Genomic DNA, 47,973 nt, shown 5'->3' with positions numbered 1-47,973 from the left:
CACCGTCGAGGCGGTCCATGTTGGCTTCGGTGGCGTGGCCGGCGTTGGCGCCTTTAGCGGCTACTTCGCCTTCTTCTTCTTTGTCGAATTCGTCCCAGCTCAGCATGACGTGTCGTCTCCTGCGTGAGGGCTCAAAGGTGCCCGTGTGAAACCGGATGGTTGGGTGTTCACACGGCCCTAGGGCCGCGGTGGATCTTAAGGAATCGTTTGTTGCAGCTAGCGCACGCATTAAACGGAATAGGGCTACGGGTGCTCTGCGTGAGGCTTGAGGGGCGCAGCGGTAGGTGCAAGCTCGCGCGGGATGCCTCAGGTCTGGCTCTTCATCCCAGTGTAAAGGGATATTGCAGGCCCGATTTACCCGCGCATTATAGGGAAAAAATCGGGTTTGTGTTGTGACGGATGGTCACTGATTAGAGACAAAAAGGACGCTTTTGAAGCCGGGGTGAGAGTTTACGGGGGGTTACTGCCGCAAGTTTTTTAGCAACTGGCACACGATCTCCGATCGTCGGCAAATTGCCATATGTCTTGCATAGGCTTCCACGTATCTCTACATTGCATATGTCAGGCATAGGTAGGAGCTGAATCATGCGCACAGTCTCAATTTTTAAAAACGGAAAGAACCAGGCTATTCGAATTCCAAACGAAATGGCTTATGAGGGAGTCGGCGAGCTCGAAATCACCCGCAACGGAGATACGATTACGTTGCGACCTATACGACCTAGCTGGGGGTCGTTGAGTGAGCTGCCCAAGGCGGACGAAGATTTTCTTCAGGAGCGTGAGAACGTTATTGGCGATGAAGGCAGGTTCAATCTGTGACGACATACATGCTGGATACCTGCATTTGCTCATTCATCATGCGTGAGCGGCCCGAGTGTGTGCTTGAGCGACTGGCATCGGAGGTGGCGAGGAGCAATCGAATCGTGATTTCGGCCATAACCTATGCCGAAATGCGATATGGGCAGATTGGGAAAAAGGCATCGCCCAAACACAATACGTTAGTCGATGAGTTTGTGAAGCGACTCGATGAAGTGTTGCCGTGGGGCCTGGCGGCGGTGGACGCGACGGTTGAGGTGAAGCGAAGCCTGACCGAGCAAGGGTCGATCATCGGCCAAAATGATACTGCTATTGCAGGGCATGCAATTGCTTCGGGGTGTACGTTGGTGACCAACAATATTCGGGAATTCAGTCGCGTAGCGGGGTTGTCTTACGAGGATTGGGTCCACTAACCGTAGCGGGTGTTATGGCTGAAATCGCCATCGCAGGCAAGCCAGCTCCCACAGTTGATGTGCGGTGTATTCAAGGGCGGGTTCTTGGCCGCAAGAACGATTTCTTGCGGCAATTAAGAATCCAACTTCAGAAGTTGTTAGCCGTTAGAGCAACCATTGCCCATCACTTGATAGTTAAGAATATGCCGCTGGCCTTGCGAATCTTCATATTCCATCTTCGCCGGTACAACTTCGCAGACTTCTGGAATGCTGCTCATGGACAAGACTTTGGCCACGTCCAAGTGTGTGCTGTAGGTGTAGTCCTCAACGATCGGGGCGTTCTGGCCGGCCAGTTCAGTCGGGGCTTCGTCAGCCAGGGCGGCGGTGGCGCACAGGCTGCTCAGGGCCATCACTAATAACGCTTTCATTGCTTCATTACCTTCTTCAGGGCGAAAGGGGGCACGGGGCCCTTGTGAGGCCGCGTGTGTCACTTAAAAGTTGGGAAGTTCGGATTAACGTTGCCTTCGTGGGGGCTGTTGCGTTGTTAATCAGAGTGCCTTGTTGGCGGAGTTGATTTTAGGCGCCTCGGTTATATTCATATACCCGTGGTTTTGATAAACACTTTTGGCGGTTTTTGTAACAATCCCTCGATCAAGATTTTTTCAGAAACCTGCCAGGCGCCGCAGCACGCGGGCCAGAGCGGTGAAACGGCATAGCAGGGCAATTTGTAGGGTCTTGTTACTACCATCGTCGAATGGTTCTATAGGCCCACCCCGGCTACAACAGGGGCCATACAACAACAACTATGTCACCGAGGTAAGAAAGATGAGTGCGGCTTCCCTGTACCCCGTTCGCCCCGAAGTAGCAGCCAACACGCTCACCGACGAGGCGACCTACAAGGCCATGTACCAGCAGTCGGTGGTCAACCCCGATGGCTTCTGGCGTGAGCAAGCCAAGCGCCTTGACTGGGTCAAGCCTTTCACCGCGGTCAAGCAAACCTCTTTCGACGACCACCATGTCGACATCAAATGGTTTGCCGATGGCACCCTGAACGTTTCCTACAATTGCCTGGACCGTCACCTCGCCGAGCGTGGCGACCAGATCGCGATCATCTGGGAGGGCGATGACCCTGCCGAGAGCCGCAACATCACCTACCGCGAGCTGCATGAAGAAGTCTGCAAGTTCGCCAACGCCCTGCGCGGCCAGGATGTGCATCGCGGCGATGTGGTGACTATCTATATGCCGATGATCCCCGAAGCCGTGGTCGCTATGCTGGCCTGTACCCGCATTGGCGCGATCCATTCGGTGGTGTTTGGCGGTTTCTCTCCGGAAGCCTTGGCCGGTCGCATCATCGACTGTAAGTCGAAAGTGGTGATTACCGCTGACGAAGGCATCCGTGCCGGTAAGAAGATTCCGCTGAAAGCTAACGTCGATGACGCACTGACCAACCCGGAAACCAGCAGCATCCAGAAGGTGATCGTGTGCAAGCGCACCAATGGTGCGATCAAGTGGAACCAGCATCGCGACATCTGGTACGAAGACCTGATGAAAGTGGCGGGCACCGTCTGCGCGCCAAAAGAGATGGGCGCCGAAGAAGCACTGTTCATCCTTTATACCTCCGGTTCCACCGGCAAGCCTAAGGGCGTGCAGCACACCACCGGTGGCTACTTGCTCTATGCAGCCCTGACCCACGAGCGCGTATTCGACTATCGCCCGGGCGAAATCTACTGGTGCACCGCCGACGTTGGCTGGGTCACCGGCCACACCTACATCGTCTACGGCCCGCTGGCCAATGGCGCGACCACGGTGCTGTTCGAGGGCGTGCCGAACTACCCGGACATCACCCGCGTGGCGAAGATTGTCGACAAGCACAAGGTCAACATTCTCTACACCGCACCGACCGCGATCCGCGCCATGATGGCTTCCGGCACCGCAGCCTGCGAAGGCGCCGACGGCAGTAGCCTGCGCCTGCTCGGTTCGGTGGGCGAGCCGATCAACCCGGAAGCCTGGGACTGGTACTACAAGAACGTCGGCCAATCCCGTTGCCCGATCGTCGACACTTGGTGGCAGACCGAAACCGGCGCCACGCTGATGAGCCCGCTGCCGGGCGCCCATGCGCTGAAGCCGGGTTCGGCGGCACGGCCGTTCTTCGGTGTGGTGCCGGCGCTGGTAGACAACCTGGGCAACATCATCGAAGGCGCCGCCGAGGGCAACCTGGTGATTCTGGATTCCTGGCCAGGCCAGGCGCGTACCCTGTACGGCGACCATGACCGTTTTGTCGACACCTACTTCAAGACCTTCCGTGGCATGTACTTCACCGGTGACGGTGCGCGTCGCGATGAGGACGGTTACTGGTGGATTACTGGCCGTGTGGATGACGTGCTGAACGTGTCCGGCCACCGCATGGGCACCGCCGAAATCGAAAGCGCCATGGTTGCTCACCCGAAAGTCGCCGAGGCGGCAGTGGTGGGCGTACCCCACGACATCAAGGGGCAGGGCATCTATGTGTACGTCACCCTGAAAAATGGCGAAGAACCCAATGAAGCGTTGCGCCTGGAGCTGAAGAACTGGGTGCGCAAGGAAATCGGGCCGATTGCCTCGCCGGATGTCATCCAGTGGGCACCGGGGCTGCCGAAAACGCGCTCGGGGAAAATCATGCGGCGCATTTTGCGCAAGATCGCCACGGCTGAATACGATGGGTTGGGGGATATCTCTACCCTGGCAGATCCGAGCGTGGTGGCGCATTTGATTGAAACGCACAAGACCATGAACGTCGCGTAAGCGGGGTAGGTGGGACAGAGCCCCATTCGGCGCAAGCCGGGTGGGGCTTTTTTGTAGGGCCTCAAGACCGCCCAGATTCAGTGTGGGAGCTGGCTTGCCTGCGATGAGGGTGTGTCAGGCAACGGTTGGCTGGCTGACACACCGCTATCGCAGGCAAGCCAGCTCCCACAGTTAAGATCGCATTTCATAGGAGGGTATGGATGGCGGTCTGACAGACCTGCATATCCACCAAGCCAATAAATATCGGTTTTTCCAGTAGGAGGTTTCTGAATGTTACCGGCCCGCTCAAATGTGTAACCGCCCGCACAAACCTGGGGCAATGGACCACGCCTACGCCCCGAAAAACCGCATTCTAGACACCCCCAAAAATAAGATTAAACGCCAGACTTGCCGTGCTAGAAGGGTTTGCGAATAATAGGCCCGCAACTTGCAGCATCATCAGGTTTAATATCTTTTGTCTCTGCATAAAATTCAGGGGCTGTCAATGAGCTGGAACCGCTTTCTCAGTGCTTCTGTAAATTGTTGTCGCATTGAGGAAATATCGGCTTCCGGCCTGTCGTTAGAATGCCGATCACTCGCTCGTCGTCGCAGGTGTCGCCCGCGCAGGACGCAGCACGCTATTCGGTTACACCTTCGCCGCATCGTGGGCCATGGCTCATACTGCTGTTTTTGCCCTATACCGATGGAGTCCCAAGATGAAGAAACTCGTGCTGTTGGGCGCCCTGGCGCTGTCCGTGCTGTCCATGCAGGCTTTCGCCGAAGGCAAGCCGCTGAAAATTGGTATCGAAGCGGCTTACCCTCCGTTTGCCTCGAAGGCGCCGGATGGCAGCATCGTCGGTTTTGACTACGACATCGGCAATGCGCTGTGCAAGCAGATGGACGTCAAGTGCACTTGGGTCGAGCAGGAATTCGATGGTCTGATCCCGGCACTCAAAGTGCGTAAGATCGACGCGATCCTGTCGTCCATGTCCATCACTGACGACCGCAAGAAATCCGTGGACTTCACCACCCGTTACTACCTGAGCCCGGCGCGCCTGGTGATGAAGGAAGGCACCAACGTCAGCGACGGCCTGGATGAGCTCAAAGGCAAGACGATCGGTGTGCAGCGCGGTTCGATCCACGACCGTTTCGCCCGTGAAGTCCTGGCGCCAAAAGGTGCGAATATCAAGGGCTACAGTACCCAGAACGAAATCTACCTGGATGTGGCCGCCGGTCGTCTCGACGGTACCGTGGCTGACGCCACCCTGCTGCAAGACGGTTTCCTGAAAACCGACGCCGGCAAAGGCTACGCGTTTGTAGGCCCATCGTTCACCGAAGCCAAATACTTCGGCGACGGTATCGGCATCGCAGTGCGCAAAGGCGACAAAGAAAACCTTGAGCGCATCAATGCGGCCATCGCTGCAATCCGTGCCAACGGCGAATACAAGAAAATCCAGGACAAGTACTTCGACTTCGATATTTACGGCGCTGACGCCAAGTAACTCATCGCAGCTGTCTGTCCGAAATGGCGCAAGCAACAGTCATCCTGAAGTTTGCGCCATTTTTTCATCCCCCTTTTCGAGGACCTGAATCATGTTGAAAGGCTACGGGGCCGTTATCCTCGATGGCGCTTGGTTGACGCTTCAGCTCGCCTTGTCGTCCATGGCCTTGGCCATTGTTCTGGGTCTGATCGGGGTCGCGCTACGCCTATCGCCGGTACGCTGGCTGGCTTGGCTGGGCGACCTGTACTCCACGGTGATCCGCGGGATCCCCGACCTGGTGCTGATCCTGCTGATTTTCTACGGCGGCCAGGACTTGCTCAACCGCGTCGCGCCGTTGCTGGGCTTTGACGACTATATCGACTTGAACCCCCTGGCCGCCGGTATCGGCACCCTGGGTTTCATCTTTGGCGCTTACCTCTCGGAAACCTTCCGCGGCGCCTTCATGGCCATTCCCAAGGGGCAGGCTGAAGCCGGCCTGGCGTATGGCATGAGCAGTTTTCAGGTGTTTTTCCGGGTGATGGTGCCGCAGATGATTCGGCTGGCGATCCCTGGTTTTACCAACAACTGGCTGGTATTGACCAAGGCCACCGCGCTGATTTCGGTGGTGGGTCTGCAAGACATGATGTTCAAGGCCAAGCAGGCGGCAGACGCCACCCGCGAGCCTTTTACCTTCTTCCTCGCAGTGGCGGCGATGTACCTGGTGATCACCAGCGTGTCGTTGCTGGCCTTGCGTTACCTTGAGAAGCGCTACTCGGTAGGCGTAAGGGCGGCTGATCTATGATCTTCGACTACAACGTCATCTGGGAGGCCATGCCGCTGTACCTTGGCGGCTTGCTGACCACCCTGAAACTGCTCGCTATCTCGCTGTTTTTCGGCCTGCTCGCGGCCTTGCCCCTGGGCTTGATGCGCGTGTCCAAGCAGCCGATCGTCAACGGCGTGGCCTGGCTCTACACCTACGTAATCCGTGGCACGCCGATGCTGGTGCAGTTGTTTTTGATCTACTACGGCCTGGCCCAGTTCGAAGTGGTGCGCGAGAGCTTCCTGTGGCCGCTGCTGTCCAGTGCCACGTTCTGTGCGTGCCTGGCGTTTGCCATCAACACCAGCGCCTACACCGCCGAGATCATCGCCGGCAGCCTCAAGGCCACGCCCAACGGTGAGATCGAAGCGGCCAAGGCCATGGGCATGTCGCGCTACAAGCTGTACCGCCGCATCCTGTTGCCGTCGGCCCTGCGCCGCGCGCTGCCGCAGTACAGCAACGAAGTGATCATGATGCTGCAGACCACCAGCCTGGCCTCCATCGTCACGCTGATCGACATCACCGGTGCCGCGCGCACGGTGAACGCCCAGTATTACCTGCCGTTCGAAGCCTATATCACCGCCGGCGTGTTCTACCTGTGCCTGACCTTCATCCTGGTACGCCTGTTCAAGTTGGCCGAGCGCCGCTGGCTGAGCTACCTGGCTCCACGGAAGCACTGATATGGAACGTATCGATCATCTGCTGCCCTGGGGGCACCTGGGCTGCGAGCGCCAGCTGAGCGTGTTTCGTTTCGGCAGCGGCGAGCGCAAGGCCTATATCCAGGCCAGCCTGCACGCCGATGAATTGCCTGGCATGCGTGCCGCCTGGGAACTGAAAAAACGCCTTGTGGCGCTGGAACAGCAAGGCGCGCTCAATGGCGTGATCGAGTTGGTGCCGGTCGCCAACCCGATGGGCCTCGGCCAGTTGTTGCAGGGCAGCCACCAGGGGCGTTTCGAAGTCGGCAGCGGCAAGAATTTCAACCGCGATTTTGTCGAGCTGAGCGAGCCGGTGGCCGAGTTGCTGCAAGGCAAGTTGGGGGACGACCCGCACGCCAATGTGCGCCTGATCCGCCAGGCCATGAGCGATGCGCTCAACGCCTTGCCCGAGCCGAGCAGCCAGTTGCAAGGCATGCAACGCATCCTGCTGAGCCACGCCTGCACCGCCGATGTGGTGCTGGACCTGCATTGCGACGCTGAAGCCGCGCTGCATATGTACGCGCTGCCCCAGCACTGGCCGCAGTGGCGTTCGTTGTCGGCGCATTTGAATGTGAAGGTCGGCCTGCTGGCGGAAGACTCCGGCGGCAGTTCGTTTGATGAAGCCTGTTCGCTGCCGTGGCTGCGTTTGTCACGCGCGTTCCCGGATGCGCAGATTCCGCTGGCGTGCCTGGCGACCACCCTGGAGCTGGGTGGCCAGGCCGATACCGGCCGTGATGAGGCGATCTTCCACGCCGAAGGCATCCTCGCATTCCTTGCCGAACAAGGCTTGATCAAGGGGCAATGGCCCGCGCCGCAACACGAGCCGTGCGAAGGCGTGCCATTCGAAGGCACCGAGCTGTTGTTCGCGCCCCACGCCGGGGTGATCAGCTACCTGCGTAAAGCGGGCGACTGGGTAGAAACCGGCGATGAGATTTTTGAAGTGATTGACCCCCTGACCGACCGCGTAAGCACCATTTGCGCGGGCACCTCGGGGGTATTGTTTGCCGTTGAACGGCTACGTTATGCCCAAGCGGGTTTCTGGCTGGCCAAGGTGGCGGGGCGCGAAGCGCTGCGCTGCGGGCGCTTGCTCAACGACTGACCACCTGTTTTTGTGAGAACCGACCGCATGTACAAGCTTGAAGTCCAAGACCTGCATAAACGCTATGGCAGTCATGAAGTGCTCAAGGGGGTATCCCTGGCAGCTGCCGCCGGTGATGTGATCAGCATCATCGGCTCCAGTGGTTCGGGCAAAAGTACCTTTTTGCGCTGCATCAACCTGCTCGAGCAACCCCACGCCGGCAAGATTCTGCTCAATAACGAAGAGCTCAAACTGGTCGCCAACAAGGACGGCGCCATGAAGGCCGCCGACCCCAAGCAGTTGCAGCGCATGCGTTCGCGCCTGTCCATGGTGTTCCAGCATTTCAACCTGTGGTCGCACATGACCGCGCTTGAAAACGTGATGGAAGCTCCGGTGCACGTGCTGGGCGTGTCGAAGAAAGAAGCCCGTGAAAAGGCCGAGCACTACTTGGCTAAAGTCGGTGTGGGTCATCGTAAGGATGCGTTCCCCGGCCATATGTCCGGCGGTGAGCAGCAACGCGTGGCGATTGCCCGCGCCCTGGCGATGGAACCGGAGGTGATGCTGTTCGACGAACCGACCTCGGCGCTCGACCCAGAGCTGGTAGGCGAAGTCCTCAAGGTGATGCAGGACCTGGCCCAGGAAGGCCGCACCATGGTGGTGGTGACTCACGAAATGGGCTTTGCCCGCGAAGTGTCGAACCAGTTGGTGTTTTTGCACAAAGGCGTGGTTGAAGAACGCGGTAACCCGCGGGAAGTGCTGGTGAACCCGCAGTCGGAACGTTTGCAGCAGTTCCTCTCTGGCAGCTTGAAATAATCAAGACTGCTTTTGTGCACCGCGATAGTGCATGCTCCGCAGTCTTGAGGTGAGCCCCGATCTCCTGTGGGAGCTGGCTTGCCTGCGATAGCGATGCATCAGTCAATGATGTGTTAACTGACCTACCGCTATCGCAGGCAAGCCAGCTCCCACTTTTGATCTCAGTTTGTTTTGGGATTTGTAGTTGATTACGGGCTAGCATTGGCCCATGCCCTCATCACTGTTTTCGCTTTGGATAGCACTCCATGACCGCCCACAAAATTGGTTTCCTGATTTGGCCCAGCACAAAAGCCCTTACGCTTGCGCTGGCTGAGGAGGCCTTGCGCGTTGCCCAGCGGGTGCATCCGGATGTGATCTACGAGCTGTCGTTTTTGCTCGCAGAGCCCGCCATCGAAGGTGCCTGGCAACTGCCGGGTGAGCCGTGGGCCGGTAAGCTGGAGGGCTTTCAGAAGCTGTTCCTGTTGGCCGACGAACCGCCGACGGTCATCGCTTCGCCACTGAGTTCCGCGCTCAAGCAGCTTGTTCGGGCGGGGTGTGTAATCGGCGGCTTGTCGGCGGGTGTGTACCCGCTGGCCCAGTTGGGCCTGCTCGATGGCTACCGCGCCGCCGTGCACTGGCGCTGGCAGGACGATTTCGCCGAGCGTTTCCCCAAGGTCATTGCCACCAGCCATCTATTTGACTGGGACCGCGATCGCCTCACCGCCTGCGGCGGCATGTCGGTACTCGACCTGCTGTTGGCGGTATTGGCCCGTGATCACGGCGCCGAGCTGGCCGGTGCGGTGTCCGAAGAGCTGGTGGTGGAGCGCATCCGTGAAGGCGGCGAGCGCCAGCGCATCCCGTTGCAAAACCGCCTGGGTTCCAGCCACCCGAAGCTGACCCAGGCGGTTTTGCTGATGGAGGCCAATATCGAAGAGCCGCTGACCACTGACGAAATCGCCCAACATGTGTGCGTATCGCGACGACAGCTTGAACGGATTTTCAAGCAATACCTCAACCGCGTTCCCAGCCAGTACTACCTGGAGTTGCGCCTGAACAAGGCGCGCCAGATGCTGATGCAAACCAGCAAGTCGATCATCCAGATCGGCTTGTCGTGCGGCTTCTCCTCGGGGCCGCACTTCTCCAGCGCCTACCGCAATTTCTTCGGCGCCACCCCTCGCGAAGACCGTAACCAGCGGCGCAGCAGCAGCCCGTTCGAGTTGTCGTCGGTGCCCTCCGAGCGCGGTTGAGCTGCGCTCAGGGTTCGTTGTCTGTTTCGGATGAAGTCGGGGAGCTTGAGCCGGAGTCGTCTGGCGCGGGCTGTCGAGCTTGGGCTACATCGAAATCCACTGCCATGCGGTTGTAATAGCGACGCAGGAGGGCAAGCGCCGCAGGTGAGAATGCGTTGTCGCTCAGGTCAAAACCAGCCGCTGAGTCCGGGTCCACTTCAAGCAGATCCGTAGGCAGTTCGGTGATGCGGTTATCGCTCAGATTCAGTTGGGTGAGTGACGTCAGATTGAACACCCCGTGCGGCACTTCGGTAAGCCCTGCGTTCTCCATCATCAGGGTCTCCAGGCTGGACATTTTGCTGACGTCGGGCGTCAGCGCCAGCGGGTTATCGCTCAGGTCCAGGTATTCCAGGGTGTGCAGGTCGCTCAAGGCGGCGACACTGTCGGCGGTCAGGCGCAGATTGCATTGGGTCAGGCTGAGTGTGGTCAACTTGGGCAGCTTGAAGACGCCGGCGGGAATGTCTTGCAGGGCATAGCGGTGGATCAGCAGGCTTTCCAGATTGGGGAAGCGTTCAAGAAAACCGTCGGGTATCGAGGTGGTTTCCTGGGCCCTTAGGTCCAGCTTGGAAATATGCTTGAAATCCACATTCAGTTTGGGCAGGTCGCCCAACAGCGGCGACGCCAACGCCATTTGATGAGATTGTGTCAGCGGGTCATGGCTCAAATCCAGGCTGGTTTCACGTCGCCAGCCTTGCTCCAGCAGGCCGCTGACTTCCCCTCGGATAAGTTGCTGCTGTACGCGAGCCTGTTCGTCCATGGGCAGGTCCGTGAAGGGGTAGCGTTCAGGCACATCCACGACCCATTCCTGCAGGTCGGCTTGCAAGCGTTCGTAGTCGGCCTTGAGGCGCACGAGAATTGCCATCGAATCATCCAGCCCGCCCGGCAGCCTGAAGATAAATTGATTGGCCTCGGGAGCGTTGTAGGTCGGGTAAAGCGCCTGGACCAGGCGAACCTCCTCTGGATTGGCTTGGACGCCAAAATGTTCCCCGGTGCTCTGACAGTAGGTTTTTATCCGTTCCAGGGTTGCGCGCGTCAACGGGTTGCCGGAAAGATCGTAGGCCTTGGCAGCGCTGGCGGGCAACGAATACAGGGCTTCTGGCAGCCTGCGCAGGTTATTGTGGCTGAGATTGGCGTTGGCCAGCCGAGGCCGATTGAGCAGGCCTGTGGGAAAGACGGAAATACTGCAGTGGCTCAGGTTGAGTGTCCGCAGGTTGGCCATGTTTTCGAAATTGGGCGCCAGCACCAGCGGGTTGTTGGACAGGTCAAGGGTATGCAGTTCGGTCAGGTTGGCCAGGGCTGCACGGGTTGGGGTGGTCAGGTTGAGTGCGCAGCCGCGCAGTGCCAGCGCGTTAAGGTGGGTCAATGCACTGATTTCCCCGGGCAGTGTGCTGAGGGTAATGTCGCTGATGGCCAGTCGGCGCAATCCGGGGAAGTGTGCCAGGAAGCCCGGCGTGCCGCGGGTGGTCAAGTAGCCCTGGAATTCCAGCGTGGTGATATGCCCCAGACGGGCATCGAGTGTTGGCAGTTCGCCGTAGATGGGTTGGTTGAGCTGCAACAGGTGACCGTTTTCATACGCGGCGTCCACTGGCGTGTCGTGGCGCCAGGCGCTGATCAATTTTTGTGACCAGAGAAAGCGGTTTTGCTGCTCCGAAGCAATCCGCCAGCGGTTTAACGGTAGGTCGGTGCCCACCAGCGTCTGCGGCACATTCTGCTGCCATCCCCGCAGGCTGGTTTCCAGTTGCGCGAACTCTTGCTTCAAGAATTGAAGAGTACCCAAAGGGGTGCCGGGGTCGTTTTGCATGGCGGCGAGTACGGCCGTCACCTCGCCGGGGCTCAGTTGCGGGTACAGCTCGTGCAACCGAGTCTCCAGCGAGACATTCTCGCTGCTGCTGGCGGTGGGTGGGCTGGCATCGTAGCCTTCCATGCCGCCGGGCAGGCGCATCAACCCAGGGTCATAGGGCGGCTTGAGCAGTGGCACCTCGGCCAGCAGGGCGCCGAGCTCGTCACGCGCCAATGCGTGTTGGCGCAAAGTCTCTCTCAAGCGTGGGCCTTGGCCGATGTGCAGAGTCAACGCGTCGCGCTGTGCATCGGGCAGTGCCTGGAGCACGGCGGTGTAAAAGTCTGTTTCGCCAAGCAGGGTGCCCTTGCTGTCTTCGGGAATGTAGTCGCCTTCGATGGTGCGCACGAGCAAGCGTCGAATCGGCGCCTGAGCGGCGCCGATAGCGTCCCGTATGGTGCCGGTGCGGTTAAAGTCGCGGACTTCCAGGCGCACCTGCGACGACCAGCCCGGCAGTTTTTCCAGGGAGTGCAGGGCGAGTCGGTGGGTGTCTTGGTTTTCCAGTGCACTCATGTACAAGCCTTCATAGGCACGGCTGATTCTGACGTGGTGCGCCATCCAGCGCGCACGTTCAATCAGGTGCGAAGGCAGCGTGCCCTGGTCGATGTCCAGCAAGTCCTGGCCGCTGGCACCGAGCAAGACTTCCTCGGCCGCGCTGACGGGCAGCCCAGGTGTGCTGTCGATGATCTTCTGTACGCGCGCATCGGTGGTCAGCTCCAGGCCTCGATAGCGCGAGTCGAACATCGAAGCGCGTTTATCCTCGGCTCTGCGTGCCAGCTGTTTGCGCAGCTTTGCGGCACGCACATGCAGCTGGGTGGTCGGGGTACCAAAGTCTTCTTCGAGCAGGGTTTTGCGCTCTGATTCATCAAGGGTTTCCAGCAGGGTCTTGAGCAGGTCGCCGCTGTTCATCTGCGCTTCGTGGATCTGCGCCACCGCAGCGTTTGCCTGGCCCGGGTGCTCCCACACGGTTTCACCCTTGGCATTCAAAAAACGCAGGGTCTTGGATTCGGGCCACAGGCCGGTATGGCTTAGCAGCCAGAGCTGGGTCTGCGGGTCGGCTTTGGCATAAACCTGCGGGTCGTCGCTGTTCATCTGGTCGATGAAGTCTTGCAGTTGCTGGTCGATGTGAATGCGCTTGAGGCTGTCGGCCAGCAAGGGCGGTGGCGGTTGGCGGTCCATGTAGAGTTTGCGCAAGGCGCCATCGTCTGTGCTGCTGATGCGTTGCGCCTGTTCCAGGCCGGTTTCGCTGAGTGCGTTGGCGGGCTCGCCGAGTCTGCGCAACAAGGTGCTGCGATGCCATGTCAGCGGGTGATCCAGTGGGGTTATCCAGGCGCCTTTGCCATTGCCGATAACGGGCGGTTGGTAGGCATTCACGTGGCTTGGGTGCGCCAGCACGGCGTTGCCCGCTTGTTGCTTGACGGCAAAGTGTTGCCCTTCAAGGGGTAGGATCTGTTTGTCCCCATAGGCATGCAATCCATCGGCTTTGGGGCGTGAGGCGGCGGGCAACTGAAGGTCGTGGGCGTAGGGGCTCAGGTCCGGGTTCCACAGGCGCGTTTTGCCGTCGTCCGAGGTGACCGGATACAGGCGCTCGAAAAACGCCCAGACTTCCCGAGGCAGTGCCTGGCGTAGCAGCCCTTCGGCAATCGGTGCACCGACCGCGAACATACCCAATTGAACCATTTGCTCCAGGATCGACATCAGGTGCCCGAACGCTTGGCGCTTGAGGCCCTCGGCCCAATCAATGATGCCTTCGAACACGTCGTCGAGCAGTTGATAGGCGGTGTAGCCGAGCATCAGCAGGCCGAGGGGGGGAATGAACGGCGTGGCGATGAAAGCGGCGATTTCGAGCAGGGTTTTGCCGATTTTTGCCACGATGTCCCAACGTTGCCAGCGTGCCTTACTGTCGGCGTCGGCGGTGGACACGGCAATGTTGTGCGCGTCATTGAGCAGCCTGTTGAGTTTGCTTTCATAGAGGTGTTCGTACAGCTCGCCCGTGATTTTCGTCGCGTGCAACTGCAGCTTGGGATTGGCCACAGGTTCGGCGCGCCAGGTCGGCCTGGGGTCGCCGGGGAGGGGGTGATGCCAGGTAATCTGGGACAAGCGGTTATGCAGGTTGGCAAAGAAATTGGCGCGGTGCTCGTGGCTTATAAAGCGGCTAAAGAATGCCTGGTAATCGGCATCGCGCAATTTGCCGGTCAGGTCTTGAATGAATGCGATGCCATCGCGGTAATACTTGAGCGGTGCCTGTGGGTCGCCGGGAATGTACGCCACCACGGGCACTGCGCTGTGGTGCAGTTCCAGGTCTGCGGCGAACAGCACAATGCCGGCCAGTGGTGCGCCCATCAGGCTCAGCTCGTGGCTGAGCAGCGTCTTGCCGTCGAGCGTCAGGCCGCTGATGCCTTTGAGTTGGGCCTGGAGCGTGCGTAACACCCGCTCGCTGCCGTCCTTTTTCAGGCGCGCCAGGTGTACGGCAGTTTGGGCCTCGGCTTTGAGACTCTCGATGACAGTGCTGCGCAGCGAAGCCTTGCGTTTGGCATCTTTGAAGCCGAAAAATGTCTTGAGGTAGTTCTGGTATTGCGCACCGATGTCCAGTTCACGGCACAGCCTGACGAAGGTCTGGATGCTGACTTTGCTGTTCACTGAGGGCAGGGTGTCGAATTGCCCGGTGGCGGTGGGTTGGGTAATGAAGCTGGAGTCTGCGGTGAAGGCAGCTTTCTCGCTCTCTGCTGCGTCGAAGTTATGCAGTGCGGCGTCCACCAACGACACGGTCCAGACTTTGACGCCGCCAGTTTCTATGGGAAACAGCGGGATCGTCAGGGGCGCATACAGGCGCAGATGGGTGGTGCTGACATCGATGTCCACGCCCCAGCGGGTCTTGAGCGCCTGTTGCAAAAGCGGTGCGGCGAAGGCTTGCGGTGTCTTGAGGTCGGCCAGTGCCGTGTCCACTTTGCTTTGCGCGGTCCAACTCTGCTCCACCGCCTGCTTGAGGGGCGCGTGTTGCTGGCGGCTGGCGTCGGCCTGCCAGTTGGCAATGTCCAGTGGTGCATTCTTCAAGGCTTGGCGCTTGTCATCCGAGGCGCTTGCCAGCCAGGCCGGCAGGCGTGTGTGAAACCCAGCAGGTACTTGGGTGGCGGCGACTGCGAGGCGTTGGCTGATTGTCGTGGGGTAGGGCGTGGGCACGGGGCTGATCCTTCAGTGGGGGCGAGTCACTGTCATCACAGCAAGCCTGATGGGTTCGCGGGCAGCAGATAGTTAAGGCATTAGGCGAAAATCAGCGGGCCGTGCCTCTGCCTCTCACTGAGCGCAGCGTTTACACTGCGCCATTGCGACGCAATATGTCGCATTGCCGTAAACCCGCCTAAAACCGGGGTTGGCGCTATAAGAAGTTGTCGCTTGGCGACAAGGTGGCGCTGAAAACTGTCCTTACAATCCCTGCATCGCTTGCCAGTTCCAGGCAGGCGTTCCTCTTCAGGAGACTCCGATGTCCGTTGAGCAAGCCCCGGTGCAACGTGCCGATTTCGACCAAGTGATGGTGCCCAACTACGCACCTGCTGCCTTTATCCCCGTGCGTGGCGCAGGTTCGCGCGTATGGGACCAGGCCGGTCGCGAGCTGATCGACTTTGCCGGCGGCATCGCGGTCAACGTATTGGGCCATGCCCACCCGGCGCTGGTGGGGGCACTGACCGAACAGGCCAACACGCTGTGGCATGTTTCGAACGTGTTCACCAACGAGCCGGCCTTGCGCCTGGCCCACAAGCTGATCGACGCCACCTTTGCCGAGCGCGTGTTCTTCTGCAACTCCGGCGCCGAAGCCAACGAGGCCGCCTTCAAGCTGGCCCGTCGCGTGGCGTTCGACCGTTTTGGCAGCGAGAAGTACGAGATCATCGCCGCGCTGAACAGCTTCCACGGTCGTACCCTGTTCACCGTCAACGTCGGTGGCCAGTCGAAGTACTCCGATGGTTTCGGGCCTAAAATCACCGGCATCACCCACGTTCCTTATAACGACCTGGCTGCGCTGAAGGCGGCGGTGACCGATAAGACCTGCGCCGTGGTTCTGGAACCGATCCAGGGCGAAGGCGGTGTATTGCCGGCCGAACTGGCTTACCTGCAAGGCGCTCGCGAGCTGTGCGACGCCCACGACGCACTGTTGGTATTCGACGAAGTGCAAACCGGCATGGGCCGCACCGGCCACCTGTTTGCCTACCAGCATTACGGCGTGACGCCAGACATCCTCACCAGCGCCAAGAGCCTGGGCGGCGGTTTCCCGATTGCGGCGATGCTTACCCGTGAAGACTTGGCCAAGCACCTGGTGGTCGGCACCCACGGCACCACCTACGGCGGAAACCCGCTGGCGTGCGCGGTAGCGGAAGCGGTGATCGACGTGATCAACACCCCAGAGGTGCTGGCGGGGGTGAATGCCAAGCACGACCTGTTCAAGGCGCGCCTGGAGCAGATCGGCAAGCAGTACGGCATCTTCACCCAAGTGCGTGGCATGGGCTTGTTGATCGGTTGCGTGCTGAGCGACGCCTTCAAAGGCAAGGCCAAGGACGTGTTCAACGCGGCCGAAAAAGAGAACTTGATGATCCTGCAAGCCGGCCCCGACGTGGTGCGTTTTGCACCGAGCCTGGTGGTGGAAGAGGCGGACATCAACGAAGGCCTGGATCGTTTTGAGCGTGCTGTGAAGACGTTGACGCAAGCCTGATAGCGACACATTTTATTGGCCGGACCTGAACAAATGTGGGAGCTGGCTTGCCTGCGATAGCATCACCTCGGTGCCGTTGATAGACCGAGTTGCCTGTATCGCAGGCAAGCCAGCTCCCACATGGATCTGCTGACACATTGAGACCGATGTGTATCCAGGGCCCGTGTCCGGCATTTTTTCCTCTGTGAGTTTTCGAGTTAAGGAGTGACACCATGCTGGTGATGCGCCCCGCGCAAATGGCTGATCTGGGCGAGGTACAGCGTCTGGCTGCGGACAGCCCGATTGGTGTCACCTCCTTGCCGGATGATGTGGAACGCCTGAGCGACAAGATCGCGGCCAGCGAAGCGTCCTTCGCCGCTGAGGTGAGTTTCAACGGTGAAGAGAGCTATTTCTTCGTGCTGGAAGACACCGAGACCGGCAAGCTCGCCGGCTGCTCGGCCATCGTAGCCTCGGCCGGTTACTCCGAGCCGTTCTACAGCTTTCGTAACGAAACCTTCGTGCACGCCTCCCGCGAGCTGAAGATCCACAACAAGATCCACGTGCTTTCCCAGTGCCACGACCTTACCGGCAACAGCCTGCTCACCAGCTTCTATGTGGTGCCGGAACTGGTCGGTTCGCCGTGGTCGGAACTCAATTCCCGTGGCCGCCTGCTTTTTGTTGCCAGCCATCCCGAGCGCTTTGCCGACTCGGTGGTGACCGAGATTGTCGGCTACAGCGACGAGAACGGTGACTCGCCGTTCTGGGATGCCATCGGCCGCAACTTCTTCGACCTCAACTACGCCGCCGCCGAGCGCCTGTGCGGGCTGAAAAGCCGTACCTTCCTCGCCGAGCTGATGCCGCACTATCCGATCTACGTGCCGCTGCTGCCGGACGAAGCGCAAGAGGCCATGGGCCAGGTGCACCCGCGTGCGCAAATCACCTTCGACATCCTCATGCGTGAAGGCTTCGAAACTGACCATTACATCGACATCTTCGACGGTGGCCCGACGCTGCACGCCCGGGTCTCGGGCATTCGCTCGATCGCCCAGAGCCGCGTAGTGCCGGTGAAGATCGGTGAGATGGTCAAGGGCGTTGGCCGCCAGTACCTGGTGAGCAACGCGCAGTTGCAGGATTACCGTGCGGTGATGCTGGAGCTGGACTACGCGCCCGGCAAACCGGTGACCCTGGACCTGGCGGCCGCCGAAGCGCTGGGTGTTGGCGAAGGCGCCAGCGTGCGCCTGGTTGCGGTTTAAAAAGAGAGTTTCGCGGGTGGCTGACAACAGCGGCCCGTTCGAGGAGATAGCATGATCGTTCGTCCCGTACGCAGCAGCGATTTACCGGCCCTGATTGATCTGGCGCGCAGCACTGGCACCGGCCTTACCACCTTGCCGGCCAACGAAGAGCGCCTGACCCACCGGGTGGGCTGGGCAGAAAAAACCTTTCGCGGCGAAGCCGGGCGCGGCGATGCCGACTACCTGTTCGTGCTGGAAAACGACGAAGGCCGCGTGGTGGGAATTTCTGCCATCGCTGGCGCCGTTGGCCTGCGCGAGCCGTGGTACAACTTCCGGGTGGGGCTGACCGTCAGCGCGTCCCAGGAACTGAATATCTACCGTGAGATTCCGACGCTGTTCCTGGCTAACGACCTCACCGGTAATTCCGAATTGTGCTCGTTGTTCCTCCACGCCGATTACCGCAACGGCCTTAACGGTCGCATGCTGGCCAAGGCGCGCATGTTGTTTATCGCCGAGTTCCCGCAACTGTTCGGCAACAAGATCATTGCCGAAATGCGCGGGGTGTCCAACGACGCCGGGCGTTCGCCGTTTTGGGAAAGCCTGGGCCGGCACTTCTTCAAGATGGAGTTCAGCCAGGCCGACTACCTCACCGGCGTGGGCAACAAGGCATTTATCGCTGAGCTGATGCCCAAGTTTCCGCTGTACAGCTGCTTTCTCTCCGAAGACGCGCGCAATGTGATCGGCAAGGTCCACCCGGACACCGAGCCGGCCCTGAGCATGCTCAAGAGCGAAGGCTTCAGCTACCAGGGCTATGTGGATATTTTCGACGCAGGCCCGGCGGTGGAATGTGAAACCAGCAAGATCCGTGCGGTGCGCGACAGCCAGTCACTGGTGTTGGCCATCGGCACGCCGGGGGACGATGCCACGCCGTTCCTGATCCATAACCGCAAGCGCGAGGAATGCCGTATCACCGCCGCTCCGGCCCGGCTGGCGGCAGGCACCCTGGTGGTCGATCCACAGACTGCCAAGCGCCTGCAACTGGTGGTGGGTGATCAAGTGCGTGCTGTTGCGTTGTCTGCTGCTCGGGAGTCGAAATAATGAATTCGCTGTATATCGCAGGTAGCTGGCTGGCTGGCCAGGGTGAACTGTTTGAATCGCGCAACCCGGTGACCCAGCAAGTGCTGTGGGCCGGCAATGGCGCCAGCGCCGAACAGGTCGAATCCGCCGTGCAGGCTGCGCGCCAGGCATTCCCGGGGTGGGCCAAGCGCCCGCTCGAAGAACGCATCAGCGTGCTGGAGACCTTCGCCGCCACGCTTAAAAGCCGTGCCGATGAAATCGCCCGCTGCATTGGCGAAGAAACCGGCAAGCCCCTGTGGGAGTCGGCCACTGAAGTTACCAGCATGGCCAACAAGATCGCGATCTCGGTACAAAGCTACCGCGAACGTACCGGCGAGAAGAGCGGCCTCCTGGGCGACGCCACCGCTGTGTTGCGCCACAAACCCCACGGTGTGGTGGCGGTGTTCGGCCCTTACAATTTCCCTGGGCACTTGCCCAATGGGCACATCGTCCCGGCGTTGCTGGCGGGTAACACCGTGCTGTTCAAACCGAGCGAACTGACCCCCAAGGTCGCCGAGCTGACCGTACAGTGCTGGGTCGAAGCCGGGTTGCCGGCGGGCGTGCTGAACCTGCTGCAAGGCGCGCGGGAAACCGGCATCGCCCTGGCGGCCAACCCAGGCATCGACGGCCTGTTCTTCACTGGTTCCAGCCGCACCGGCAACCACTTGCACCAGCAATTCTCAGGGCGCCCGGACAAGATCCTGGCCCTGGAAATGGGCGGTAATAACCCGCTGGTCGTGGACGAAGTCGCCGACGTGGATGCGGCGGTGTACACCATCATCCAGTCGGCGTTTATCTCGGCAGGCCAGCGTTGCACCTGTGCCCGCCGCTTGCTGGTGCCTGAAGGCGCCTGGGGCGATGCCTTGCTGGCGCGCCTGGTGGCGGTGAGTGCGAGCATTGAAGTGGGTGCTTTCGACCAGCAACCGGCGCCGTTCATGGGCTCGGTGATCTCCCTTGCTGCGGCCAAATCCCTGATGCAAGCCCAGGAACTGATGTTGGCCAATGGCGCCGTGGCGCTGCTGGAGATGACCCAGCCTCAGGCTCAGGCGGCATTGCTGACCCCTGGCATCATCGACGTAACCGCTGTGACGGAACGTGAAGACGAAGAGCTGTTTGGCCCGTTGTTGCAGGTGATCCGCTACGCGGATTTTGCCGGCGCCATCGCTGAGGCCAACAACACCCAGTACGGCCTGGCCGCTGGCCTGTTGTCGGACTCCGAGGCGCGTTACCAGCAGTTCTGGCTGGAAAGCCGCGCCGGTATCGTCAACTGGAACAAACAGCTGACCGGCGCCGCCAGTACCGCGCCGTTCGGTGGTGTGGGGGCGTCGGGTAATCATCGCGCCAGTGCCTATTACGCGGCGGATTATTGCGCGTACCCGGTGGCGTCGCTGGAGACGCCGAGCTTGGTCGTGCCAGCCACGCTGACCCCCGGCATAACGCTGAAGTAAGGGTGACACCGATCTAATGTGGGAGCTGGCTTGTCGGATCGCCGCATCGCTGCGATGGCATCACCTCGGTTTGGCTGAAAGACCGAGTCGACTGCATCGCAGGCAAGCCAGCTCCCACACTGGGTCGGGTTAACAGATATAGACCTGCAGTTGATGCCTATAAAAACAGATGTTCGTGGAGCCTCGCCGATGAAATCCTGTGAAGTCAATTTTGACGGTCTAGTGGGGCCGACCCATAACTACGGCGGTTTGTCCTTCGGCAACGTCGCGTCCCAAAGCAACAGCCAGCAGTCTTCCAACCCGAAGGAAGCGGCGTTGCAGGGCCTGCAGAAAATGAAAGCCCTGATGGACATGGGTTTTGTGCAAGGTGTATTGGCGCCCCAGGAACGCCCGGATGTGGCCGCCTTGCGCAGCTTGGGTTTCAGCGGCACCGACGCCCAGGTGATCGAGCAGGCGGCCAAGCAGGCCATGCCGTTGCTGGTAGCGAGCTGCTCGGCTTCCAGCATGTGGGTAGCCAACGCCGCCACCGTCAGCCCAAGCGCCGACACCGCAGACGGTCGCGTGCATTTCACTGCCGCCAACCTCAATTGCAAATACCACCGCAGCATCGAACACCCCACCACCAGCCGCGTGCTGGGGGCGATGTTCGCCGATGGCAAGCACTTCGCTCACCACGCCGCCTTGCCGGCCGTCGCGCAATTTGGCGATGAAGGCGCGGCCAACCACACGCGTTTCTGCCGTGAGTACGGCGAGGCGGGCGTCGAGTTTTTCGTGTTCGGCCGTAGTGCTTTCGACCCTCGTTACCCGGCCCCGCAGAAGTACCCGGCGCGCCAGACCCTCGAAGCCTCCCAGGCCGTTGCGCGCCTGCATGGCTTGAAGGATGACGGTGTGGTCTACGCCCAGCAGAACCCGGCGGTGATCGATGCGGGTGTGTTCCACAACGATGTGATCGCGGTGGGCAACGGTGAAGTGCTGTTCTATCACGAGGATGCGTTCCTCAACACCGAACAGATGCTCGCCGAACTGCACGGCAAGCTGGGCAAGTTGGGCGGCAACTTCCAATCGGTGTGTGTGCCCCGCGCGTTGGTCAGTGTCGAGGACGCGGTGCGTTCCTACCTGTTCAACAGCCAGTTACTGACTCGTCCTGACGGTTCGATGCTGCTGATCGTGCCGGAAGAGTGCCGCGCCAATGAGCGTGTGTGGCAGTACCTGCAAGGTTTGACCGCTGCCGGCGGGTTGATCCGCGAAGTCAAGGTCTTCGACCTCAAGCAAAGCATGCAGAACGGCGGCGGGCCGGCGTGCCTGCGCCTGCGTGTGGCGTTGAACGAAACCGAGCTGGCGGCCGTGAACCCAGGGGTTATCATGACCGCGCCGTTGTACGAAACCCTGACCCAGTGGGTGGGCAAGCACTACCGCGACAGCCTGCGCGAAACCGACCTGGCTGACCCGCAGTTACTGCTTGAGTGCCGGACGGCACTGGATGAACTGACGCAAATCCTTAAACTGGGCTCGGTTTATCCTTTCCAGATCAATTAATGCCACACGGCTGAGATATTTTATTTATGACCGACACCCTGAAACTCATCCTTGAAGACACCGACGGCACCCAGCTGGAAACCTCCTGCACCCGCGTCGCCGTGGTCTGGCAGGGCAAGGAGATCTGGATCCAGCACGATGGCCGCGGCCAACTGCTGATTGGCGTGGACGTAGAAGAAGGCGACGCCGAGTACGCCAACCTGCTGATGCGCCCATTGGCCACCAACCTGATGAGCCTGCAACTGGAAATGGAACCGGCCGACGTTGAAGGTGACGACGACGATCACGTCCACGGCCCAGGCTGCAACCACTAAGGAAGCTGCTTATGCTCGCCCTCGGCAAACTGCTTGAACTGACCCTCGCCGGTCGTGAACCGGCGCAAAAAATTCAACTGACTGTCGACGGCGTGCAGATGCGCTGGCTCAGCGAAGGCGCGCTTGAAGTGCGTCCTCCTGAAGCTTTGGACAACGGCAGCGACTTGCTGCTGTCGTCCGGCATCCATGGCAACGAAACCGCGCCGATCGAACTGCTCGACCGTCTGTTGCATGGCATCGCCCGTGGGGAGATCAAGCCCCGCACCCGTATTCTGTTCCTGTTCGGTAATACCGAGGCCATGCGCCGCGGTGAGCGTTACCTCGAACTGGACGTCAACCGGCTGTTCAACGGCCGTCATGAACAAAACATCGGCCCCGAAGCCATGCGCGCCGCCGAGCTTGAGCAATTGGCCCGCAGCTTTTTCAGCCAGCCTGGCCGCTCGCGCCTGCATTACGACCTGCATACCGCGATTCGTGGTTCGAAAATCGAGCAGTTCGCGTTGTACCCGTGGAAGCAAGACCGACAGCATTCGCGCCGTGAGCTGGAGCGCTTGAACGCGGCCGGCATGCAGGCGGTGCTGCTGCAGAACAAAACCTCGATTACCTTCACCGCGTTTACCTACGAGCAACTCGGCGCCGAGGCGTTCACCCTGGAGTTGGGCAAGGCCCGGCCGTTCGGGCAGAACGACGGTGTGGACGTGTCGCGCCTGGAAGCGCGTCTGAAGCAGATCATCGAGGGCAACGAGCCCGAGACCGGTAGCCTCGACGGCCTGCAACTCTTCGCCGTTGCGCGAGAAGTGATCAAGCACAGCGACGCCTTCCTGATGCACCTGCCCGCAGATGTGGAAAACTTTTCGGAATTGGAAAGGGGCTACCTGCTGGCCGAAGACGTGGCCAAGACCCGTTGGGTGATCGAGGAGGAGGGCGCCCGCATTATCTTCCCCAACCCTAAGGTGAGGAACGGCTTGCGCGCCGGGATACTGATCGTGCCCACCACGGATGCCGGCCTGGCCTGAGAGCCAAGTCTGGCTCGGTCCAATGTGGGAGCTGGCTTGCCTGCGATAGCATCACCTAGGTATCACTGATACACCCAGGTGTCTGCATCGCAGGCAAGCCAGCTCCCACACTGAATTTAGACCGCTACCGCACGCGGCTCGCTACGACGGATCGCGCGCACCTTGTGCAGCGTATCGGCGCAGGTGCGCGCCGCTTCCTGGCCCTTGTGCACGAAGTGCTCGTAGAAGAACGTGGTGTGCTCGCTACCGGCATGGAAGTGATGCGGCGTCAGGGACACCGAGAACACCGGCACTTCAGTCTCCAACTGCACTTGCATCAGGCCGCTGACCACCGATTGCGCGACGAATTCGTGGCGGTAGATACCACCGTCCACCACCAGCGCGGCAGCGACGATGCCGGCGTAGCGGCCGGTCTTGGCCAGCAGCTTGGCGTGCAGGGGCATTTCAAAGGCGCCGCCGACTTCGAAGAAGTCGATGTCCGATTCCTGATAGCCCTGAGCGATCATTTCGGCGAGGAAGCCTTTGCGCGATTGGTCGACAATATCCTTGTGCCAGCAGGCCTGGATAAACGCGACGCGCTCGCCGTGATGGTTTTTGCTTTTGCTGTCGATTGCGGTGGGTTGCATGTTCTGACTCCTGTTTAAGAAAAAAACAGGGCGTTATGAATCGAATGGGATTTAAGGGTACGCATGCGCAAACAGGCGCGCGGCCCTTAGGTGCCAATCCCGTTCTCTCTTCATCCGGACTATGACCGTCGGCCCCGGGATCACACCGGGTCTGCTGACCTTGTCGCCGTCCTGCCTGAGCAGTTCGAGGCGCCAAGCGCTCGCGGGCTATGCACATTGCGTGCAATTACCGCCGGTGGGGAATTGCACCCCGCCCTGAGAACGTTGCCGCCAGAACCCTGGCGGCGCAGAGTTTTTAACATGGTTTTTCAAAAACTGCACGGTTGCCGTCTCGATAACTTATATCGGTTTGTTTGGTTGGTATTCGAATGAATGTAATCGGGGCTTGATATTCCGTGGCTTTGCCCGCAGTAATCACACACAAAAGGACTTATCCATTCCGTTAGAGGCCCCCTTGATGACCGTGATCGACCTGCGCAGCGACACCGTGACCCAACCCACCCCCGGCATGCTCGACGCGATGGCCAGCGCCGTCAGTGGCGATGATGTTTACGGCGAAGATCCCAGCGTTAATCGCCTGGAGGCCGAACTGGCCCAGCGCCTGGGCTTTGCCGCGGCGCTGTTCGTACCCACCGGCACCATGAGCAACCTGCTGGCGTTGATGGCTCACTGTGAGCGCGGCGAGGAATACATCGTCGGCCAGCAGGCCCACACCTACAAATACGAAGGCGGCGGCGCGGCGGTGCTGGGGTCGATCCAGCCGCAGCCCCTGGAAGTCCAAGCCGATGGCTCCCTTGATCTGAACCAGGTGCTTGAAGCCATCAAGCCCGACGACTTCCACTTCGCCCGCACACGCCTGCTGGCGCTGGAAAACACCATGCAGGGCAAAGTGCTGCCGCTGGATTACCTGGCCAAGGCCCGTGCATTTACCCACGAGCATGGCCTGGCCCTGCACCTGGATGGTGCGCGCCTCTACAACGCGGCGGTCAAGCTGGGCGTGGATGCGCGAGAAATCGCCCAGCATTTCGATTCGGTGTCGGTGTGCCTGTCCAAGGGCCTCGGCGCGCCGGTCGGCTCGGTGCTGTGTGGCTCGACGGCGCTGATCGCCAAGGCTCGGCGCTTGCGCAAGATGGTCGGCGGCGGCATGCGCCAGGCCGGCTCCCTGGCGGCAGCGGGGCTGTATGCGCTGGATCATCAAGTGCAGCGCCTGGCTGACGACCATGCCAACGCCCAATGGCTGGGTGATGAGTTACGCAAGGCCGGCTACAGCGTCGAGCCGGTGCAGACCAATATGGTGTATGTGCAGGTAGGCGATCAGGCGCAGGCGCTGAAGGCCTTTGCGGCCGAGCGTGGGGTCAAGTTGAGCGCCGCGCCGCGCTTGCGCATGGTCACCCATCTGGATGTGAGCCGGGCGCAGATCGAGCAAGTGCTGCAGACATTCGTCGCGTTTTCGCAGAAATGACAGTGCAGGCCGTCTAATTGACTGTTTCTATCACATAAACACGCTGTACCACCGGCAAAGGGCCGATATAATGCGGCCCTTTGCCGTCGCTCCGTCTGATGATGTTGCGCACTGGCCTTTGGCCGCAGCCTCCGTGGAAGAACCTAATGAAAAGCGCAGAAATCCGTGAAGCCTTCCTTCGCTTCTTCGAAGAGCAAGGTCACACCCGTGTAGCCTCCAGCTCCTTGATCCCAGGCAATGACCCAACCCTGCTGTTCACTAACGCGGGGATGAACCAGTTCAAGGACTGCTTCCTGGGCCAGGAAAAGCGCGCCTACACCCGCGCCACCAGCAGCCAGAAGTGCGTACGCGCCGGCGGCAAGAACAGCGACCTGGAAAACGTCGGCTACACCGCCCGTCACCACACCTTTTTCGAGATGCTGGGTAACTTCAGCTTCGGCGACTATTTCAAGAAAGACGCGATCACGTTCGCCTGGACCTTCCTCACCGGCGTGCTGAAGCTGCCCAAGGAAAAACTCTGGGTCACCGTGTACGCGACGGACGATGAAGCGTATGACATCTGGACCCAGCAAATCGGTGTACCTGCCGAACGCATGATCCGTATCGGCGACAACAAAGGTGCGCCTTACGCCTCCGATAACTTCTGGACCATGGGCGATACCGGCCCTTGCGGCCCGTGCACCGAGATTTTCTACGATCACGGCGACGATATCTGGGGTGGCCCGCCAGGCTCGCCAGAAGAAGACGGCGACCGTTACATCGAGATCTGGAACAACGTGTTCATGCAGTTCAACCGCACCGCCGATGGTGTGTTGCATCCGCTGCCGGCACCGTCGGTGGACACCGGCATGGGCCTGGAGCGGATCAGTGCGGTGATGCAGCACGTTCACTCCAACTACGAAATCGACCTGTTCACCAACCTGCTGAGCGCTTCGGCGGCGGCCATTGGCTGTGCCAATGAAGGCCAGTCTTCGCTCAAGGTCGTGTCGGACCACATCCGTTCCTGCGGTTTCCTGATCGCCGACGGCGTGCTGCCGTCCAACGAAGGCCGTGGCTACGTGCTGCGTCGCATCATCCGTCGCGCGTGCCGCCACGGTAACAAGCTGGGCGCTACCGGCAGCTTCTTCTACAAGATCGTGGCCGCACTGGTTGCCGAGATGGGCGATGCCTTCCCGGAACTCAAGCAACAGCAAAGCAACATCGAGCGTGTGCTCAAGGCTGAAGAAGAGCAATTCTCCAAGACCCTGGAGCACGGCCTGAAGATTCTGGAACAGGACCTGGCTGAGCTCAAAGGCACCGTGGTGCCGGGTGATGTGGTGTTCAAGCTGTACGACACCTATGGTTTCCCGATGGACCTGACCGCCGACATCGCCCGCGAGCGTGAGTTGACCGTCGACGAAGCCGGTTTCGAGCGTGAGATGGAAGCCCAGCGCGTGCGTGCACGTTCGGCCAGCTCCTTTGGCCTGGACTACAACACCCTGGTCAAGGTCGACGTACCGACCGAGTTCACCGGCTACAAGGCCACTGCGGGCTCGGCCAAGATCATCGCCATCTATAAAGACGGCAAGTCGGTCGACGTGTTGAGCGAAGGTGAAGAGGCGGTTGTGGTGCTGGACCAGACGCCGTTCTATGCCGAGTCGGGTGGCCAGATTGGCGATTGCGGTTTCCTGAGCTCGACATCCGGTCGTTTTGATGTGCGCGACACCACCAAGACCGGCGGGGCTTTCCTGCATCACGGTGTGCTGGTGCTGGGCAACTTGACCGTGGGTGCGCCGGTAGACACCCAGGTCGACGCTGACGTAAGGCATGCCACGGCGTTGAACCACTCGGCAACTCACTTGCTGCATGCCGCACTGCGCCAGGTACTGGGCGAGCACGTGCAGCAAAAAGGCTCGTTGGTGGACAGCCAGCGTCTGCGTTTTGACTTCAGCCACTTTGAAGCGATCAAGCCTGAGCAGATCAAGGCTCTGGAAGACATCGTCAACGCCGAGATTCGCAAGAACACCCCGGTTGAAACCGAAGAAACCGATATCGAGACCGCCAGGAACAAAGGCGCCATGGCGCTGTTTGGCGAGAAGTACGGCGACGAAGTTCGCGTACTGAGTATGGGCGGCAGCTTCTCGGTAGAACTCTGTGGTGGCATCCACGCCAACCGCACCGGCGATATCGGCCTGCTGAAGATCATCAGCGAAGGTGGTGTGGCCTCGGGCGTACGTCGTATTGAGGCGGTGACTGGTGCTGCGGCCCTGGCTTACCTCAATGCAGCCGAAGAACAACTCAAGGAAGCGGCCGGCCTGGTCAAGGGCAGCCGCGACAACCTGATCGACAAGCTGTCCGCCGTTCTGGAGCGCAACCGTGCGCTGGAAAAACAGCTGGAGCAGTTGCAGGCCAAAGCGGCCAGCGCTGCGGGCGATGACCTGTCGGCCGCGGCGGTGGACGTCAAGGACGTAAAAGTCCTGGCGGCGCGCCTGGACGGCCAGGATGGCAAGGCGCTGTTGGCCTTGGTCGATCAGTTGAAGAACAAGCTCGGCCGCGCAGTGATCCTGCTCGGCAGTGTCCATGAGGATAAGGTCGTTCTGGTTGCGGGTGTAACCAAGGACCTGACTGGCCAACTCAAAGCCGGTGATTTGATGAAGCAAGCCGCTGCGACAGTGGGCGGCAAGGGCGGTGGTCGTCCGGACATGGCGCAAGGCGGTGGTGTCGATGCCGCAGCCCTGGACGCGGCCCTGGCCTTGACCGTGCCATTTGTCGAGGCAGGTATTTAAAGCACTGTTAACCGGCCCGTGGTCTAGTCACGGGCTTGTTCAGTGCAGGTGGATTGGATATTAGGCGCCCCTTTACGGGCTGAGGCGGCTTGGAAATGGCTTTGATCGTACAGAAATTTGGAGGCACCTCGGTTGGTTCTGTCGAAAGAATCGAGCAGGTCGCCGACAAGGTTAAGAAGTTCCGCGATGCCGGTGATGACCTGGTAGTGGTGCTGTCGGCCATGAGTGGCGAGACCAATCGCCTGATCGATCTGGCCAAGGCCATCAGTGGTGATCAACAGCCGCTGCCGCGTGAGCTGGATGTGATCGTCTCCACGGGCGAGCAGGTGACCATTGCGCTGTTGGCCATGGCGCTGAACAAGCGTGGCGTGCCAGCGGTGTCCTACACTGGTAGCCAGGTGCGCATCCTTACAGACAGCGCACATACCAAGGCGCGGATCCTGCAAATTGATGATCAGAAAATTCGTACTGATCTGAAAGCAGGGCGCGTGGTAGTTGTAGCGGGTTTCCAGGGCGTGGATGAACACGGCAACATCACCACGCTCGGTCGTGGCGGTTCGGACACCACCGGTGTGGCCCTGGCGGCAGCGCTCAAGGCTGACGAATGCCAGATCTATACCGATGTGGATGGCGTCTACACCACTGATCCACGCGTGGTGCCAGTGGCCCAGCGCCTGGACAAGATCACCTTTGAAGAAATGCTGGAAATGGCCAGCCTTGGTTCCAAGGTGTTGCAGATTCGCGCGGTGGAGTTCGCCGGCAAGTACAACGTTCCGCTGCGCGTATTGCACAGCTTCAAGGAGGGTCCGGGCACCCTCATTACTATTGATGAAGAGGAATCCATGGAACAGCCGATCATTTCCGGCATCGCTTTCAATCGCGATGAAGCCAAGCTGACGATCCGTGGCGTGCCAGACACCCCGGGCGTGGCTTTCAAGATTCTGGGCCCTGTCAGCGATGCGAATGTTGAAGTCGACATGATCGTGCAGAACGTTTCGCACGATAACACCACCGATTTCACCTTCACCGTGCACCGCAACGAATACGATGCGGCATTGAAAATCCTGCAGAACACGGCGAGCGAGATTGGCGCCCGTGAAGTGGTCGGCGATACCAAGATTGCCAAGGTGTCGATCGTAGGGGTGGGCATGCGTTCCCATGCTGGGGTTGCCAGCCGTATGTTCGGGGCCCTTGCCAAGGAGGGTATCAACATCCAGATGATTTCCACCTCGGAAATCAAAGTCTCGGTAGTGCTCGAAGAGAAGTACCTGGAACTGGCTGTACGCGCGCTGCATACGGCTTTTGAGTTGGATGCTCCGGCCCGACAGGGCGAGTGATGCGTTGCCAGGAAGGCGCGGTTTACCGCGCCTTTCATTTTTTTGTGGGGTGCATGGTCTTTTGCATGGGCTCGACAATACTTAGCGAGTAGGGCTACGACCTTTTGGTTGTAGGTTGAATGCTTTTTTTTTGCAGACTGTTGTTCCTGAACTGAAATGCGTGAGGTGAAAGGTATGCTGATTCTGACTCGTCGTTGCGCAGAAAGCCTGATTATCGGTGATGGCGAAATCACCGTGACCGTGCTCGGCGTCAAAGGCAATCAAGTACGTATTGGGGTTAATGCTCCGAAAGAGGTGGCGGTCCACCGCGAGGAAATCTACCTGCGGATCAAGAAAGAGAAGGACGAAGAACCAAGCCTTTAATTTTTATCGTTTTTTATGTTTGCAAACGGGGAGGAACGTGGTTAATATACGCCCCGTGTTGCGGAGAGCTGGCCGAGTGGCCGAAGGCGCTCCCCTGCTAAGGGAGTACACCTCAAAAGGGTGTCGGGGGTTCGAATCCCCCGTTCTCCGCCATTATTTGCTTAGTACGTTGCAATCTGGTTTTTTCGGTAAGTTGTTGAAAATACTCGAAAAAATAGCTTTACATAGAGATTGAACGGCCTATAATGCGCGGCAACAAATGCACTCGTAGCTCAGCTGGATAGAGTACTCGGCTACGAACCGAGCGGTCACAGGTTCGAATCCTGTCGAGTGCACCATTTAAGAGTTAGTTGCAGCGATGCAGGTAGCTTGGCTCCAACCAGTTGTGATCTGGTCTAAAAACACAATCTGCACTCGTAGCTCAGCTGGATAGAGTACTCGGCTACGAACCGAGCGGTCACAGGTTCGAATCCTGTCGAGTGCACCATACAAACAAAAAGCCCGCCTAGTGCGGGCTTTTTGCCGTCTGGGGTTTGTGTATCTTTTATCCGGCGTTCTCCTTTTTCTCCCTCCTCATGTGTTTTCCCCCGCGCCTGCGTCGTCGCAGTTCATAGATGCAGCCAATACTGAGCTTTGGCGTGCAAGCGCTTGTTCTTTCCAGTTTTTTAACGTTTAAAACGTCCGGGCGGTGTATCATGCGCCCGTCAGCCCCGCCGGGGCTTGTGGAATACCTCCATGGACTTACCCAGTAGTTACTCAGTACCCCGTTTTACCAATCATGAATTGACTGATTGATCCTTCCGGCGTGCCCCGCTGCTGGGAGTGGAGTTCGCCTATGACCGAAGTAGAAGTAAAGAAAACACAAGAAAGCCTGCAGGATCGTCTGGCTCAAGTTATCGAGCTGCTGCAGCGCCAGCGCGTGGTCGAAGACCTCACGCACCGCCAGGAAGGTCCGAACCACGACCGCGTCGAAAACCTGGTTCACCGGCAAAACCTCGTCGAGTTGCAACGCAAGCTCGATGACCTGCACTCCGCCGACGTCGCCTATATTCTTGAAGCCTTGCCGCTGGATGATCGACTGACCCTGTGGCAGTTGGTCAAGGCTGATCGCGACGGTGACATCCTGCTGGAAGTATCGGACTCGGTGCGTGAAACGCTCATCGCCGACATGGATGACCACGAGCTCCTGGCTGCCGCCAAGGAGATGGATGCGGACGAACTGGCTGACTTGGCCCCTGAGCTGCCCCGTGACGTTGTCCATGAGTTGATGGAGGCGCTCGATACGCAGCAGCGTGAGCGTGTGCGTTCCGCGCTGTCGTACGACGAAGATCAGGTCGGCGCCCTGATGGACTTCGAGATGGTCACCATCCGCGAAGACGTCAGCCTGGAAGTGGTGTTGCGTTACCTGCGCCGTCTCAAAGAATTGCCCGGCCACACCGACAAATTGTTTGTGGTCGACTATGAGGGGATCCTTAAGGGCGTTTTGCCGATCAAGCGCCTGCTGGTCAATGATCCGGAGAAGAAAGTTGCTGACCTGATGGCCAGCGATACCGTGAGCTTCCATCCGGACGAAGATGCCTACGACGCGGCCCAGGCGTTCGAACGTTACGACTTGATCTCGGCTCCGGTGGTGGATAAGAACGGCAAGTTGATCGGTCGTCTGACCATCGATGAAATCGTCGACTTGATCCGTGAGGAAAGTGAAACCGAAGTCCTCAACATGGCGGGTTTGCGTGAAGAGGAAGATATTTTCGCGTCGGTCTGGCGTTCACTGCATAACCGCTGGGCCTGGCTGGCTATTAATCTGATTACCGCGTTTATCGCTTCTCGCGTGATCGGGTTGTTTGAAGGCTCCATCGAGAAGCTGGTGGCCTTGGCGGCGTTGATGCCGATTGTGGCGGGCATTGGCGGGAACTCCGGGAACCAGACCATCACCATGATCGTGCGCGCCATGGCGCTGGACCAGGTCAGTACGGCCAATTCCTCGCGGCTGTTGCGCAAGGAGCTGGCTGTTGGCCTCATCAACGGATTGGTGTGGGGCGGCGTGATTGGCGTGGTGGCCTACTTGCTCTACGGCAGTTGGTCCCTGGGCGTGGTAATGACTGCGGCCATGACCCTTAACCTGTTGCTGGCGGCCTTGATGGGGGTATTGATTCCCATGACCTTGGCGCGTCTAGGTCGCGATCCCGCCATGGGGGCCAGTGTGATGATCACGGCCATGACTGACAGTGGTGGCTTCTTCATCTTCCTGGGCCTGGCAACGATCTTCCTGCTCTGACCCTTCCAGCGGGGGCAAACCTGCCCTCGCTTTGCTTCTTATTCCCAAATTCCAGGCAAAAAAAAGCCAGCACATGGCTGGCTTCGGCTTTCAGGTGTCAATCAATTGGCTTCTGCGGCCGCCTCCACGTCATGCGCGATAAGCGAGACGAGAGCATTTTGCTGGCGGTGGGAGAGCTGACGAAAACGCTGCAGCAGTTCGCGTTCGTGCAGTGACAGCTCGGGGCTGTCCAGGCGCATGCTCAACTCTTCACCCAAGGCACCTTCCTGAATAAGGCTTTGTTCCAGGCGTGCGATGATTTCGGAGTTCATGCTGCGGTGATGATTGCGAGCCACCTCGGCAATGCGTTCCCGCATTCCGTCTGGCAGACGTACGACGAATTTGTCAGCCGTACGGCTGGAATAAATTGCCTGTTTCAATGGGCGCATATATTTAACCGGTTAGTTCAGGGGAGCGGTTTCTGGAATTGGCCGCAAGATGAGTGTTAAGACAAGGCTCACGACCAAAGTTCAACCCGAATTGCAAAGAGGCCGCATCATGCCTCAGATTTGACATTTCATTGGCGTCAATTCTGTGACAAATATTGAACCGCCTACAGGCTTTATGCCAGTACTGATTTGCGTTTTTGCGGACTGGTTAGAAAAAATCCTGTGACTGCAGCGAAGCTCGTCAATCTTCGCTCAAGCCTATACGGCATCTGGGTTGAAGGGCGCCTGTCCTACAGCGATATGGCCTTTTGCCCTCAAGCTGAAGGTTAGTAGCTGTTCGCCTATTTACGAGTGCCAGGCGACATAAGGTAGGGGAGGGAGATGGGGGGATTAGCGCAGGAGCGGATCGAATTTGATTCGGCGACCCTTGATGAGCGTCAGTACCAGTAGGCTGCCCAGCACGGCGCTGGCGACGAAGGCTAGGGTTTGAGTTTGTTGTGATGTAGCTCCCAGGCCTAGCGCAACAGATAGGAGCGTCAGGCACAGAAACAACCAGGCAGATTTCGACATGAATAGTGTTCTCAGAAAACCCAGTGCTCGGCCGCTGGCGCTGATTGTGTATCTTGGGTCAGGCGGATGGGAGACTGGGGGTTTGCAGTCATCAGTGCCAACTGAGGGCGCTGTTGCAGGTGGTGGGGAATGGCTTGGCTGATTTGCGTGCCGTCTTCAGTACTGGTCGGCTGAAAATGAAACGTCACCACCGTAGCCAGTGCCACAGCGTTCAGTGCTAGTAGAAGGGCGCTGTTCATCATCATAGTCTCCACGGTGCCTGGAACGATTGGTTTTGTGTTTATGACTTTGCAGATGTCGTGCCAATCTATTATTCCAATAAAAACAACGAGTTAAGTTTGTTTTTTGAGGGCGCAGGGTTGCAGTTTGCAATGATGGCATATTGGCGCAGTGCAATTTGCACGATGGCGGTGAAAGTCGTGGCATACTGAATGAGGCTATGAACGTACGCGCAAGGATTGGCCTACAGTCAAAATGCCAACGGACGACATGACAAAACCAGCCTCGGCCGTTAAGATGCACGCCGTCTGTCGCAAGCCCTTCAGGGTAAGCGTTTGGCATTTGTCCCAGTAGCTCAATTGGATAGAGCATCCCCCTCCTAAGGGGAAGGTTGGCCGTTCGAACCGGCCCTGGGACACCATAAATTTCAATGGTTTAGAAGAATTTGCCCCGCGCAGTTATAACTCGTGGGTGCGTAGTGGGTGCAAATGGATGTCTACCCCTCGCTTTTCTTGCCCGCAATTCGCTTGGGCTCATCGTCAGGGTTAACATTCGTTTCTGCATCTTCATCATTTTCGGATGCGGGATGTTTAGATGAGCCGAGCTATCAAACGGATTTACTGCTTCAGGGTGCTGGATGCCGACGGAGGCTTAGTCGACTTCAGCGAAGCCCTAATCGAAATCTCTGACAAATTAAGCATTGGTCAGACGGAGCGCCTCATGTTTGAGGATGTCGTGCGCATCCAACGATTTCGAGACTCACCGGTAGGAAGGCTCTACCATCTAGCGCGATACGCACCTGGTACGCATGGTGCGACGCTGACACCCAAGGCGGGTGGAAAACTTGATGATGAAGGTGTCTTGGGGGCTCCCGCAGGCAAAGAAATCAAAACCGGGGAATGCTACGCGCTCGTCAATGAGCACAACGTTCTTTTTTGCGGCCATGGTCTGAGCCAGCAAAAGTGCTCGGGATATTTTTACACGCTGATCAGATCGCAAAATTACCGGCTAGATCCCGTCAAGTTTCATGCCTCAAGCGACATCAACCAAGTCGCGATCCTGAATGCCCAGGGTGCTAGGTCTATTCGTCTGAACGTCAACGCCTATAAATTGAGTTTGCCCAAAGCTGATAAGGGATGGCTCGGAGGAGTGCTTTCTTCTGTTGGTGATGAGGTGAAAGCGCTGATCAGCAAAGATCCTAACCGGTCTCAAGAAAAATCATTGGAAAACATGGTGGTAGCGCTCGAAATTGGTCTCGAAGGCAACTCTCGCGCGACGGTGGAGTCTCAGGACACGCTTACTGATCTGGCCAATGAGGTGCTTTCCGATGATGATTCCCCCATAGACAGCTTTACTATCGTTACTCGTGACGGAACGCCTATAACTAGCCATGATGTCCAACTACATTCCAGCATTTACGTTGAGAAGGTTGGTACGTCTCTGAGTCACGTCGAAATCTGGGACGGTATGGTCAGGTACATGGGGCAACTCAAGAACCAAAAGCTGCTGGAGCAATAATGGATATTGACTGGCGTCGTATTGCGTTCTTTCTAGGCGCTGTATTCATCAGCATTTGGTGCGGGTGGCACGGCCAGCCCTTGGTGCACGATAATAACGACGCAAGGTCGATGATTACTGATGTTTTTTCTATTTTGGCCGGTTTTTTAATGACCGTCCTCACCCTGCTTATCGAGCCGAAGCCTACCGCGAAAATTTGGCGAGAGGCAGCGTCTAAGAAAACCACCTTTGTAAACAGAATAATTCGGTATAAATGGTTATTCATGCTCTATCTGAGCGTTTTAGGCATGGTGTTCGTTGCAAATCTGCTCACAAAGGCGGCAGGCGTGGCTGAGATTCTTCTGTGGGTCGAGAGAATCTACCTTTCACTTGCCACCCTCGCGTTCATCATCTCACTGACGCTCCCCAACCAGCTAATGCAGCTTCAGGTAGGGCGATATAACGAAATGATCAACGAAAAGAAAAAACCCGTCGTTGATAAAAAGTAACTGCTGCTAAGCCCCGTTTTTTATTCTCAAAACCGTGGTCGTTGAGCAGCTCGCATGCCTTGACGTGGCTCGTATGCCCAGGCCAGCATCGAGCAATTCCTTTACACGCTTGTGCAGTTCCTCGTCCACCGGCCGGCCCTGATACTTACCGGCAGCCCTCGCCTTCTGGATACCTTGGGCTTGGCGCTCGCGCCGCTGCTCGTAATCTTTGCGCGCAATGGCAGCCATCATTTCCACCAGCATTGAATTGATCGCCCCGAGCATCCGCCCGGTGAACTCGTCGCCCTTGGTGTCCTGCATACCCTGGTGGCTGGTTGGCAGGTCTAGTGCGACGATGCGTAGGCCCTTGGAGTCGATCGCGGCCTTGAGCTTTTGCCAGTCCTCAACCGGGAGGCGGGAGAGCCGGTCTATCGACTCCACCAGCAATACGTCCCCCTTGCGGGCATCCTTCAGCAGGCGCAGCAGCTCAGGTCTGTCGGCGGTGGCGCCGCTGGCATTCTCCAGGTACACGCTTGCAATGACCTTATTGTGGTCGCTGGCGAACTGCTCGAGCGAGGCACGGGCGCGGCCGGCGTCTTGTTCTTCGGTGGAAGCTCTGAGGTATGCGCGGATGAACATGATGGGTGCCTGTATCAGTTAGGGCGTTCTACTAATACTGTTGCACTTTGGGTGTTACTTATCAAGCGAAAAGCCCGAGAAAGGCAAAATAAGCCTGTATCTGGATAGGCATACTTGGCATTACGGTGTTCTGTCGAAGCGAAGGGGGGCAAAGCGAAGAGGTAAGCAGAGGGGTGGCAAGTAAGGCCACCCCCTTATAGCGATTTTAGCGGGGCCGCCGTGGAGGCTCAGGCGTGCGCGGCAGGCTTGGACGAGGCTTGTCGTCTCGCACAAATCGCATCGGTGGTGGCGGCGGTGGTGGTGGCTTCTGCGTGGTCATCTCGATTACCTATGGATGGTGGTAAACATAAAACGGTATGAAAGATAGCAGAGCAAATAAGATCGTCGCTGCCATGAACGTCGACAGTTCATTCAGGTACATCAAGCGTCGATCGTTATTAAGCGCGTTCGTAGTCGATCCGGTGACGTATTGATTATAGATGAATATAGACATCTGTTTTTCCGTCTCTTCCACTCCGTCTTCGAACTCTGCGTAGAGCTTGAGCATCGAGATTCTATAGGCCTCGATGTCTTCAAGTGTGGATAGGGCTTTGTCGAACACTCGGAGATTCCAAGCTCTCCAGAAATTCCACACGCCGACAGTCAAGCATATGCAGGCATACCAGTAGAAAATCCAGAAAAACACGGCCACGGTGCCACCAGTGCTTATCGGTGCCTTGTCAAGCATATAGGAGAAAAAGCTAAGCAGGGCTACCAATATAGCGAGTGGCAAACTCAGCCTCGCAATGAGTTTCTCTTTTCTTTCAAGCTCGTAGTAATAAACCTTTTCAGCGAAATTGAATCGCTCCTTGTCATCCATTTGACCGGTATCCATTTTAGTTAAACGAGTGATTAAAGAGATGAAGGGCGAATATCCGTTCCGTTCTGCGTGCCAGAGATTCGGTACTTCTGAACCTCGCCCGCCGCCACCTCTGATGCCGTCTCCTTGACTGGCTGGCCGATCTGCATCGCGCAAAGGCCGTTGCCCTCATCATCACCAGCGATGCCGACAATATGACGGCCCGGGTTGACCTGGAATTTCACCACTTCGCCAGTGTTGATGCGGGCGACCTTTTTCCCGTCAATGAGCACGGTCGCCATACAGCCACCCGAAGCCCAAAACCCGTTATCCCGGCTTACCACCAACGTAGCACCACCCGGGACGGCGGCTTGGTAGGCATAGACCCGATCGGCAGGCACGCGCTTGGCCGAACCTGGCTCTACCGGCGTGCTTGAACAGCCGGCCAGCAACACGGCAGCGGCGGTGAGCAGAATCCTGTGCATATTTCTTCCTCGTGGGTTAATGGGTGACTTTATACCAGCCTGGCTACATCTGGTCTTCGGCGTAAATGGCGGCACTGATGATTGCCCCGCCTACCCTCCGCTTGCCGTAGCAAAGCGGTACCGGGTTGCCGCTCGCCGTGGTGTTCTTGGCGCTGCCGAAGGCGTAGCCGGGGGTGTTTTCTGGCGCGGCGCTGGTCTTCAGGCCGCCGGCCTGGGGACTTAGCATTTGGATAACGCCACCGGCAGCAAGAGCAATCCCTGGGGCAAGCGTAGCGCCGTTGGTGAATGGGCTAGCCACGATCAACACGATGCCGATGATGGTCTGGAGTATGCCGGCGCGCTTGCTCCCGGTGATCACTGGAACCACCCTTATTTCCCTGGCCCCGCCGAGAGTCAACTCGGATTCGCCCACGTTCTTCCTGTTGCGGAAAATTGCGAACTCCAGGCCGATAGACCTTGCTCGCGCGATGTCGCTCAGGAAGCCCGGGTGATTCACATCGATCGCCCTCAGCGCCTCCCTGGTATCGCCGTGAGCGGACAAAGCATAGGTATGTCGACGGCCATATTTTTTGGCCAGTGAGCCACTGAGCAGAATGGTTGTGCGTGGTGAATATTCGATGGCAGTCATACCCGATCCTCAGCGTAAATAGCCGCGCTGATGATGGCGCCGCCCCAGCGTCGGTGTCCGATGCAGAGAGGTACCGGCAAGCCCGATGCCACAGTATTTTTCGCACTACCAAAAGCATAGCCAGGTGTGTTCTCGGGCGCGGCGCTGGACTTCAAGCCCTGGGCTTGTGGGCTCAGCATTTGAATCACGCCGCCGGCGGCCAAGGCAATGCCTGGCGCAAGAGTTGCGCCATTTGTGAAGGGGCTCATAACGATCAGTACAGCCCCTATGATCGTTTGCAAGATGCCTGCCCGCTTACTGCCTACGATCACTGGAGCGATGATGATGTCGCCCTGGCCTTGATAGTTCAGCTCGCTCTCCCCGATGTTTTTCTTACCTCGAAAAACGGCGAACACTAATCCACGCGACCTGGCATTTGAGATAAAGCGTTCCAAGCCGGGAATCTGCACGCACAGTGCTTTCAAGGCTTCCGCCGGCGTCCGCACGGCAAGGTCGTAGGACCTGCCGAACTGTCGGAGCTGGCCGTAGAGCTTGATGGTGGTCATAGGGGAGTTATCGAATGCTGTAACGGCCATGGGGCCTCCTATGGATTGGTGGAAGGGGCAGGAAGCCCAAGGCGAATGGCGAGCACTGCGCGCGACATACGCGCCTGATCGATGGTCAATTGCTCCTGGCGCGGGTCGTAGTTCCACACCCGGTTGTAAATCGCCTCGCTGGCCCGGGCGCCTCGGAATGTGCCCCTCAGCAGATCGGCCGAAACCCTGGCCTCATCCTCGGTAAAGAATGGCCCGTCCACGGTCACCTGCTGGCCGCCGCTGACGTGCTGGACCTCCCACACCGTGTAGCCGGCATCCGGCCCCTGGATCAGTTCGTAGGGTTTGAATTTCTGCGTTTTGCACGCTTCGGTAAAACGCTCTTGAAAGGTCATGTCTTCACACTCACAGAGTCTGCCGTTGATCGGCGCTACCAATACTTGCGTAGCGCACGGAGGGGCAGTTAGGCCGCTTCGGATTGATCAGGAGACGCTTTTGCGGTGGTGCGAGTGGGCATTTTCGCCAGCCATTCGCGAAGTGCTTCGGAGCCCTCACAGCCCGATCGCCACTTCTCAAACCGGCCGGTGTACCCATTCGAATTGGCGACCATACCGCTCAGTGCGACACCAGCATTGGAGGCCGTGGCCAGCACGTCATCGTAGATCGCTAGCATCTGCTTGAGCCCTTCAATGTCTTCGGCGCGCGAGGCGGCAATGCCTGCGCGCGAAAGGCTGTCAGCCGCCTCTGGCGATAGCCCGGAGAGCATTGGGTTTGCCCTGAGCACCGCCTCTACAACGTCGGGGTGACTGCCTGCGCGTGCCTCCGCGACTAGTCGCTGGCGCTCTTCCGGCTTAAGGCTCCGCACGATGGCTCGTAGCTCCTGATCAGCCAGGAAGCCAACAACGTCCGAGCTTGCGCGAGGCGTGACCGGAGCAAAGCCGTTGACCACTGTTTGGGCCAGCGTCAGCATATCCTTTGCCGCCTTTTCCATAGCCGGCATCAAGGCAGGAACGATCCCGTCAATCTGCTCCTTGCCCTTGCGCTCGATGGCCGCGGCGTTCAGGTCTTTATTTCCGCGAATCGAGAGAATTTCTTCTCCAAGGTCCTTGAAAGTCTCCAGCGCCAAGCCCTGCAATTGGCGAACCGACTTCAGCAAGCCGCCGGCCTGCCAGGTGCCTTTCGTGCCATCGGGCCGCTGAATATTGAATGTTCGGGCCTCTACCTGAGAGTGCTCGTATTCGGAGTAATGGAGGTTGGCCAAGCCAACTTTGAGGACGGAGCGTTTGCCGATTTTCATTGAGTTACCTTTGATGTGTGGGTCGATTAAGCGGCGTCGACGTGAAGCGTGCGGTTCTCAACAAGCGCGATCAGCAGAGCGCTTGCCTGAACGCTTCCTTGTTCGGCGGCCGAACGTAGGCGGCCCCACGCGGCATTGATTTCGGCGCGGGTGGGTTTGGCTTGTGGGCCACGGGGTTTGGTAGTGCTGGCGCTGACTGACATGATCAATCCTCTGTGAGCTGTTGAAAGCCTTGCAAAGCTCACATTAGGGGGTATCTGGCCGCATATCCAGTGCTTTTAGGGTGCACCTAAGGTGCTACACGGAACGGGATTGAATGGGACTGAAATAGTTGGTTTTGGCGGGATTGAAGAGGGTGTTTCTGTTGCAGTAAATCGAGAGTAGTCAAAGTGATACAGGGCCGGGATTTCGACTCAGTCCGACCTCAGATTGAGGATGGATCGGGGAGGGCTGAACTACCGTTTTGGTATGTCAGGTTTCCGCGCCACGTTTTGCAATATGTGAAAACGTGGCGCGGCGATAGGTCACTTATCCTGAATCTGGTTCGGCAAGCGAGTACCGTAATGATCTGGCGGGCTATCTAGATTGCTTAGCAGATTTGAAAGCAAGTCGTAATCGGTTTCCAGCTCATAAAGCTTTTTGTAGCTGTGATTTTGATCACCGAGCGTGTCAAAAAAGCTGCTTTTTACCTCAGCTAAAAGCGTCTGCAGTTCTTCCAAGTCATCAACAGCGACGGCCAGGTCCTGTGACGAAAGGTAGACCAGCGTTCTATCGGGGTTATACATCGTCGGAAGCCGGCCATGACTTACGCACAGACCGCGCACCTCATCGAATTTAGCGTTCGCCGCATACGTGTCCCAGTTGAATTTTGGACGTGCCATCCTTTTGCTCCTTCTAATTAGCGATCCGTGAGGGTAGCAGTCAATATTCACATTTCAATATTGCAGCGATCTTTGGTGTTGCACCTGCTCCTACCTGCTGTCAGGCGTCTCTGAGTGGAGCCAGGACGAATTCAACCTCAACGCGGTCTGCTGGCTCGGTTTTGCCGGCGTCAGTCCTGGCCCTGCGACTGGTGTAGATGTCACCACACTCTTTGGCGGCCTGCTCCATCAGTTTCATCGCCATCACCAGGTGCCCGCGTGCCTCGGCCTCTTCAAGCATCCGTCCAAGCGCGCGCAGCCTCATGGATCGGTTGGCGATCGGCTCCTTGACCACCTCAGACCGGAAACCGCTCCTGGTGTCTTCGAACAGCGTCACCCAGCGCTTTGCCAGGCCTTTGCTGCTCCTGCGTGTCGGGTCGTGGGTCTCGACCTGCTGGCGCGACACGACCACGCCGAAGCCATCCTTAACAGCGGTCGCGACCTGTGAGGGAGAGTCGAAGCACGCCAGGGATTGGACGATAAAGGCTTTGATTTCGTTGTTGAGCGCGGCCATGGGCTGGAATCTGTCTAGGGTCTGTCAAGAATAGACCAATGGTTGCCCATAAAACCAAACGAGACAATGCCTAGTTTTCAGCAACCATTACTCGGAGTTCTAATGGCTCTATGCGGGAGCTCTAGCAGTGGGCGTCCACTGATTAAACCTGCTCCGTGGATCTGCATGAGAACGGAGCAGGTTTATTGATGGATATTACCAAGGTGTATTTTTAATTGCGTTAAATACATCTAGCTCTTCTTTGGTGGGCTTCCGCTCGGTTTCAGTTACGTATCCAAGTATTCGCCTGAAGTAGTCAGTTATGTTTATTAATTGGTCTTTTCCATTGTCGTTGCCCATCTTTCTTGATTTAACTAGTATGTCTGTTTGGGCGCCGGTCTTTGGATCGGAGAATGTGATGTTTTTTTGCTGCGGAATCGGGCTGTCTAGAATAAGAAACATTTCATCCTTAGCTCTCTCCGCACAGTCCAGCAGCATGATTGCGTTGGTGGTTCGCCCCATCCAGCCTACACCTGCATCCACGTAACGCATCTGGCGGTGTGTGGCAACATCGTTGTAGATGCATTGAATCTCTGTCACGAAGGACATCTGAAGCTTTTCAGAGCTTTGCATCAATATGTAATTGACGAAGTAGCTCCCGTCGAAAAGTCCATAGTCACAAGACCAGTCCACGTATCCCTCTGCGTCCTCAAGTCTGCTCTGCTCAGGGTTGGAAAATTGAGCTACTGACTCCAGCAAAGTAAACATACCGGCATCGAAATCAGTCCGAAAATCAGCATACATTTTGTCTCGCAAGAACATCGGTATCTTGCAGTCATCTAACAACACTGGGATCGTGACTACTCGCTTTTCGTCAAGCTCTCGAAATAATCCCGCAGTGAGCTCTTTTTTACACCATTCGGATTCGACCGAAGCTTTGGATAGCATAATAAGTAAAGCGCTAGAGCCCTCAACTGCCTCCTGAACCTTATTGATTATTGAATCGCCTGCTCGCAACTCCCATCGGTCAATCCATACGCTCGTTCTTTTTCGGACGAGGTGTCCAGCAATTAAATCAATTTTATCTTTGTCCGCGTGCGAATAACTAACGAAAATCGGCATACCTTTCTCATCCCTTGATCCAGCCCAGTGCCGGTTATCCGTGATACCTCAGTTTTGAAGCAAGTGCTAGTGGCTGACTGTTTCCCGGCCATACGGTCCGATTCGGCTCATATGGTCTGTTTCGCAGCGCTCGGAAGGCGTACTGAGAAAATCGGATCCACTACCAATCTGCCAGATAGACCAAACCGTCTCAGTGAGACCAAATCGTCACACAACGAGATAATTCACTGCCTTTTCGAGTTTATTCAGAGTTTTCACCTGGAGTTGCGTCGAGATACCCTGAGAAGTCAGGACATCTCAGGAGCCCCTATGTCAGTCATCGATTGCGATTACCTGCCCGACCCATCCAAGACCACATTCCCGCCCGAACTGGCGCTGCTGATCGTGCGCAAGGCTGCATCCATGGCCGAGGCGTTCGAACAGCAGGTCCTGGACCAACTGACCAAAGACGCCATCTCAGCAATATCCGCCGGCGCCGATCCGCGCCAGGTGATCAGGCAGATGCAGCTGTAACTGCTGGCAAAGGGGTGTCGCTTCCAGAAACGAGACCCCTTTTACGACCCTCTCGCGAAACTACCGGGTTTTCGAAAGTACGAAGGCCAGAACCGTCGATTTTTCACCAGACTCCCGTTAAGCGGATTGGATTCAATCTTCAAACATGAGAGCTAAAGCAACGCACACTCCCCCAACCAGTGCAGCCACGGCAGCGATCTGATTCAACTCAGCAGAGGCCACGATCAACTTTGCCAGGCTCTCTGCCGACACAGATGCCAATGCTGTGAGAGATTTGAGTTGAAGATCAGCTGACATAAGCCAGGAAACGCCAGAGGTCAATGCAGCGAGCATAGCAATAACAGCCAGCAATTTTTTGAAGAAAATTTTAGTCATTTTCAAGTCCTTTTGTGGGTTCCAGCCTTTGTCGGCAGAAAACAGCGATCCTGAAGGTGGGCGTAGCATATTTTTAAACTTCGTTGCGTCAGTACTAACTCTGTGCGAATATGCTATCTACGTTAGTACAAACGAGGTGCCAGATGACCGAAGACCGCAAGACGACACCTAAGAGCAGCAATGAGCGGCAGAGGGATCTCAAAGCGCGCAGGATCGCTGAAGGATACAAGCACACCACGGTGTGGATTCACACCGAGACGGAGCAGGAGGGTAAGCAGGCAGCACGCGACGGGAAGCCACTCAAGCCTATGGAGTCGAAAGACCCTTTGAGTTGGGCGGTGGGCTGGATAAGCGAGAAGGGCAAGCAGTAGATACGGGAAAATCCCATATGTAGATCGGCTTAAACCGTAGCCGATTGAATCGAAGGTCCAGATTTGGGCCATCTTAAAAGAGGTGCCAAGCCGCTGCGCGAACAGCGGCCTGGCGATCACACGACGCAACCTTGAGAGACACGTCATGCAACTTTACCAAAATATCAGTAACGCTCTGAAAGGCCAAGATAAGTCCGAATTTGAAGGGGAGGGCTCGGCACGCAATGAGGCGGAAGACTCTAGCGTCTTACACCTGCCACTCTTCACCGAGAAGCAACGAACCTTAGTGGTTGAGCTCATTCTCGCAGAGCGGCGCCACGCTACTCGGTGGTGGACTCACCTGAGCGAGATGCGGCGGCGTCAGGAGCTCCCTGAGTGGGTTGCGGCGGACATTGGCACTCATGATGAGCACGACCTTCTGCTTGAGACCAGGAAAGCCGTCAATCAAGCCCTGTTCGGCTCGGATGACCTGGGCGGTGATCAGCAATACCGCGCGGTGGTGCTGGAGTAGGGCTGACAAGCAACGAAACCTTTGCCGCATCAAGGGCATTACCCCGAATCAGGGTGGTGCCCTTTTTTCATTTGCTGGCGGCGGGGGCCTTTTCGGCAAGGTAGATCATGTGGAGCTGTATGCCTCCAACCACTCGTCAACACTCTGATCCTGAGGAGGCTTAGGGATAGGTAAATCAGTTATGGAAGCTGTCTTGTATTCGTCCTTTCTTATTAACTTGTTTTCGTGGTTTGAAACGCACGTAGTTGAAATTGGCTGTAACCCGCGCACCGCATGGGCTGGAGCGCTTTCCTTGTCCGGGGCTCTTGTCCGGAAGTTGTCCGGAAGTTGTCCGGATATTGTCCGGAATTTGTCCGGCAAAATTGCCTTTCTGAATTGCTCGGCAGTCAGGCTGATAGGCGCCAAACTGCCGGCGTTAATACGGTCGTCAGTCAGCAATCCGGTCAGCATGACGCCACGCAGTTTCCCCATGTAATCGTGCATAGCTGAAAGGCGCCGAGGGAATGACAAGCCCGTGCCCATCCAGAATTTGTAGAAGTGGCTGCGCTTACCTATACGGAATTGTCCCCTGGGAAGCAGCGTGCCAGCCTTAGCTGCGGCTGTGTTCCGCTGACGGGTCAGGTCTGCATTGAAAACGGCGTATACAGACTCCCCATTTACTAGCGAGACGAACCGCAACGTGATACCGGCACTCCGGGTTTTTCCATAGTGACCAGTTGAATAATCCGTGTACTCGAAAGCATCCAGGCCTAATGAAATAAGCGCTTCACGGCAAAGCCTGGCCCGGTTGGTGTTGATCCACTCAGGCGGCACGGGCTTGCCGCTCGCCGGTTGAATGACGAGCTGCCCACGCTCAATGCTCACCGTGTCGCCGCGGCTAAGTAGTTTTGTGGCTAGGCATTCCACTGAATCGACCTCAGCGTAGTTCGGCTGGATAAACAACGGGCTGAAGCCCGCCAGCAGCTCGCAGGCAGGCGCAGGGGACGCCGCAATTTCGCGGCGTCCCCTGCGGTCTCCGGATTACGACGCTTCGCGCATCAGGATGTACTTGGCCACGCGGTGTGGCGGTCGTCCTGGTTCAGTGGACTGATGCGTCCAGTAGGTGCGGATTTCGTGACCCTTTTTCCTGAGGCGGCGGATGGTGTTGGGGGGCTGGACGATATCCAAGCCCTTTGCGGCCTCGATGGTCGATACCGGCCCGTTTCGCAGGGCCTCCATCATCTTGCGGTCTTGCTCAGTTGAAGAATGGCGTGTCATAGTTTGCCCTTCACGTTGGTGCTATCCAGTGTGTTTTCGCTAAGGCGGTGTTCTAGCACCGCCTTGGCAATCTCCCGCGCAGTCCTGCGCAATCCCCACTCCTTATTCTTTTCGCACTTCACCGTGCGCCGACCTTTGCTGCGCGCTCGACGAACGCCTTCAGCTCGGATGCCAAAGCCAGGCGCCGGCGGCCGATCTTGAAAGTCTTGATTTCGCCTTGAGCGATAAGCTCGTATGTGGCGGAGCGAGAGATGCCCAAGATTCGGGCTGATTCCTCGACGCTCAACGACAGCGGCGCCATTTGTTGGGGTGCTTGTTCCATAGGATTCTCCAAATGCCCATCGAGAGTGATTGGGCAATGAGGGAATCCTATTGCCGTATTTGCATGTAGTCAACTGCAATCATGGGAGGATTGTGAACGCATGGACTTCGGCGGACGCAAAAGGTACGATTCGATTTATGCGTTAATTGATGAGTGCAGATGAGATGGCTAAGAACAAGCCCAACCAGGGCGCACGGAAGACAGAGACCTTGACTTTACGTCTCGACCCCAAGGTTAAGCTGATGATCGAGCTCATCTCTCGCATTCGACGACAGTCCATCACCGGCGTGGTAGAAGCTGCGATCGAGGAAATCGCTTTTGATTTAGACGCCCCGGTCGTATCGGCGGGCGAGCCGTGGCCTATGTCTCTGCTGAGCGCAGTGAGCGAAATATGGTCGACAGATGAAAGTGAGCGCTTTATCCACCTATGCACCCACCTTCCTTCTCTGATTACTTACGAGGAGCAGCGGATTTGGGAAACGATTAAAGCGTCTAAAGTCTTTCTAACCGATGGCATCGCAGAAAACGCTCAGTTTTGGGATGTTCCGGGGGTTGGATACATTGACAAGCATAGCGTCCGAATTTGGTGGCCTGATTTGCTGGCTCACGTTGAGGAAAACAAAGAAAGCCGCACCATCGTGCCCTTTGAGCCGCCTCTCTAAATCAGCTCTACCGCGGCGGCCTTGGTCCCTGGCGCCAAGTGCGCGTAGCGCAGCGTCATTTTTATATCGGCGTGCCCCAGCAGATCCCGTACCGTATTGAGCGGTACGCCGGCCATTACCAGGCGTGAAGCGAAGTCGTGACGCATATCGTGCCAGCGGAATCCGTCGATCTGCGCCCGCTCAAGCAATTTGAGCCAGGCGCTTTTGACGTCCTCAAAGCGACCGCCGCCCTGACCTGGGAATACATAGGGCGACTTGCTCACCTGCTTCTTCCAGGCTTCCAGCACACCAATGGACTCCTTGTTCATCGGGATGTGGCGCGTATCGCTTGTCTTGGTGGTGGCCCCGGCGACTGTGATTGTCTTCGTGTCGAAGTTCACCGCTGTCCATTTCAGGTCGAACAACTCTCCGCGCCTCATGCCGGTATTCAGCGATACCAACACCATTGGCTTCAGATGATCGGTGAAGGGCAGTCCCAGGAGGCTTGGCATCGGCTCTCTGTGGCGGTCCGTCCGCCAGGCGTTTGCACTCTCGCGCTCGTCCCTCATTTCATCCTGTCGAGCGTCCAGGGCATCGCGTAGACGCTTGGTCTCGTCGGCAGCCAGGTAGCGAATCACCCCCTTTGAATCGACTTTCAGCTGTTTCAGCTTGGCCAGCGGGTGTGTGTCGATGTACTCCCACTCAACGGCACGACTGAAAACACCACTGATCGAGCCCATTTTTCGATTCACCGTCGAGGCCTTGTTACCGGCCTGCATCCATCCGGTGCGGATCTGCTCCAGGTCTCGCCCGGTGATCGCGTCCAGGCGCTGGGACATGATTGGGTCATAGTTATTGCTTAGAGTGTGCTGTGTCTTCTCGTGGCCTTTGTGGTGAGCCTTGAACCACGGCATATAAGTGTCTTCAATGAAGTCGCGCAAGGAGGGCAGGGTGGCGCCTCTTCGGCCTTGAGTGACCGCCAGAGGCTCTCCATGTGCTCGGGCTTCTGCGAGGTACTGAGTGGCCTCAGTGCGCGCTTGATCAAGCGTGAGAATGCCGACACGACCTAAAGTCTTCTTTCGGCCACGGGCCCAGGAGACCACGTAAGACTTTGTACCTGCGGCAGTAACACGCACGAATAGACCGCCGACGGTGGTATCGTGAACTTCGTATTCGTTGCCAGTGACCTGCAGTGATCCTAGCAGTTTGGCTGTTAGCTTCTCTTTCAATTTGTTCCCATGGGTGCATGGTGGGTGCAAAAAGAACTATACGGGGTCGTTTTTACGGACACAACCGGACGCTAAAGCCAATAAATGCTGGGCTTCCTCAATGGTGATTGGGCTTAATATGACCCTCCTAAGGGGAAGGTTGGCCGTTCGAACCGGCCCTGGGACACCATCTCTGTAAAGCTATCCCCTCCTCGTATTTGTCGGTCTCAACAACAGTCATCCTTGTTCCTCGCTTGTGCGGGATCCCGCCGCGCTTCTTTCGGTTGTGATCCAGATGCATTGGCGTGGGTGGGGATAATTCGCGTCCCTAGGTTGTGCGCTCCTTCTATATAGAGAGGCGGTGGGTACCCTGGTTTTTATAGGCGAGTAAGTGTTTCGCTTTTTTTAAGATAAAGGGGTTGACGTTCATGGCGATCCCTGTAGAATTCGCCTCCCGCTTACGAGAGATCGCAAGCGCAAGTGGTTGAAGTTG

At 57.8% G+C, this 47,973-nt stretch carries 49 protein-coding genes, 4 tRNA genes and 1 riboswitch; of the genes, 31 read left to right on the top strand and 22 right to left on the bottom strand.

The annotated features are described in order from the left end of the window. Positions 1-585: 585 nt before the first annotated feature. Both vapB and E1K68_RS21250 read left to right on the top strand, forming a co-directional pair. Positions 586-816, top strand: a complete 231-nt coding sequence (vapB, locus tag E1K68_RS21255) for a type II toxin-antitoxin system VapB family antitoxin (RefSeq protein WP_212614630.1) — start codon at positions 586-588, stop codon at positions 814-816. Then, positions 813-1,226 carry a type II toxin-antitoxin system VapC family toxin gene (locus E1K68_RS21250; RefSeq protein WP_057711728.1) on the top strand — a complete coding sequence of 138 codons (414 nt, stop codon included), beginning with the start codon at positions 813-815 and terminating at the stop codon, positions 1,224-1,226. The genes vapB and E1K68_RS21250 overlap by 4 nt, the downstream gene beginning before the upstream one ends. A 137-nt stretch (positions 1,227-1,363) precedes the next feature. On the opposite strand, the gene E1K68_RS21245 is transcribed toward E1K68_RS21250, so the two are convergent. Next, positions 1,364-1,633 carry a DUF2790 domain-containing protein gene (locus E1K68_RS21245; protein ID WP_003193635.1) on the bottom strand — a complete coding sequence of 90 codons (270 nt, stop codon included), beginning with the start codon at positions 1,631-1,633 and terminating at the stop codon, positions 1,364-1,366. A 397-nt stretch (positions 1,634-2,030) separates the two neighbouring features. Between E1K68_RS21245 and acs the strand changes: the two genes are divergently transcribed. From acs to argR, 7 genes are all read left to right on the top strand, one after another. Next, entirely contained in the window at positions 2,031-3,986 is a 1,956-nt protein-coding gene (gene acs, locus E1K68_RS21240; RefSeq protein WP_003193632.1) for an acetate--CoA ligase, read from the top strand. Positions 3,987-4,681: 695 nt separating this feature from the next. Next, positions 4,682-5,467 (top strand): ABC transporter substrate-binding protein, encoded by a 786-nt coding sequence (locus E1K68_RS21235; RefSeq protein WP_003193630.1) that lies wholly within the window; start codon positions 4,682-4,684, stop codon positions 5,465-5,467. A 91-nt stretch (positions 5,468-5,558) separates the two neighbouring features. Beyond that, positions 5,559-6,248, top strand: a complete 690-nt coding sequence (locus E1K68_RS21230) for an ABC transporter permease (protein ID WP_003193627.1) — start codon at positions 5,559-5,561, stop codon at positions 6,246-6,248. After that, positions 6,245-6,943 carry an ABC transporter permease gene (locus E1K68_RS21225; RefSeq protein WP_003193625.1) on the top strand — a complete coding sequence of 233 codons (699 nt, stop codon included), beginning with the start codon at positions 6,245-6,247 and terminating at the stop codon, positions 6,941-6,943. The genes E1K68_RS21230 and E1K68_RS21225 overlap by 4 nt, the downstream gene beginning before the upstream one ends. A 1-nt stretch (position 6,944) precedes the next feature. Continuing rightward, positions 6,945-8,057 (top strand): succinylglutamate desuccinylase/aspartoacylase family protein, encoded by a 1,113-nt coding sequence (locus E1K68_RS21220; protein ID WP_003193622.1) that lies wholly within the window; start codon positions 6,945-6,947, stop codon positions 8,055-8,057. A gap of 27 nt (positions 8,058-8,084) precedes the next feature. Beyond that, positions 8,085-8,849, top strand: coding sequence for an ATP-binding cassette domain-containing protein (locus E1K68_RS21215; RefSeq protein ID WP_003193620.1), 765 nt, complete (start codon positions 8,085-8,087; stop codon positions 8,847-8,849). A 245-nt stretch (positions 8,850-9,094) separates the two neighbouring features. Beyond that, complete coding sequence (argR, locus tag E1K68_RS21210) at positions 9,095-10,075, top strand: transcriptional regulator ArgR (protein WP_003193618.1); 981 nt, start codon at positions 9,095-9,097, stop codon at positions 10,073-10,075. Between the two features lie 7 nt (positions 10,076-10,082). On the opposite strand, the gene E1K68_RS28150 is transcribed toward argR, so the two are convergent. After that, entirely contained in the window at positions 10,083-15,131 is a 5,049-nt protein-coding gene (locus E1K68_RS28150; protein ID WP_212614629.1) for a leucine-rich repeat domain-containing protein, read from the bottom strand. A gap of 301 nt (positions 15,132-15,432) precedes the next feature. On the opposite strand from E1K68_RS28150, the gene E1K68_RS21200 reads away from it, so the two are divergent. The 7 genes from E1K68_RS21200 (at position 15,433) to astE (ending at position 23,294) form a co-directional block, all read left to right on the top strand. After that, on the top strand, positions 15,433-16,653 hold the full coding sequence (locus E1K68_RS21200; RefSeq protein WP_003193615.1) for an aspartate aminotransferase family protein: 1,221 nt from the start codon (positions 15,433-15,435) through the stop codon (positions 16,651-16,653). Positions 16,654-16,865: 212 nt separating this feature from the next. After that, complete coding sequence (gene aruF, locus E1K68_RS21195; protein WP_003175655.1) at positions 16,866-17,885, top strand: arginine/ornithine succinyltransferase subunit alpha; 1,020 nt, start codon at positions 16,866-16,868, stop codon at positions 17,883-17,885. A gap of 51 nt (positions 17,886-17,936) precedes the next feature. Beyond that, complete coding sequence (astA, locus tag E1K68_RS21190; protein ID WP_003193612.1) at positions 17,937-18,962, top strand: arginine N-succinyltransferase; 1,026 nt, start codon at positions 17,937-17,939, stop codon at positions 18,960-18,962. Next, positions 18,959-20,428: a succinylglutamate-semialdehyde dehydrogenase gene (gene astD / locus E1K68_RS21185; protein ID WP_169857103.1), complete on the top strand. Its 1,470-nt coding sequence runs from the start codon at positions 18,959-18,961 to the stop codon at positions 20,426-20,428. Before astA ends, astD begins: the two co-directional genes overlap by 4 nt. Positions 20,429-20,617: 189 nt before the next feature. Continuing rightward, positions 20,618-21,964, top strand: coding sequence for an N-succinylarginine dihydrolase (gene astB / locus E1K68_RS21180; protein WP_003193608.1), 1,347 nt, complete (start codon positions 20,618-20,620; stop codon positions 21,962-21,964). 26 nt (positions 21,965-21,990) lie between these two features. Beyond that, positions 21,991-22,278 carry a hypothetical protein gene (locus E1K68_RS21175; RefSeq protein WP_003175651.1) on the top strand — a complete coding sequence of 96 codons (288 nt, stop codon included), beginning with the start codon at positions 21,991-21,993 and terminating at the stop codon, positions 22,276-22,278. 11 nt (positions 22,279-22,289) lie between these two features. Next, positions 22,290-23,294: a succinylglutamate desuccinylase gene (astE, locus tag E1K68_RS21170; RefSeq protein WP_137203941.1), complete on the top strand. Its 1,005-nt coding sequence runs from the start codon at positions 22,290-22,292 to the stop codon at positions 23,292-23,294. A 116-nt stretch (positions 23,295-23,410) separates the two neighbouring features. Here astE and E1K68_RS21165 read toward each other — a convergent pair whose 3' ends face one another. Beyond that, the gene (locus E1K68_RS21165; protein WP_003193604.1) at positions 23,411-23,920 is read right to left on the bottom strand and encodes a 6,7-dimethyl-8-ribityllumazine synthase; all 510 of its coding nucleotides are present in this window, start codon (positions 23,918-23,920) and stop codon (positions 23,411-23,413) included. Between the two features lie 97 nt (positions 23,921-24,017). Beyond that, a riboswitch (FMN riboswitch) is annotated at positions 24,018-24,187 on the bottom strand. Positions 24,188-24,377: 190 nt separating this feature from the next. On the opposite strand from E1K68_RS21165, the gene ltaE reads away from it, so the two are divergent. The 8 genes from ltaE to mgtE all read left to right on the top strand — a co-directional run bounded on the left by ltaE (position 24,378) and on the right by mgtE (position 32,125). Further along, positions 24,378-25,382 (top strand): low-specificity L-threonine aldolase, encoded by a 1,005-nt coding sequence (ltaE, locus tag E1K68_RS21160; protein WP_034133576.1) that lies wholly within the window; start codon positions 24,378-24,380, stop codon positions 25,380-25,382. Positions 25,383-25,528: 146 nt separating this feature from the next. Then, the gene (alaS, locus tag E1K68_RS21155; RefSeq protein WP_003193596.1) at positions 25,529-28,147 is read left to right on the top strand and encodes an alanine--tRNA ligase; all 2,619 of its coding nucleotides are present in this window, start codon (positions 25,529-25,531) and stop codon (positions 28,145-28,147) included. A 95-nt stretch (positions 28,148-28,242) separates the two neighbouring features. Then, positions 28,243-29,484 (top strand): aspartate kinase, encoded by a 1,242-nt coding sequence (locus E1K68_RS21150; RefSeq protein ID WP_003193595.1) that lies wholly within the window; start codon positions 28,243-28,245, stop codon positions 29,482-29,484. Between the two features lie 174 nt (positions 29,485-29,658). Beyond that, complete coding sequence (gene csrA, locus E1K68_RS21145) at positions 29,659-29,847, top strand: carbon storage regulator CsrA (RefSeq protein ID WP_003175645.1); 189 nt, start codon at positions 29,659-29,661, stop codon at positions 29,845-29,847. Positions 29,848-29,909: 62 nt separating this feature from the next. Further along, a tRNA-Ser gene (locus tag E1K68_RS21140) sits at positions 29,910-30,000 on the top strand. Between the two features lie 108 nt (positions 30,001-30,108). Next, positions 30,109-30,185 (top strand) — tRNA-Arg (locus E1K68_RS21135). A 72-nt stretch (positions 30,186-30,257) separates the two neighbouring features. Further along, positions 30,258-30,334: transfer RNA gene (locus E1K68_RS21130), tRNA-Arg, on the top strand. A gap of 348 nt (positions 30,335-30,682) precedes the next feature. After that, positions 30,683-32,125 (top strand): magnesium transporter, encoded by a 1,443-nt coding sequence (gene mgtE / locus E1K68_RS21125; protein WP_003193593.1) that lies wholly within the window; start codon positions 30,683-30,685, stop codon positions 32,123-32,125. A gap of 101 nt (positions 32,126-32,226) precedes the next feature. Here mgtE and E1K68_RS21120 read toward each other — a convergent pair whose 3' ends face one another. The 3 genes from E1K68_RS21120 to E1K68_RS21115 all read right to left on the bottom strand — a co-directional run bounded on the left by E1K68_RS21120 (position 32,227) and on the right by E1K68_RS21115 (position 33,362). Next, on the bottom strand, positions 32,227-32,553 hold the full coding sequence (locus E1K68_RS21120) for an Arc family DNA-binding protein (RefSeq protein WP_003193592.1): 327 nt from the start codon (positions 32,551-32,553) through the stop codon (positions 32,227-32,229). A gap of 390 nt (positions 32,554-32,943) precedes the next feature. Further along, a complete protein-coding gene (locus E1K68_RS27920; protein WP_003193590.1) occupies positions 32,944-33,123 on the bottom strand; it encodes a PA3371 family protein in 180 nt (59 codons plus the stop codon). 11 nt (positions 33,124-33,134) lie between these two features. After that, entirely contained in the window at positions 33,135-33,362 is a 228-nt protein-coding gene (locus tag E1K68_RS21115) for a hypothetical protein (protein ID WP_003193588.1), read from the bottom strand. Between the two features lie 324 nt (positions 33,363-33,686). Here E1K68_RS21115 and E1K68_RS21110 point away from each other — a divergent pair. The 3 genes from E1K68_RS21110 to E1K68_RS21100 all read left to right on the top strand — a co-directional run bounded on the left by E1K68_RS21110 (position 33,687) and on the right by E1K68_RS21100 (position 35,348). Continuing rightward, positions 33,687-33,763, top strand: a tRNA-Arg gene (locus E1K68_RS21110). 173 nt (positions 33,764-33,936) lie between these two features. Then, the gene (locus E1K68_RS21105; protein ID WP_212614628.1) at positions 33,937-34,860 is read left to right on the top strand and encodes a hypothetical protein; all 924 of its coding nucleotides are present in this window, start codon (positions 33,937-33,939) and stop codon (positions 34,858-34,860) included. Further along, on the top strand, positions 34,860-35,348 hold the full coding sequence (locus E1K68_RS21100; RefSeq protein ID WP_212614627.1) for a hypothetical protein: 489 nt from the start codon (positions 34,860-34,862) through the stop codon (positions 35,346-35,348). Before E1K68_RS21105 ends, E1K68_RS21100 begins: the two co-directional genes overlap by 1 nt. A gap of 6 nt (positions 35,349-35,354) precedes the next feature. Here E1K68_RS21100 and E1K68_RS21095 read toward each other — a convergent pair whose 3' ends face one another. From E1K68_RS21095 to E1K68_RS21045, 11 genes are all read right to left on the bottom strand, one after another. After that, a complete protein-coding gene (locus E1K68_RS21095) occupies positions 35,355-35,966 on the bottom strand; it encodes a recombinase family protein (RefSeq protein WP_212614626.1) in 612 nt (203 codons plus the stop codon). A gap of 328 nt (positions 35,967-36,294) precedes the next feature. Continuing rightward, on the bottom strand, positions 36,295-36,825 hold the full coding sequence (locus E1K68_RS21090; protein ID WP_212614625.1) for a hypothetical protein: 531 nt from the start codon (positions 36,823-36,825) through the stop codon (positions 36,295-36,297). Positions 36,826-36,857: 32 nt separating this feature from the next. Next, positions 36,858-37,289, bottom strand: a complete 432-nt coding sequence (locus tag E1K68_RS21085; RefSeq protein ID WP_186572832.1) for a hypothetical protein — start codon at positions 37,287-37,289, stop codon at positions 36,858-36,860. 43 nt (positions 37,290-37,332) lie between these two features. Then, positions 37,333-37,917, bottom strand: coding sequence for a tail assembly protein (locus E1K68_RS21080; protein WP_092359533.1), 585 nt, complete (start codon positions 37,915-37,917; stop codon positions 37,333-37,335). After that, on the bottom strand, positions 37,914-38,492 hold the full coding sequence (locus E1K68_RS21075; protein ID WP_212614624.1) for a tail assembly protein: 579 nt from the start codon (positions 38,490-38,492) through the stop codon (positions 37,914-37,916). Before E1K68_RS21075 ends, E1K68_RS21080 begins: the two co-directional genes overlap by 4 nt. 8 nt (positions 38,493-38,500) lie before the next feature. Then, positions 38,501-38,845: a hypothetical protein gene (locus tag E1K68_RS21070; RefSeq protein WP_186572827.1), complete on the bottom strand. Its 345-nt coding sequence runs from the start codon at positions 38,843-38,845 to the stop codon at positions 38,501-38,503. Positions 38,846-38,913: 68 nt separating this feature from the next. Further along, complete coding sequence (locus tag E1K68_RS21065; RefSeq protein WP_212614623.1) at positions 38,914-39,747, bottom strand: hypothetical protein; 834 nt, start codon at positions 39,745-39,747, stop codon at positions 38,914-38,916. A 26-nt stretch (positions 39,748-39,773) separates the two neighbouring features. After that, positions 39,774-39,950, bottom strand: coding sequence for a hypothetical protein (locus E1K68_RS21060; RefSeq protein ID WP_212614622.1), 177 nt, complete (start codon positions 39,948-39,950; stop codon positions 39,774-39,776). A gap of 321 nt (positions 39,951-40,271) precedes the next feature. Next, positions 40,272-40,628, bottom strand: coding sequence for a hypothetical protein (locus tag E1K68_RS21055; protein WP_212614621.1), 357 nt, complete (start codon positions 40,626-40,628; stop codon positions 40,272-40,274). A 100-nt stretch (positions 40,629-40,728) separates the two neighbouring features. Further along, complete coding sequence (locus tag E1K68_RS21050) at positions 40,729-41,181, bottom strand: DUF2280 domain-containing protein (RefSeq protein ID WP_212614620.1); 453 nt, start codon at positions 41,179-41,181, stop codon at positions 40,729-40,731. A 195-nt stretch (positions 41,182-41,376) separates the two neighbouring features. Then, the gene (locus E1K68_RS21045) at positions 41,377-42,282 is read right to left on the bottom strand and encodes a toll/interleukin-1 receptor domain-containing protein (protein ID WP_212614619.1); all 906 of its coding nucleotides are present in this window, start codon (positions 42,280-42,282) and stop codon (positions 41,377-41,379) included. Positions 42,283-42,591: 309 nt separating this feature from the next. On the opposite strand from E1K68_RS21045, the gene E1K68_RS21040 reads away from it, so the two are divergent. Continuing rightward, the gene (locus E1K68_RS21040; RefSeq protein ID WP_212614618.1) at positions 42,592-42,795 is read left to right on the top strand and encodes a hypothetical protein; all 204 of its coding nucleotides are present in this window, start codon (positions 42,592-42,594) and stop codon (positions 42,793-42,795) included. Between the two features lie 132 nt (positions 42,796-42,927). Here the strand turns inward: E1K68_RS21040 and E1K68_RS21035 are convergent, their stop codons facing one another. Then, positions 42,928-43,170 (bottom strand): hypothetical protein, encoded by a 243-nt coding sequence (locus E1K68_RS21035; RefSeq protein WP_212614617.1) that lies wholly within the window; start codon positions 43,168-43,170, stop codon positions 42,928-42,930. Positions 43,171-43,313: 143 nt separating this feature from the next. Between E1K68_RS21035 and E1K68_RS21030 the strand changes: the two genes are divergently transcribed. Together E1K68_RS21030 and E1K68_RS27915 are read left to right on the top strand one after the other, a co-directional pair. Next, positions 43,314-43,541 (top strand): hypothetical protein, encoded by a 228-nt coding sequence (locus E1K68_RS21030; RefSeq protein ID WP_212614616.1) that lies wholly within the window; start codon positions 43,314-43,316, stop codon positions 43,539-43,541. Between the two features lie 145 nt (positions 43,542-43,686). Then, on the top strand, positions 43,687-44,052 hold the full coding sequence (locus E1K68_RS27915; RefSeq protein ID WP_244858831.1) for a hypothetical protein: 366 nt from the start codon (positions 43,687-43,689) through the stop codon (positions 44,050-44,052). Positions 44,053-44,157: 105 nt separating this feature from the next. On the opposite strand, the gene E1K68_RS21020 is transcribed toward E1K68_RS27915, so the two are convergent. The 3 genes from E1K68_RS21020 to E1K68_RS21010 form a co-directional block, all read right to left on the bottom strand. Then, entirely contained in the window at positions 44,158-44,916 is a 759-nt protein-coding gene (locus E1K68_RS21020; RefSeq protein ID WP_346344399.1) for a hypothetical protein, read from the bottom strand. A 156-nt stretch (positions 44,917-45,072) separates the two neighbouring features. Beyond that, positions 45,073-45,309, bottom strand: a complete 237-nt coding sequence (locus E1K68_RS21015) for a helix-turn-helix domain-containing protein (protein WP_244858829.1) — start codon at positions 45,307-45,309, stop codon at positions 45,073-45,075. A gap of 118 nt (positions 45,310-45,427) precedes the next feature. After that, complete coding sequence (locus E1K68_RS21010; RefSeq protein ID WP_017529449.1) at positions 45,428-45,631, bottom strand: helix-turn-helix domain-containing protein; 204 nt, start codon at positions 45,629-45,631, stop codon at positions 45,428-45,430. 164 nt (positions 45,632-45,795) lie between these two features. Between E1K68_RS21010 and E1K68_RS21005 the strand changes: the two genes are divergently transcribed. Next, complete coding sequence (locus E1K68_RS21005; RefSeq protein WP_017529450.1) at positions 45,796-46,293, top strand: hypothetical protein; 498 nt, start codon at positions 45,796-45,798, stop codon at positions 46,291-46,293. On the opposite strand, the gene E1K68_RS21000 is transcribed toward E1K68_RS21005, so the two are convergent. Then, positions 46,290-47,501 (bottom strand): site-specific integrase, encoded by a 1,212-nt coding sequence (locus E1K68_RS21000; protein ID WP_212614614.1) that lies wholly within the window; start codon positions 47,499-47,501, stop codon positions 46,290-46,292. The genes E1K68_RS21005 and E1K68_RS21000 overlap by 4 nt on opposite strands. Between the last annotated feature and the right edge of the window lie 472 nt (positions 47,502-47,973).

This window comes from Pseudomonas sp. B2021 (assembly GCF_018135665.1).
Lineage (GTDB): Bacteria > Pseudomonadota > Gammaproteobacteria > Pseudomonadales > Pseudomonadaceae > Aquipseudomonas > Aquipseudomonas lactis.
Note: the sequence above shows the minus strand (reverse complement) of the source record. Positions and strands in the feature narration are given on the sequence as shown.

What these genes read in the sequence shown, in the direction of transcription:
- vapB (WP_212614630.1), top strand. Translation starts at nt 586, where the DNA reads ATGCGCACAGTCTCAATTTTTAAAAACGGAAAGAACCAGGCTATTCGA.
- E1K68_RS21245 (WP_003193635.1), bottom strand. Translation starts at nt 1,633, where the DNA reads ATGAAAGCGTTATTAGTGATGGCCCTGAGCAGCCTGTGCGCCACCGCC.
- acs (WP_003193632.1), top strand. Translation starts at nt 2,031, where the DNA reads ATGAGTGCGGCTTCCCTGTACCCCGTTCGCCCCGAAGTAGCAGCCAAC.
- E1K68_RS21235 (WP_003193630.1), top strand. Translation starts at nt 4,682, where the DNA reads ATGAAGAAACTCGTGCTGTTGGGCGCCCTGGCGCTGTCCGTGCTGTCC.
- E1K68_RS21230 (WP_003193627.1), top strand. Translation starts at nt 5,559, where the DNA reads ATGTTGAAAGGCTACGGGGCCGTTATCCTCGATGGCGCTTGGTTGACG.
- E1K68_RS21225 (WP_003193625.1), top strand. Translation starts at nt 6,245, where the DNA reads ATGATCTTCGACTACAACGTCATCTGGGAGGCCATGCCGCTGTACCTT.
- E1K68_RS21220 (WP_003193622.1), top strand. Translation starts at nt 6,945, where the DNA reads ATGGAACGTATCGATCATCTGCTGCCCTGGGGGCACCTGGGCTGCGAG.
- E1K68_RS21215 (WP_003193620.1), top strand. Translation starts at nt 8,085, where the DNA reads ATGTACAAGCTTGAAGTCCAAGACCTGCATAAACGCTATGGCAGTCAT.
- argR (WP_003193618.1), top strand. Translation starts at nt 9,095, where the DNA reads ATGACCGCCCACAAAATTGGTTTCCTGATTTGGCCCAGCACAAAAGCC.
- E1K68_RS21200 (WP_003193615.1), top strand. Translation starts at nt 15,433, where the DNA reads ATGTCCGTTGAGCAAGCCCCGGTGCAACGTGCCGATTTCGACCAAGTG.
- aruF (WP_003175655.1), top strand. Translation starts at nt 16,866, where the DNA reads ATGCTGGTGATGCGCCCCGCGCAAATGGCTGATCTGGGCGAGGTACAG.
- astA (WP_003193612.1), top strand. Translation starts at nt 17,937, where the DNA reads ATGATCGTTCGTCCCGTACGCAGCAGCGATTTACCGGCCCTGATTGAT.
- astB (WP_003193608.1), top strand. Translation starts at nt 20,618, where the DNA reads ATGAAATCCTGTGAAGTCAATTTTGACGGTCTAGTGGGGCCGACCCAT.
- E1K68_RS21175 (WP_003175651.1), top strand. Translation starts at nt 21,991, where the DNA reads ATGACCGACACCCTGAAACTCATCCTTGAAGACACCGACGGCACCCAG.
- astE (WP_137203941.1), top strand. Translation starts at nt 22,290, where the DNA reads ATGCTCGCCCTCGGCAAACTGCTTGAACTGACCCTCGCCGGTCGTGAA.
- E1K68_RS21165 (WP_003193604.1), bottom strand. Translation starts at nt 23,920, where the DNA reads ATGCAACCCACCGCAATCGACAGCAAAAGCAAAAACCATCACGGCGAG.
- ltaE (WP_034133576.1), top strand. Translation starts at nt 24,378, where the DNA reads ATGACCGTGATCGACCTGCGCAGCGACACCGTGACCCAACCCACCCCC.
- alaS (WP_003193596.1), top strand. Translation starts at nt 25,529, where the DNA reads ATGAAAAGCGCAGAAATCCGTGAAGCCTTCCTTCGCTTCTTCGAAGAG.
- E1K68_RS21150 (WP_003193595.1), top strand. Translation starts at nt 28,243, where the DNA reads ATGGCTTTGATCGTACAGAAATTTGGAGGCACCTCGGTTGGTTCTGTC.
- csrA (WP_003175645.1), top strand. Translation starts at nt 29,659, where the DNA reads ATGCTGATTCTGACTCGTCGTTGCGCAGAAAGCCTGATTATCGGTGAT.
- mgtE (WP_003193593.1), top strand. Translation starts at nt 30,683, where the DNA reads ATGACCGAAGTAGAAGTAAAGAAAACACAAGAAAGCCTGCAGGATCGT.
- E1K68_RS21120 (WP_003193592.1), bottom strand. Translation starts at nt 32,553, where the DNA reads ATGCGCCCATTGAAACAGGCAATTTATTCCAGCCGTACGGCTGACAAA.
- E1K68_RS27920 (WP_003193590.1), bottom strand. Translation starts at nt 33,123, where the DNA reads ATGTCGAAATCTGCCTGGTTGTTTCTGTGCCTGACGCTCCTATCTGTT.
- E1K68_RS21115 (WP_003193588.1), bottom strand. Translation starts at nt 33,362, where the DNA reads ATGAACAGCGCCCTTCTACTAGCACTGAACGCTGTGGCACTGGCTACG.
- E1K68_RS21105 (WP_212614628.1), top strand. Translation starts at nt 33,937, where the DNA reads ATGAGCCGAGCTATCAAACGGATTTACTGCTTCAGGGTGCTGGATGCC.
- E1K68_RS21100 (WP_212614627.1), top strand. Translation starts at nt 34,860, where the DNA reads ATGGATATTGACTGGCGTCGTATTGCGTTCTTTCTAGGCGCTGTATTC.
- E1K68_RS21095 (WP_212614626.1), bottom strand. Translation starts at nt 35,966, where the DNA reads ATGTTCATCCGCGCATACCTCAGAGCTTCCACCGAAGAACAAGACGCC.
- E1K68_RS21090 (WP_212614625.1), bottom strand. Translation starts at nt 36,825, where the DNA reads ATGGATGACAAGGAGCGATTCAATTTCGCTGAAAAGGTTTATTACTAC.
- E1K68_RS21085 (WP_186572832.1), bottom strand. Translation starts at nt 37,289, where the DNA reads ATGCACAGGATTCTGCTCACCGCCGCTGCCGTGTTGCTGGCCGGCTGT.
- E1K68_RS21080 (WP_092359533.1), bottom strand. Translation starts at nt 37,917, where the DNA reads ATGACTGCCATCGAATATTCACCACGCACAACCATTCTGCTCAGTGGC.
- E1K68_RS21075 (WP_212614624.1), bottom strand. Translation starts at nt 38,492, where the DNA reads ATGGCCGTTACAGCATTCGATAACTCCCCTATGACCACCATCAAGCTC.
- E1K68_RS21070 (WP_186572827.1), bottom strand. Translation starts at nt 38,845, where the DNA reads ATGACCTTTCAAGAGCGTTTTACCGAAGCGTGCAAAACGCAGAAATTC.
- E1K68_RS21065 (WP_212614623.1), bottom strand. Translation starts at nt 39,747, where the DNA reads ATGAAAATCGGCAAACGCTCCGTCCTCAAAGTTGGCTTGGCCAACCTC.
- E1K68_RS21060 (WP_212614622.1), bottom strand. Translation starts at nt 39,950, where the DNA reads ATGTCAGTCAGCGCCAGCACTACCAAACCCCGTGGCCCACAAGCCAAA.
- E1K68_RS21055 (WP_212614621.1), bottom strand. Translation starts at nt 40,628, where the DNA reads ATGGCACGTCCAAAATTCAACTGGGACACGTATGCGGCGAACGCTAAA.
- E1K68_RS21050 (WP_212614620.1), bottom strand. Translation starts at nt 41,181, where the DNA reads ATGGCCGCGCTCAACAACGAAATCAAAGCCTTTATCGTCCAATCCCTG.
- E1K68_RS21045 (WP_212614619.1), bottom strand. Translation starts at nt 42,282, where the DNA reads ATGCCGATTTTCGTTAGTTATTCGCACGCGGACAAAGATAAAATTGAT.
- E1K68_RS21040 (WP_212614618.1), top strand. Translation starts at nt 42,592, where the DNA reads ATGTCAGTCATCGATTGCGATTACCTGCCCGACCCATCCAAGACCACA.
- E1K68_RS21035 (WP_212614617.1), bottom strand. Translation starts at nt 43,170, where the DNA reads ATGACTAAAATTTTCTTCAAAAAATTGCTGGCTGTTATTGCTATGCTC.
- E1K68_RS21030 (WP_212614616.1), top strand. Translation starts at nt 43,314, where the DNA reads ATGACCGAAGACCGCAAGACGACACCTAAGAGCAGCAATGAGCGGCAG.
- E1K68_RS27915 (WP_244858831.1), top strand. Translation starts at nt 43,687, where the DNA reads ATGCAACTTTACCAAAATATCAGTAACGCTCTGAAAGGCCAAGATAAG.
- E1K68_RS21015 (WP_244858829.1), bottom strand. Translation starts at nt 45,309, where the DNA reads ATGACACGCCATTCTTCAACTGAGCAAGACCGCAAGATGATGGAGGCC.
- E1K68_RS21010 (WP_017529449.1), bottom strand. Translation starts at nt 45,631, where the DNA reads ATGGAACAAGCACCCCAACAAATGGCGCCGCTGTCGTTGAGCGTCGAG.
- E1K68_RS21005 (WP_017529450.1), top strand. Translation starts at nt 45,796, where the DNA reads ATGGCTAAGAACAAGCCCAACCAGGGCGCACGGAAGACAGAGACCTTG.